Annotated in this window: 43 protein-coding genes and 6 tRNA genes (2 of these 49 cut by a window edge); 38 read left to right on the top strand and 11 right to left on the bottom strand. The window is 57.4% G+C overall.

What is annotated here, in order from left to right; translation table 11 throughout:
- Both HMPREF9451_RS05175 and HMPREF9451_RS05170 read left to right on the top strand, forming a co-directional pair.
- Positions 1-565 carry the final stretch of an acyl-CoA dehydrogenase family protein gene (locus tag HMPREF9451_RS05175; protein ID WP_009139248.1) on the top strand. The gene continues 599 nt to the left of window position 1, outside the view, so the window shows 565 of its 1,164 coding nt (coding positions 600-1,164); the start codon falls outside the window, past its left edge; it ends in the stop codon at positions 563-565.
- A gap of 357 nt (positions 566-922) precedes the next feature.
- The gene (locus HMPREF9451_RS05170; RefSeq protein ID WP_009139247.1) at positions 923-2,182 is read left to right on the top strand and encodes an MFS transporter; all 1,260 of its coding nucleotides are present in this window, start codon (positions 923-925) and stop codon (positions 2,180-2,182) included.
- Between the two features lie 130 nt (positions 2,183-2,312).
- Here the strand turns inward: HMPREF9451_RS05170 and HMPREF9451_RS05165 are convergent, their stop codons facing one another.
- Positions 2,313-3,209, bottom strand: coding sequence for a LysR family transcriptional regulator (locus tag HMPREF9451_RS05165; RefSeq protein WP_009139246.1), 897 nt, complete (start codon positions 3,207-3,209; stop codon positions 2,313-2,315).
- A gap of 307 nt (positions 3,210-3,516) precedes the next feature.
- Positions 3,517-4,713, bottom strand: coding sequence for an acyl-CoA dehydrogenase family protein (locus tag HMPREF9451_RS05160; protein WP_009139245.1), 1,197 nt, complete (start codon positions 4,711-4,713; stop codon positions 3,517-3,519).
- 428 nt (positions 4,714-5,141) lie between these two features.
- On the opposite strand from HMPREF9451_RS05160, the gene HMPREF9451_RS05155 reads away from it, so the two are divergent.
- Complete coding sequence (locus HMPREF9451_RS05155) at positions 5,142-6,074, top strand: LysR family transcriptional regulator (protein WP_009139244.1); 933 nt, start codon at positions 5,142-5,144, stop codon at positions 6,072-6,074.
- 72 nt (positions 6,075-6,146) lie between these two features.
- Here the strand turns inward: HMPREF9451_RS05155 and HMPREF9451_RS05150 are convergent, their stop codons facing one another.
- The 4 genes from HMPREF9451_RS05150 to HMPREF9451_RS05135 all read right to left on the bottom strand — a co-directional run bounded on the left by HMPREF9451_RS05150 (position 6,147) and on the right by HMPREF9451_RS05135 (position 11,112).
- Positions 6,147-6,743 carry a hypothetical protein gene (locus HMPREF9451_RS05150; RefSeq protein WP_009139243.1) on the bottom strand — a complete coding sequence of 199 codons (597 nt, stop codon included), beginning with the start codon at positions 6,741-6,743 and terminating at the stop codon, positions 6,147-6,149.
- Between the two features lie 14 nt (positions 6,744-6,757).
- Positions 6,758-8,428 (bottom strand): medium-chain fatty-acid--CoA ligase, encoded by a 1,671-nt coding sequence (gene fadK, locus HMPREF9451_RS05145; RefSeq protein ID WP_009139242.1) that lies wholly within the window; start codon positions 8,426-8,428, stop codon positions 6,758-6,760.
- A 95-nt stretch (positions 8,429-8,523) separates the two neighbouring features.
- Positions 8,524-9,765: a CaiB/BaiF CoA transferase family protein gene (locus HMPREF9451_RS05140; RefSeq protein ID WP_009139241.1), complete on the bottom strand. Its 1,242-nt coding sequence runs from the start codon at positions 9,763-9,765 to the stop codon at positions 8,524-8,526.
- Between the two features lie 159 nt (positions 9,766-9,924).
- Positions 9,925-11,112, bottom strand: a complete 1,188-nt coding sequence (locus tag HMPREF9451_RS05135; protein ID WP_009139240.1) for an acyl-CoA dehydrogenase family protein — start codon at positions 11,110-11,112, stop codon at positions 9,925-9,927.
- Positions 11,113-11,641: 529 nt separating this feature from the next.
- Here HMPREF9451_RS05135 and HMPREF9451_RS05130 point away from each other — a divergent pair.
- From HMPREF9451_RS05130 to rpoD, 10 genes are all read left to right on the top strand, one after another.
- On the top strand, positions 11,642-12,148 hold the full coding sequence (locus HMPREF9451_RS05130; protein ID WP_009139239.1) for a PaaI family thioesterase: 507 nt from the start codon (positions 11,642-11,644) through the stop codon (positions 12,146-12,148).
- 778 nt (positions 12,149-12,926) lie between these two features.
- Complete coding sequence (locus HMPREF9451_RS05125; RefSeq protein ID WP_009139237.1) at positions 12,927-13,400, top strand: ribosome maturation factor RimP; 474 nt, start codon at positions 12,927-12,929, stop codon at positions 13,398-13,400.
- An 87-nt stretch (positions 13,401-13,487) separates the two neighbouring features.
- Positions 13,488-14,690: a transcription termination factor NusA gene (nusA, locus tag HMPREF9451_RS05120; RefSeq protein ID WP_009139236.1), complete on the top strand. Its 1,203-nt coding sequence runs from the start codon at positions 13,488-13,490 to the stop codon at positions 14,688-14,690.
- Positions 14,691-14,724: 34 nt separating this feature from the next.
- Positions 14,725-17,469, top strand: coding sequence for a translation initiation factor IF-2 (infB, locus tag HMPREF9451_RS05115; RefSeq protein WP_009139235.1), 2,745 nt, complete (start codon positions 14,725-14,727; stop codon positions 17,467-17,469).
- A gap of 110 nt (positions 17,470-17,579) precedes the next feature.
- On the top strand, positions 17,580-17,975 hold the full coding sequence (rbfA, locus tag HMPREF9451_RS05110) for a 30S ribosome-binding factor RbfA (protein WP_009139234.1): 396 nt from the start codon (positions 17,580-17,582) through the stop codon (positions 17,973-17,975).
- Positions 17,976-17,978: 3 nt separating this feature from the next.
- On the top strand, positions 17,979-18,983 hold the full coding sequence (locus HMPREF9451_RS05105) for a DHH family phosphoesterase (protein WP_009139233.1): 1,005 nt from the start codon (positions 17,979-17,981) through the stop codon (positions 18,981-18,983).
- Positions 18,980-19,990 (top strand): tRNA pseudouridine(55) synthase TruB, encoded by a 1,011-nt coding sequence (gene truB, locus HMPREF9451_RS05100; protein ID WP_009139232.1) that lies wholly within the window; start codon positions 18,980-18,982, stop codon positions 19,988-19,990. Before HMPREF9451_RS05105 ends, truB begins: the two co-directional genes overlap by 4 nt.
- On the top strand, positions 19,974-20,909 hold the full coding sequence (ribF, locus tag HMPREF9451_RS05095; RefSeq protein WP_009139231.1) for a riboflavin biosynthesis protein RibF: 936 nt from the start codon (positions 19,974-19,976) through the stop codon (positions 20,907-20,909). Before truB ends, ribF begins: the two co-directional genes overlap by 17 nt.
- Before the next feature lie 106 nt (positions 20,910-21,015).
- Positions 21,016-22,890, top strand: a complete 1,875-nt coding sequence (gene dnaG / locus HMPREF9451_RS05090; protein WP_009139230.1) for a DNA primase — start codon at positions 21,016-21,018, stop codon at positions 22,888-22,890.
- Between the two features lie 217 nt (positions 22,891-23,107).
- Entirely contained in the window at positions 23,108-24,286 is a 1,179-nt protein-coding gene (rpoD, locus tag HMPREF9451_RS05085; RefSeq protein WP_009139229.1) for an RNA polymerase sigma factor RpoD, read from the top strand.
- 356 nt (positions 24,287-24,642) lie between these two features.
- On the opposite strand, the gene HMPREF9451_RS05080 is transcribed toward rpoD, so the two are convergent.
- Positions 24,643-24,717: transfer RNA gene (locus HMPREF9451_RS05080), tRNA-Ile, on the bottom strand.
- A gap of 89 nt (positions 24,718-24,806) precedes the next feature.
- Entirely contained in the window at positions 24,807-26,702 is a 1,896-nt protein-coding gene (locus HMPREF9451_RS05075) for an LTA synthase family protein (protein WP_009139228.1), read from the bottom strand.
- 112 nt (positions 26,703-26,814) lie between these two features.
- On the opposite strand from HMPREF9451_RS05075, the gene polA reads away from it, so the two are divergent.
- From polA to HMPREF9451_RS05045, 6 genes are all read left to right on the top strand, one after another.
- A complete protein-coding gene (polA, locus tag HMPREF9451_RS05070; RefSeq protein ID WP_009139227.1) occupies positions 26,815-29,451 on the top strand; it encodes a DNA polymerase I in 2,637 nt (878 codons plus the stop codon).
- A 139-nt stretch (positions 29,452-29,590) separates the two neighbouring features.
- On the top strand, positions 29,591-30,202 hold the full coding sequence (locus HMPREF9451_RS05065) for a hypothetical protein (RefSeq protein ID WP_009139226.1): 612 nt from the start codon (positions 29,591-29,593) through the stop codon (positions 30,200-30,202).
- Positions 30,203-30,418: 216 nt separating this feature from the next.
- Positions 30,419-30,748 carry a 50S ribosomal protein L21 gene (gene rplU / locus HMPREF9451_RS05060; RefSeq protein ID WP_009139225.1) on the top strand — a complete coding sequence of 110 codons (330 nt, stop codon included), beginning with the start codon at positions 30,419-30,421 and terminating at the stop codon, positions 30,746-30,748.
- A 21-nt stretch (positions 30,749-30,769) separates the two neighbouring features.
- A complete protein-coding gene (rpmA, locus tag HMPREF9451_RS05055) occupies positions 30,770-31,027 on the top strand; it encodes a 50S ribosomal protein L27 (protein WP_009139224.1) in 258 nt (85 codons plus the stop codon).
- 291 nt (positions 31,028-31,318) lie between these two features.
- Complete coding sequence (locus HMPREF9451_RS05050) at positions 31,319-33,313, top strand: DNA gyrase/topoisomerase IV subunit B (RefSeq protein WP_040626071.1); 1,995 nt, start codon at positions 31,319-31,321, stop codon at positions 33,311-33,313.
- A gap of 70 nt (positions 33,314-33,383) precedes the next feature.
- Entirely contained in the window at positions 33,384-35,630 is a 2,247-nt protein-coding gene (locus HMPREF9451_RS05045; protein ID WP_009139222.1) for a DNA gyrase subunit A, read from the top strand.
- Between the two features lie 92 nt (positions 35,631-35,722).
- Here the strand turns inward: HMPREF9451_RS05045 and HMPREF9451_RS05040 are convergent, their stop codons facing one another.
- Positions 35,723-37,165: a DUF2252 domain-containing protein gene (locus tag HMPREF9451_RS05040; protein WP_009139221.1), complete on the bottom strand. Its 1,443-nt coding sequence runs from the start codon at positions 37,163-37,165 to the stop codon at positions 35,723-35,725.
- Between the two features lie 165 nt (positions 37,166-37,330).
- Here HMPREF9451_RS05040 and obgE point away from each other — a divergent pair, with 165 nt between their 5' ends.
- From obgE to mtnN, 7 genes are all read left to right on the top strand, one after another.
- The gene (obgE, locus tag HMPREF9451_RS05035; protein WP_009139220.1) at positions 37,331-38,728 is read left to right on the top strand and encodes a GTPase ObgE; all 1,398 of its coding nucleotides are present in this window, start codon (positions 37,331-37,333) and stop codon (positions 38,726-38,728) included.
- Positions 38,728-39,807, top strand: coding sequence for a glutamate 5-kinase (gene proB, locus HMPREF9451_RS05030; RefSeq protein ID WP_009139219.1), 1,080 nt, complete (start codon positions 38,728-38,730; stop codon positions 39,805-39,807). Before obgE ends, proB begins: the two co-directional genes overlap by 1 nt.
- A gap of 118 nt (positions 39,808-39,925) precedes the next feature.
- Complete coding sequence (locus tag HMPREF9451_RS05025) at positions 39,926-41,236, top strand: glutamate-5-semialdehyde dehydrogenase (RefSeq protein WP_009139218.1); 1,311 nt, start codon at positions 39,926-39,928, stop codon at positions 41,234-41,236.
- Between the two features lie 10 nt (positions 41,237-41,246).
- Positions 41,247-41,945, top strand: coding sequence for a nicotinate-nucleotide adenylyltransferase (nadD, locus tag HMPREF9451_RS05020; protein ID WP_009139217.1), 699 nt, complete (start codon positions 41,247-41,249; stop codon positions 41,943-41,945).
- A gap of 80 nt (positions 41,946-42,025) precedes the next feature.
- A complete protein-coding gene (gene yqeK, locus HMPREF9451_RS05015) occupies positions 42,026-42,649 on the top strand; it encodes a bis(5'-nucleosyl)-tetraphosphatase (symmetrical) YqeK (protein ID WP_009139216.1) in 624 nt (207 codons plus the stop codon).
- A 94-nt stretch (positions 42,650-42,743) separates the two neighbouring features.
- Positions 42,744-43,136, top strand: coding sequence for a ribosome silencing factor (gene rsfS, locus HMPREF9451_RS05010; protein ID WP_009139215.1), 393 nt, complete (start codon positions 42,744-42,746; stop codon positions 43,134-43,136).
- 3 nt (positions 43,137-43,139) lie between these two features.
- The gene (gene mtnN, locus HMPREF9451_RS05005) at positions 43,140-43,832 is read left to right on the top strand and encodes a 5'-methylthioadenosine/S-adenosylhomocysteine nucleosidase (RefSeq protein ID WP_009139214.1); all 693 of its coding nucleotides are present in this window, start codon (positions 43,140-43,142) and stop codon (positions 43,830-43,832) included.
- Between the two features lie 239 nt (positions 43,833-44,071).
- On the opposite strand, the gene HMPREF9451_RS05000 is transcribed toward mtnN, so the two are convergent.
- On the bottom strand, positions 44,072-45,862 hold the full coding sequence (locus tag HMPREF9451_RS05000) for an FAD-binding protein (RefSeq protein ID WP_009139213.1): 1,791 nt from the start codon (positions 45,860-45,862) through the stop codon (positions 44,072-44,074).
- A gap of 255 nt (positions 45,863-46,117) precedes the next feature.
- Here HMPREF9451_RS05000 and HMPREF9451_RS04995 point away from each other — a divergent pair, with 255 nt between their 5' ends.
- Positions 46,118-47,044: a LysR family transcriptional regulator gene (locus HMPREF9451_RS04995; RefSeq protein ID WP_009139212.1), complete on the top strand. Its 927-nt coding sequence runs from the start codon at positions 46,118-46,120 to the stop codon at positions 47,042-47,044.
- A gap of 239 nt (positions 47,045-47,283) precedes the next feature.
- On the opposite strand, the gene HMPREF9451_RS04990 is transcribed toward HMPREF9451_RS04995, so the two are convergent.
- Positions 47,284-47,359 (bottom strand) — tRNA-Arg (locus HMPREF9451_RS04990).
- Between the two features lie 527 nt (positions 47,360-47,886).
- Here HMPREF9451_RS04990 and HMPREF9451_RS04985 point away from each other — a divergent pair.
- From HMPREF9451_RS04985 to HMPREF9451_RS04935, 11 genes are all read left to right on the top strand, one after another.
- A tRNA-His gene (locus HMPREF9451_RS04985) sits at positions 47,887-47,963 on the top strand.
- A gap of 77 nt (positions 47,964-48,040) precedes the next feature.
- A tRNA-Lys gene (locus HMPREF9451_RS04980) sits at positions 48,041-48,116 on the top strand.
- Between the two features lie 307 nt (positions 48,117-48,423).
- Positions 48,424-48,499, top strand: a tRNA-Lys gene (locus HMPREF9451_RS04975).
- Between the two features lie 189 nt (positions 48,500-48,688).
- Positions 48,689-48,907: a hypothetical protein gene (locus HMPREF9451_RS04970; protein ID WP_009139211.1), complete on the top strand. Its 219-nt coding sequence runs from the start codon at positions 48,689-48,691 to the stop codon at positions 48,905-48,907.
- A 153-nt stretch (positions 48,908-49,060) separates the two neighbouring features.
- Positions 49,061-49,999: a diacylglycerol/lipid kinase family protein gene (locus tag HMPREF9451_RS04965; protein ID WP_009139210.1), complete on the top strand. Its 939-nt coding sequence runs from the start codon at positions 49,061-49,063 to the stop codon at positions 49,997-49,999.
- Positions 49,996-52,071, top strand: a complete 2,076-nt coding sequence (locus HMPREF9451_RS04960) for a Na+/H+ antiporter (protein WP_009139209.1) — start codon at positions 49,996-49,998, stop codon at positions 52,069-52,071. Before HMPREF9451_RS04965 ends, HMPREF9451_RS04960 begins: the two co-directional genes overlap by 4 nt.
- Positions 52,072-52,231: 160 nt before the next feature.
- Positions 52,232-52,316: transfer RNA gene (locus HMPREF9451_RS04955), tRNA-Leu, on the top strand.
- A gap of 73 nt (positions 52,317-52,389) precedes the next feature.
- Complete coding sequence (gene tig / locus HMPREF9451_RS04950) at positions 52,390-53,808, top strand: trigger factor (protein ID WP_232204092.1); 1,419 nt, start codon at positions 52,390-52,392, stop codon at positions 53,806-53,808.
- Positions 53,809-53,970: 162 nt separating this feature from the next.
- Positions 53,971-54,594, top strand: a complete 624-nt coding sequence (locus HMPREF9451_RS04945; protein WP_040626067.1) for an ATP-dependent Clp protease proteolytic subunit — start codon at positions 53,971-53,973, stop codon at positions 54,592-54,594.
- 4 nt (positions 54,595-54,598) lie between these two features.
- Positions 54,599-55,984 carry an ATP-dependent Clp protease ATP-binding subunit ClpX gene (clpX, locus tag HMPREF9451_RS04940; RefSeq protein WP_009139206.1) on the top strand — a complete coding sequence of 462 codons (1,386 nt, stop codon included), beginning with the start codon at positions 54,599-54,601 and terminating at the stop codon, positions 55,982-55,984.
- An 8-nt stretch (positions 55,985-55,992) separates the two neighbouring features.
- Positions 55,993-57,671, top strand: partial view of a valine--tRNA ligase gene (locus tag HMPREF9451_RS04935; protein ID WP_009139205.1) — the 5' portion only. 994 nt of this gene lie beyond the right edge of the window; the window shows 1,679 of its 2,673 coding nt (coding positions 1-1,679); the start codon lies at positions 55,993-55,995; its stop codon lies beyond the right edge, outside the window.

The following is a 57,671-nucleotide window of genomic DNA, read 5'->3' as shown; positions in this document are numbered from 1 at the left end:
CGAGGACAAGATCGGCCAGTCCATGCTTCCGTTTGCGAGCATTCTTTTCGACAACGTGGTCCTTGACGAATCCTATCGTCTTCGCGGCGATGCCAAAGGATTTTCCCAGCTGTTCAAATTCTTCGAATTCGGTCGCGTTTTCGTATGCGCCACGGCGCTGGGCCAGGCTCAAGCTGCCATGGAGGACGCCGTTCGGTGGGCGCAGACGCGCAGCGCCTTTGGAGCCCCCATTGCTTCTTTCCAGCAGATTCAGCAGATGCTGACCGACATGGAGGTGAAACTTGCCAACATGCGCAATCTTGTCTATCAGGCGGCATGGGAGTTCGATAGAGGAGAGCACGACCGACTAACCGTGGCCATGATGAAGCGCTACGTTCCCGCTACGGCCACGGAGGTGGCAAGCGATGCCATGCAGATTCTTGGCGGCAGGGGATACACGTCGCAAGAGCGCGTCTCTTCGATTTGGCAGGATTGCCGCGGTTTTCAGATAGCAGAAGGAACCGACCAAATCATGGTCCATATCGCCGCTCCGCTGATCATGAAGAAATACGGGGATGCATCGTAATCTTGGCATCGCGTTGTTTTGCTGATGCTGTGGCCGAAAGCCGTCGAAGGCTTTCGGCCATTTTTATGAAAGATGGGTAGTTTCTTGCATTGCAACTCATTTAGTCGAAATTGTTTAAATGACCTATTAAAACTACCTATAAGTTTTGCATATTTATGAGGGAATCCTATTGAATTATGGACATAATCTAAATTATGACCATAACGATGTGGAGATATTTAGGTGAATATACTAGGTGAGTTTGTTCTTGAATCGGTGCTCAACAATTCAAGACCGCCTTTCGCTTTCCGGGATTTCTGGCCCCCGCAAAGCGAAAGGCGACACTATCGTCCGACCTTTTACTAAGGAGGAATTACATTGGGCGAAACAACGTATACCGACAAGATGAGTGTGCGCCACATCCTCATCGCTATTACGGGCATCATGATTACATTCGGTTGCTCGGCTCTCGTTTTTTCGACGTGGAGCGCCTTCCAGGCAGTTGTTCCCGACATGCTTGGCGTTGAAAAATCCGTCTGGGCGTTCTATATCACCGTTCTGTATCTTGCCGAGGCTTTCTCGGCGCCATTCATCGGTCGCTTGATTGCAAAATACGACATCCGTATCGTGCTGAGCGTGTCCGCCCTGCTCGTGGGCGTCGGCTTCTTGCTGATCGGCTTTGTGAAGCAGCTCTGGGTGTTCTACCTTGCCGGCCTCATGATGGGTCTTGGCGAAGTGGGCATTCTGTGGTTGGCCGTTCCTACGCTTGCCAATAACTGGTTCAACCAGAAGGCCGGCACCGTGATTGGCACCTGCATGGCCTTCACCGGCATCGGCGGCGCCATCTGGCTGCAGGTGTTCAACGCCCTGTACGCCGGCGGCAACGGCATGGACATCTGGACCATCTACATCATCTGGGGCGTGGCCGCTCTGGTTACCTCGCTGCCTTTCACGCTGTTCTGCATCCGCAAGACCCCGCAGGAGGCAGGCGCGCTTCCTTACGGCAAGCCGCAGACCGCTTCGGGCAAGCCTGCCGGCATCGATGCCTCCAAGGCGCTGAAGTCCCCCGTGTTCTACACCGTGTTCCTGTTCGCGGGCATCATCAACCTGCTTACCATCGTTGCCCAGCAGTTCCCGAGCTATACCAAGTCGCTCACCGACGTCACCTTCGACGCGCTCGCCGTCGGCGTCATGATGGCTACGGTCATGATGGTCGCGCAGGCTATCTGCAAGCTCGCCCTGGGCGTTGCTGCCGATAAGAACGCCAAGCTCTCCTTCATCGCCGCATTCGTGACGGGCGTCGCAGGCGTGCTGCTGGTTTGGTTCGGCACGGGCAGCGAAATCATGCTCTATGCCGGCGCTGCAATCTACGGCTTCTTCTTCGCCGCTTGCGTCGTTTTGGTTCCCGTTATCGTTCGTCAGATCTTCGGCAATCGCGAGTATCCCGACATTTATTCCCGTATCAGCATGTTCGTGAACATCATGGGTGCTGTAGGACCGGTGTTCTGGGCATTCCTCGGCGGCTTCGGTTACCCCATTCTGTTCGCCGTCGCCATCGTGCTGCTCGTTGTGGTTTTGCTGCTGGGTCTGTACAGCTTCAGCAAGGCCAAGACCGTTCAGGATCAGTGGACCGAGTAAACCTGATCTTTGTCTAGGCATAAAAAATGGAGGCGATCGCCTCCATTTTTTATGCCGTTCTTTGGATTCGCGAATGCAATTTCCAGCGATGGTGAGCCCGTCTTTTGCTATTCGGGCATGTGCTGCGAGACTATTCTTTCATCCATTCGAAAAATCTTACGAAGTCGATAAAGTTTTCTACGGCGCGTGTTTTGTACGCGCCTGTTTTGTATGCCATGTATACAGGGTGAAAATCGTCCTCGACTTCGGATAGTTTTTTACAGATTAAATTGCGAAAAGGGGCAAGGCCGATGGTCTTGAGCGCGATTCCGACCGCATCGGGCTTGCTGTCCACCATGCTTCCAAGGGTGATCTCGTCTGCGCAGCAAGCTTCGGTAGCGGTAACTCCGTGCGTTTTGAGCAATTGGCTTACTTCAGAACCGACGGGGGTTTCGGGCGGGTAGGTGACGATGGTTTTTACGCTCTGCAAATCTTCCAAAGCGATGCTGTTGCTCCAGGCAAGCTTATTGGATTTATGCATAATCGCTACGAGTTTCTGGCTAAGCACGGGAACAAAGGTGATGTGCGGCTTGTTCGGGACAAACGCTGTGAAGACCACTTCGTATCGGTCGTTTTCGAGGTCTTCTATAAGAGGAATGGACAGTCCTTGGTAAACATTGAAAACGATGTTCTGACCGTATTGGCTGCGATACGCCTTAATGAGTTCAGGCAGGTAATCGCCTTGGATCGTATAAATGGTTCCGATATCTATACTCCCAAGAGGAGAGCCAGCGTGTTCGTGCGCAAGCGCGATGCCTTTTTCAAGGGCGTTGAGGGATTCGACCGTGTACCCATAGAATTCCTTGCCATAACGTGTGAGTTTTACGGTTCTTCCGTCTCGCTCGAATAGGGGTATTCCGAGCTCTTGCTCAAGATGGGAAATGGAATTCGAAAGCGCGGGCTGCGTGATGTAGAGCTCTTGGGCTGCTTTCGTGTAATGCTGCAATTCGGCTAATTTCCGAAAATAGTAAAGCTGAGAGAGGTTCATGGCTCTCCTCCGGTCTGTATATCGTATTTACACAATAATGTACAAAGCGAAGTGAGTCATGGGATAAAAGCCTGTTCCTGGGAGTTTTGCCTTGATCGACCGAATTGTTATCCATGTCGTTTCGCGGTCGGCCTGGGCGAAGATTTGCAGGTGTTCAAGATGGATTCTGTTCGTCGAGACGTGGTGGTTTCATGGGGGAGTGGGTCTTTGCCGAAAACGTAGAAAAGCCGCCATATAGGCGGCTTTTCTACATAAGCGTGAGGTAAGCGCTTAGGTTCAAAAGGATGGTAACAAATAACAATACGGATTAGAAGTTGTACTTGATGACGCCGCCGTGGTTCTGGGTCTCACGAGCGATGGTGATGCGCTGGACGCAGGGAGCGCCCTCTTCAAGCCACATAGCGCGGCAGTCGCGGTACAGACGCTCGGTCGGGCCGTACGGGGAATCCTCGAAGTAGCCATCGCCACCGAAGATCTCAAGCATTTCGTCGGAGACGAGCTTGACGGTCTGAATGGAGAAGAGCTTGCAGATAGCGGCCTTCTCGGTGACGTAGTCATTGTGGGGATCGATGTCGAAGTCGCGAGCGAAATCATAGATAGCGGTGCGGAGAACATGGACCATCATCTGCATGTCGGCGATCTTGGCCTTGATCATCTGACGGGAAGCAATCGGCTTACCGAAGGTGACGCGGTCGTTGGCGCGCTTGAGGGAAATCTCGAGCATACGCTGAGCCATGCCGAGGTTGGACATAGCGATGTGAACGCGAGAGACGGACAGAGAGTGGATGGCGATTTCCATGCCCTGGCCCTCTTCGCCGAGCAGGTACTCGGGGGAGAGAACAAGGTTGGTGAACTTCAGGCCAGCATGGCCAGCACCCTTGCAGCCCATCATGTGGGGCATCGGGACAATTTCGAAGCCAGGAGCATCGTTGGGGACGAAGAATGCGGAGAGGCGCTCGTCGCCGGACTTCTCCGGATCGGTGACTGCGATGACATAGGTGAAGTCAGAGCAGTCGGTGTGGGAGATGAGCCACTTCTCGCCGTTGAGAACGTAGTTGCCGTTCTCGTCTTTCAGAGCGGTGGTGTGAAGGTCGGCGCCGGTGCCGCCGTTCTGCTCGGTGATGGCGAAATTGCAGTAGATGGTTTTGTCCTGGAACTTGTCCATGTACTTTGCCTTGAGCTCCGGCTTGCCGTAGTCGTCAAGGATACGCCAGTTCATGTCAGCGGCATGATGGAGATGCATGCGCATTCCGCCAGGGCCGCGGGAGAACTCTTCCTGGACACGCAGGATTTCAAGCTCGTTGAGGTCCCATCCGCCGTACTCAGAGGGAAGATAGAAGCGATAGAGATCGTTCTTCTTGGCGAGTTCGTAGAACTCCTCGGGGAACGTGTTGGTGACTTCGATCTCCTTCTGCATTTCGTCGAAGGGGCCTTCGACCAATTCACGGACCTGCTTGAGGTATGCCTCAAACTGTTCATCGGTGATCTTGGCGTTAGGATTCATCTAAACCTCCTTTGTTTGTTCATCCTTTGGAACCTTTCGGCTCTTGTCTGTATTATCCGAGTGCCGCGCTTGTAAATCTAATTTCGTTAAAACGGCGAAAAAACATTGCCCCATTCAAAAAAGAAATAGGTTTTTCATCGCTTGCCGAATGCTCGTTTGGGCTGTTTTGATTTGCATAAAATAATGGTCAAAATTAAGGATTAGTTTCAATAGATGGTGCATTATTGCGTTTATAATGAAAACATAGGTATTTAGTAGTGAACTAAAACAGGATACATAGATAAAAACGGGGAATAATCTAGAGGCTTACGTTCCCAATGGGGAAATAGATAAGCAATGTCTATTGAAATTTAAGCCAGAGATGAAATAAATTTATGTAAAGAGCTTTGTGGGGAAGTATTCGAATCAACAAGTGGGGGTGTTGCATCATGAACCTATCCCAGCTGTATTATTTTCGAAAGCTGTCGGAACTTCAGCATTACACGAAGGCGGCAAAGGAGCTCTATATCACGCAGCCGGCTTTGTCCGACGCCATTCGCTCGCTTGAGAAAGAGTTGGGTGTTCCCCTGTTCCAAAAGGAAGGTCGCAATGTCAAGCTAACGCGGTATGGCCGGGAGTTTTCCGTGTACGTGCACGATGCGTTGCGGGAGCTGGACAAGGGCATCGAGGTTATGCACGAGTATGTGGGAAAGCTTTCCGGCACTCTTTCCATTGGCGGTCTCTACACCATCACGGGCGATTACCTTCCCGCCTTATTTCGAGCCTACCATGATAAGTTCGGCGATGCTGTCAAAATGAAGGTTTCGCACGGCTTCTCGCTGCCCCTCATAGAAGGCCTGAAAGAGGATAAATACGACGTCGTTTTCGCTGCGAAAAAAGCCGGAGAGCCCCAGCTGTGTTTCGATCCGGTGGTGTCTCATCAATTGGTTGTCGGCGTGCGCAAAGGAAGCCCTTTGTCTTTGCATAAGGTGGTCTCCCTTGAAGATCTGAAGGGTTACAGCGTTTACACTTACCGTGCGGGAACGCCGATCGGGGACGAGGTGGACAAGGTTCTTTCGGCGTATGGAATTCCTGCCTATCAGGAATATGATGATGAAATCACCATGGGCGGCATGCTCTCTACGGCACGCATGGACGAATGCGCATTGCTTACGTACACCATCGGCCTGAAACCGTTCACGGAGTATATCGACGTTATTGCTATTGACGAGAGCGAGGTTCCTTTGGATTTCCACCATGTATATATGGTGTACAAAAAAGAAGAATTCAAAAACCGTGCATTGGAGAGTTTTATCGAGTTCGCCGCATCGTTTGTTCCTCCTGACAATATTATGCTTCGGTGCGGTAGCGAGGACAAATAGCGTTTTGCATGCTTATAAGGCAAAGAAGGCGGCCTCATGGCCGCCTTCTTTTGTGGTGCTGAGCATGAATTGCTAGCGTTTAATCTGCTCGAGATTGAGCATGCTGATGCGATCCATCGGCATGCTCACGATACCCAGCTCTTTGAAGCAGGCGTAAATCACGAAACCGCTCTTGCATCGGAAGGCGCATTCTTCGCAGGGGATTTTGTTGCAATAAGCGAATGCATCTTCGTCTGCTAAAGCAAACACCAAGGGGGAACGTTTTTTCGGCAGAGCGTATTTCATCTGCATGCCGGTAAAGGTTTTCAATGCCACCCAGGAAAGCTCGTATGGCGCGTCTTGGGCAATCGACCACGAAAACAAAATGCAGTTGTTGTTGAACCCGCCATCGATGCGATAAGTCATGGAAATTTCTTCGGGAAGATCCTTTTCGTCGATGAGCTCCATTCTCTTCGGACGTGCATCTTTCACGCTCGGCTCCAGGTGTGCATAGGGAAGCTCTGCAACCAAGGTGCGGCCTGTGCCTGTTTGATACACGTCGGTGGCGCCCGAAATGCCCACGAAGGTGGTCTTGGAGGCCTCGTCTTCGAAGAAGGGGATGTCTTCCGCCGTTACACGGGGTTTCCACGTTGCGCGCGTACGAGTTCTGCTGTACTCCTGTTTGATCATCGTGTTTCCCTCGCTTAATTGTCGGTGCTTTCAGCGCTGTTCTCGGCTGATTCCATTCGTTTGTGCAGTTCCTCTGCAAGTATATTGCGCTTCACCTTGCCTGTGGCCGTGTGCGGAATGGCGTCTATTTCCTCGATGCGTTCTGGCCACAGCCTTTTCGAGACTCCTTTTTCCGCGAGGTACTCCGTTAGCTCGTGGAGGCAAAGCTCGTGGTCTATGTCGGGCTTAGGAACGGCGAACAGGCAGATGCGCTCGCCAAGGCGGCTGTCGGGCACGCCGATGGTTGCATGGTCTACGATATCCTTCCAGCTATCGACGGCGTTGTCCACTTCGCGGGTGGATATATTCTCGCCGCCGCGGATGATGATCTCCTTTTTGCGGCCGTTGATGCGAATGCGACCCTCGTCGTCCATGACGCACAAGTCTCCGCTGTAAAACCAGCCGTCGTCATCGAGCGCTTTCTCGGTCTCTTCGGGATTGTTCAGATAGCCGACGAACTGATGAGGCCCGCGGCTGGCTTCCTCTCCTTGTACGCCGTGCGGAACCTCGCGACGATTCTCGTCTACGACGCGCACTTCGATGCCTTCAAGCGCCACGCCGGAAAACGAACCGTTCCATTCGGCGCATTTCTGAGGCGGCACATAGGCGTGCGGACAGCTTTCGGTTGACCCGTAGCACTCGCACAGCATGATGCCGTGCCGTGCGGCTCGTTCGGTAAGCGAGCTTGGAAGAGGGGCTCCGCCTGAAAGGAAGAGCTTGAGCGTGGGGACTTCTTTTCCAGTCTCTTCAAGCGAATTGAGGATGTCGTAGATAAACGGCGTCGCTCCCATGGACCATGTGGCACCCGTTTCGTTGATGATTTCCACTGCTTGCGCGGCCTTGAAGTCTTGCTGCAGGATGGCGCTTCCTCCCAAAATCATGGGTGAGATAAGACCGTGGAAGAAGCCTGTTGCATGGTTGAGAGGCGAAGGCATAAACATGACGTCTTCATCAGTCACGTTCAATCCTTTGACGAAAGCGCGCTCCGAGAAAAGGATATTGTTATGCGTGAGAAGCACTTGCTTTGGCTTTCCCGTGGTGCCGCTTGTGGAAAGGATGCAAGCAACATCGTCAGAGGTTATTGCGGGCGTGCTGTACGTGAGCGGTTCGTAGTTTTCGAGCGCTTCGGTGTAGGTGGTGAAATTCTTGCGCGAAGGCTGTTTGGTGTCGACGATGAGGATACGTTCTTTGGAAAGGGTGTCGACGTGTGCAAGGGCGTCTTCGGCTTGCTGCTCGTGGTCGGTGGTCTTATGCCGAGAAGGGCAAATGAATGCGCGTGCGCCCACGGTGTTCATTGCGTAGACGATATCAGCGGTGCTGTAGTTGCGCGCCAAAGGATGCATGACGGCTCCTATGCGCGCGATGGCAAGGTATATGGGGCAGAACTCGGCCCATGTGGGAAGCTGGAATGTCACAACATCGCCGGGCTTGACGCCGCTTGCCACGAGCCATGATGCCAAGCGCGCGGCGATGTCGTTACATTCTTCGTAGGTGAACGAGGTGCCTTGGTCGTCTTTCACATAAAGCTTGCTGCCGCATGATTCCACTTGCTTGACCCATACGTCGGCTATGGTGTCTTTCGTCCAATAGCCCTTTTCGTAATAACGCTGTTTTTCCTCTTCGTTGATTTTCAGGTCGGTAATCATGCGAACAATCCCCTTTGGCATGCGTGCGGAAAAGAAGGAAGGGGCTCAAGCCCCTTCCTTCTGATGGAGCTTCAAGCGCGTTTGCGCGGGCGGTCTTACGCCTTGCCCTGCAGAACGGCCAGGTCGGTAGCGCCTTTGACGGCACCGTCTTCCATGGCGGCCTTGATGTCTTCGTCGGTATAGCCGAGTTCCTTCATGACATCCTCGGTAGCAGAGCCCAGCTTGTCGGTGGGCGTAAGCTCCGCGGTCTCGGAGAGCTCGAACTGAACCGGAGCGGTGGGGCACCACCTGCCGCCGGCGGGATAGGGGACCTGCTTGATGTATTCGTTCACCAGTGCGTTCTCGTCTTCGTAGATGTCGAGCGGAGTCTGTGCAGGCTCGCAGGGCATGTCGTTTTCGGAGAACATCTTCAGCAGCTCCTCGCGAGTGAACTGCGCGAAGCCCTCGTCGAGGATCTTGACGACCTCAGGCGCGAGACCCTTGTCGTTGACGGTCTGGCAGACGGAATAGTCGGGATGCTCGGCCAAATCGTCGCGGCCGATGAGGTGCATGACGCGCGGCCAATCGCGGTCGTATTCGGGCAGGCACAGGACAACCCACTTGTCGTCTTTGGAGTGGAAGACGTTGTTGAGGGGGTTGTTGACCTCGAGGCGGCTCTTGGGGTAGGGATTGCCGTACTGGGCAGAAACCATGCCCGTGGAAAGCGCATAGATGCCTGCGTGCTGCAGCGAGCAGGTAACGTAGTCGCCAACGCCGCTCTGCTCACGACCGATAACGGCGGCGAGGATGCCCGAAGCAAGGAAGAGCGAGCACTGGAAGTCGCCGTAGCCGTTGGTGGGGATCATGGGGGCGTCGCCCTTGTTCACGGTGGTGCCGAAAACACCGCCGCGACCCATATAGCAGGTCACGTCGAAGCCGGCAGCATCTTTTTCGGCACCCTTTTTGCCATAGCCGATGCCGTGACCCATGATCAGGCGCGGGAACTTCTCGTGCAGGCTCTCCCAGTCAAGACCCATCTTGGCGAGGGATTTCGTGCGCGTGTTGGTGATGAAAACGTCAGCCTCGGAGAGAAGCTTCATCATGACCTCGAGGCCCTTTTCGCTCTTGAGGTTCAGTGCGACGAAACGCTTGTGGAAGTTGGCCATGTCGAATGCGAGGTTTTCCTCGTCGCTGGACGGCATGCCGAAAACGACGGCCTGATTGGTGCGGCAGGGGTCGCCTTTGAATGCTTCTACCTTGATAACGTCTGCGCCCCATTCGCCGAGTACGCGACCGGTGGTGGGGGTGGCGAGAAACGTGGTGAGGTCAACGACCTTCAAACCCTTGAGTGGTAGCATTGTATCCTCCTTGGAATCCGGCATGCGCCGGAATGCTTGTGAAACAACGGAACGTATCGCAAGAAGAAAGGAGGGTTATCCGCATGTGCAGACAACCCTCCTTTCGTGAGTGAGTTTGTTCTTGTACGATCGATGCCGCGATGTAAGGGGGTTGCCCTATTACAGCTGATACTCGACCTTGCCGCCGAACTTCTGGCAGTTGCGGGCAATGGTGATGCGCTGAACGTTCGGAGCGCCTTCCTCGAGCCACATAGCGCGAGCGTCGCGATACATGCGCTCGACCGGACCGTAGGGGCTGTCCTCGAAGTAGCCGTCGCCACCGAAGATCTCCAGCATGCCGTCGGAGACGATGCGGGTGGAGTAGATGGAGAACAGCTTGCACATAGCGGCCTTCTCCTCGATGTACTTGCCGTTAGGATCGGCGTCGTACTCGCGGCCGAAGTCGTAAACCATGCAACGCAGAGCATGGGTGTACATCTGCATCTCAGCGATCTCGCGCTTGATCATCTGGCGAGTAGCGATGGGCTTGCCGAAGGTGATGCGGTCGTTGGCGCGTGCGAGAGCCATCTCGAGCATGCGCTGGCACATGCCGAGGTTGGAAGCTGCGATGTGTGCACGGGAGACGGAGAGGGAGTGGATGGCGATTTCCATGCCCTGGCCCTCTTCGCCAAGCAGATACTTCTTGTCGAGCTTCATGTTGGTGAACTTGAGGCCGGTGTGAGCAGCGCCGCGAGCACCCATCATATGGGGCATCGGGGTAACCTCGTAGCCCGGGGTATCAACGGGAACGAAGAATGCGGAGAGACGCTCGTCGCCGGTCTTGGTGGGGTCGGTCACAGCGATGACGTATGCGAATTCGCAGCAGTCGGTGTGAGAGATGAGCCACTTCTCGCCGTTGAGGATGTAGTCGCCGTTCTCGTCCTTCTCGGCGGTGGTGTGGATGTCAGCACCGGTGCCGCCGGACTGCTCGGTCAGAGCAAAGCAGGTGAAGATGGTCTTGTCCTGGAACTTGTCCATGTACTGGGCCTTGAGCTCATCCGAACCGTAGTCGTCGAGGATGCGCCAGTTCAGGTCAGCAGCATAGTGCAGATGCATGCGCATGCCGCCAGGACCGCGGGAGAACTCCTCCTGGACGCGCAGAATCTCGAGCTCGGACAGATCCCAGCCGCCGTACTGCTCGGGCAGAGCGAAACGATAGAGGTCGTTCTTCTTCGCGAGCTCATAGAACTCCTCGGGGAAGACGTTGGTCACCTCGATCTCAGGCTGCATCTCCTCGAACGGACCCTCGGCCAATTCGCGAATCTGCTTGAGATACGCATCGAACTGCTCTTTGGACAATTTGCTCATATTAACCCTCCTTCAGGATTATCTAAGCACTTACCTCAGACCTTGCCGATTTGTTTCGCTCGGCTCGGCCTTGCTTATGGGGATATTGTGTACCCGTTTGCTGGGTGCGTCTAATAGGCAGCCTTGTGCATAGGTTGAAGGAATCGATAAGCGAATTCTATTTGATTATTCCAATAAGCATTTGAGCTGGTAATTTATTATTTTTTGAAATAGGAGACGATTGTTTGACCGTGAAAAAGTATCCAAATGTTGCCACGGAAAGACAATAATGACGAAAAGAGTGGAAACTATGACTCTGTTTATATAAGCGCAGAAATATTCATAATGGTGGCAACGATAGAATAGGCTTATGGATTAAGCTTGACATTGTCAATTTTGTTGAAATATGACCCATATTCAGGAAAATGTAGAAAAAAGTTCCGCATGATAATCAGGCGAGAGCAGCCCGAGGCGCAAGGGCGTTGGCTATTCTTATATAGGGAGTACGCACGTACGCGCATAGGTAGTACACGCGCGAAAGGAGAGCGGTATGCGAGTCGATGAGAGTCTTGACGAGCAGCGGGTGCAGGGTTGCCTGAATATCCTGTGCGATATCGGCGGTTTCGGCGATGTCGAATGCGAAGTCCTGGAGCCAGGACACGTGGTGCTCGCTTTCAACACTTCTAGTGTCATGCGCAATCCTTACGGCGATTTGCATGGCGGGTTCTATATGACCGTTTCGGACATGGCGGCCTGCATGGCGGTGTACACGAACGCAAGCAAACCCGTCACTTTGCAGTGCAATTTCAATTTCTGCGAGGGAATACACGTCAACGGACAGCGCGTCACCGTGGATGCTCGCGTGCTCCGCAAGGGTAAGACCATCCAGGTCGTCAATGTGGAGTTCATCGACGAAGCAGGAACCGTGTGTCTTCATTCCTCATTCACGACCTTCGCGAAAAAGGAGCTTGCTGGGGAAGAGCCGTTTCCCACGCAGGAGGAATCACTCGAAACCGTGCGCACGTTTTTCGCCGAGGCCGGCAGGGAGATGCGCTAGAGGCGGCCGCGCGCTATGGAAGCGTGTTCCGTAGAGCCAGCTTGCTAACGAGTTTGCTACGTTGTTAGTCCGCTCGACGTTGGTTGCAAGAAAGGCAATCAGAAATGGGGCCGAGAAACGGAGCCGGAAGAATCTGCGAGGAGAAGAAGGACTGCGGTTGTGCGGCTTCGTGGTCAAAAAGGCTTGATGTGGGGAATTTCGCACGCCGTTCGTCGCTTGAAAAGTGCCGTTTGCCGTTAACGAAGAGCAAGGGCGGCTATATCTTGCGAAGGCGTTAAAAACGCCATTTGCAAAACCCCAGGTCATAAGCTCGTTGGATGCGTCTTTCTTTTCGATGTCATCGTGGCCGTTCTCCCAATCCTTCCATTTTGACCACGCTTTCCCTTCGGGGCCCAAAATCTTCTCCCTATTGATGCTTGTTGACCATACGCTTGCCGGCCATGCACGTCTGGCCACGCGCCGGCCGGCTATACGCTGGTTGCTCGGAAACGGAAGCAAAGTGCGCGTTTTGCATCGCAGCCGCCTTTGCGGGGTTGCTCGTTTTACTTGACGTCCTTGCGCAATTGTGTCTGATTTCTCGTTTTTAAGCTCAGGTTTTACTTGCTCTTGCGTTGCTATGAAAGCTGTGATATAAAACATCTGTCTTTGTTGGCGGGTTCGACTAAGACATACAACTTTTTCGAATGTATGAGAAAGTGGGCTTGTCCCGCTTTCTTTTTGTATAGGCACCCAAAATGGCATGCTATGCAGCTCGGTTGGGGATTATTGAGGAGGGTGGATGCTTTCATCGAAAGAGGCAAGCTTGCTTGCGGCTCTTGAGCCTCGCGCTGAAGCCGAAGGCATTGAAATCGTGACCGTGGAAGTGGTCGGGTCCCGTAAGGCGCCAACCATCCGCGTGTATCTGGATACGCCGGAGGGAATCGCGTTCGAGGACATCACGGCTGCCCAGGTGTGGGTGAACGAGATCATGGACGAAATCGATCCGTTCCCCGGCGCCTACACGCTTGAAGTGAGCTCTCCCGGCATCGATCGCCCGCTTCGCACGCCTGAGCATTTCGATCGCTTCGCTGGCGAAGAGGTCTATGTCACGACCGCGTCTCCTATCGACGGCCGCAGCCGCTTCAACGCGCGTCTTGTCGGGTTCGATTTCGGGAGTAACGCCGTCAAACTCGAGCTCGACGGCGAAGAGCTTGCCGTTCCTTTGAACGATGTCAAAAAGGCTCACGTCAAAGGCGTTATCGATTTTTCCTAAACCACGCTTGCGCGTGCCGCCGGCAGGTGTCCGCGCTTACTGAGTACAACCATTCGCGATGATTCTATGCAACGAGGAAGGAACGTCATGGCATCTGAATTGATGGAGGCTTTGCAAGCCCTTGCACATGAGAAAAAGATCGACGAATTCTATCTGATCGAGCGCCTGGAGGCTTCTCTTGCGAGGAGCTACCAGAACATTCTCGACCTTGAGTGGGACGCCCGCGTCACGATCGATCGCACCACGGGCCGTATCTATGTATACGAACTCGTTCCTGTTGGCGAGCCCGACGAGGAAACCGGCGAGTACAGCGAATTCGAAGAGCGCGACGTCACCCCCAATGATGTGAGCCGCATTGCCGCGCAAAACGCCAAGGGCGTCATTGCCGCCATGGTTCGCGAGGCGGGCCGCCAGAGCATCTACGAAGAGTTCAGCGATCGCGTGGGAGATATCGTCACCGCAACCGTGCTGCAGGTCACGCCTGATTTCACCATCGTGAAGATTCGTGACGGCGTGGAGGCCGAGCTTCCCCATTATGACGAGAAGCGCTATCCCAACGAGCGCAACGAACGTCCCGCAGGCGAGCATTACCGCCACAACCAGCGCATCAAGGTGCTGATTATCGACGTGCGCGATCCCAACGCGCTCGAGCCGCGCGTTCGCGGCGACCAGGCGCGTCCCGCGATCGTGGTTTCCCGCACGCACCCCGATTTGATTCGCCGCCTGTTCGAGCTCGAAGTTCCCGAAATCTACGACGGCATGGTGGAGGTCAAGTCTATTGCCCGCGAGCCCGGCGCTCGTTCCAAGGTCGCCGTGGCAAGCCGCGAAAGCAACCTTGATCCCGTGGGCGCCTGCGTCGGCCCGAAGGGCAGCCGCGTCCGCATGGTCGTCGAAGAGCTTCGCAACGAGCGCGTCGATGTCATCCAGTGGGACGAAGACCCCGCGAAATACGTTGCCCAGGCTTTGAGCCCTGCGCGCGTGACCCGCGTGCTCATCGACGACGAGAATCATTACGCCACCGTTGTCGTGCCCGATGACCAGCTGTCTTTGGCTATCGGCAAAGAGGGCCAAAACGCTCGCCTTGCCGCTCGCCTGACCGGTTGGCATATCGATATCAAGTCGGCTAGTTTCGGAATCGAGCCGGCACCCGAAGTGAACATGCTCATCGACGAGGATGATACGGAAGAAGAGCCCGAATTCTGCGCCTTCGTTTCCGAGGACGGCGTTCGCTGCCCCAATCATGCTCGCCCTGGCAGCCGCTTCTGCGGCGTGCATGCCGATAGCGAGTAGTTCGAGAGAGTAGAGGATAGACGAGGAGTACCGTATGGCCAGCATGAGAGTTCATGAATTGGCGAAGGAATTCGGCATGGACAGCAAGGAGCTGCTCTCTCGCATTCAGGATCTGAAAATCCCCGCGAAGAGCCACGCTAGCGTCCTGTCGGAAGACAACGTCGAAGCGATTAAGAAAGCAATTGCCCCCGAGCTTGGCGAGAAGGCAGAAAACATCGATGCCGAGGTTGCCAAGATTGCGAAGGCTGAAAAGGAAGCGGCTGCCAAAAAGAAGGCAGACGAAGAGCGCGAGCGCCGCGAGGCGGTCGAGCGCGAGCGTGCCCTGCGCGACGCAGAGCGTGCCCGCCGTGCCGGCTCCTCGGCCTCTTCTCAGAAGGCCGGCAAGCCGACCGAGAGGAAAAAGCCCGCTCCTGCTCCCGTGTCCTCGGGTCTTTCCAGCCTTGCGCGCCAGATAGAAGAGCAGAAGGCGGCAGAAGAAGCTCGCCGTGCGAAGCAGGCTGCCGACGCCCGCGCCGCCAAGCTCGCCGCCGAGGTGGCGAAGCGCAAGGCCGTCGCGGAAAATCTTGCTCGCGGCTCGAAAAAAGCCGCATCCAAGCCGGCACCTGCTGCGAAAAGGCCCGCTCCTGCGCCGAAGGCGACGTCTTCGTTCGATTCGCTGCTTTCCCAGATCGAGGCGGAAAAGGCGCGCATCAGCGCAGAGAAGGCGAACAAGCAGGCAACCGCTCCTACGCGCGCTCCCAAAAAGCAGGGCGGCAAAGGCCAGGGCGGCAAGCGCGGCGGGCATCATTTCGAGCCCGACGTTCCCGAGCTTGCGAACGCGGCCGGCGAAGACCGTTATGCCCAGATGGCCGTGCAGGCTGAAAAGCTTCAGCGCGACAAGGTTCTTGCGGAGGCGCGCGCTGCCGTCGCCGCCGCTTCGAGCAACGAGGGCGAAGGTCGTCGTAAGAAGCGTAAGGAAAAGCGCGAGGCTGCTCAGCGCGAACGTCTGGCCATGGAGGCCATCGAAAAGGGCATCGATCCCGACTTGGTGCTCGACGACAGCGTCGTCGAGGTCATGCAGGGCTCCACGGTCGGCGAATTCGCCGAGCTTTTGGGCGTGCCTTCCAACGACGTCATCAAGCGTCTGTTCATGCTGGGCCAGGTTCTCACCGTCACCCAAACCATGACTGACGAGCTTATCGAGCTTATTGCCGATGACATGGGCCGCAAGGTTCGCGTGGTGTCTCCTGAGGAGGAGTACGCCGTCGTCTACAACGACACCGAAGACGACCTCAAGCCGCGTCCTCCTGTGGTTACCGTCATGGGCCACGTCGACCACGGCAAGACGTCCACCCTTGACGCCATTCGCCACACCGGCGTTGCCGCGGGCGAGGCGGGCGGCATTACCCAGCATATCGGCGCATCCGTCGTAAACATCGACGGCCGCCAGATCACCTTCATCGACACCCCGGGCCACGAGGCGTTTACCGCCATGCGCGCTCGCGGCGCCCAGGTGACCGACGTCATCGTCTTGGTCGTGGCGGCGGACGACGGCGTCATGCCGCAGACCATCGAGGCCATCAACCATGCGAAGGCCGCGAACGTGCCCATCGTGGTTGCCGTCAACAAGATCGACAAGCCCGGCGCCACGCCCGACCGCGTACGCCAGGAGCTGGTGGAATACGGCGTCATTCCCGAGGAATGGGGCGGCACGAACATGTTCGTCGACGTTTCCGCCAAGCAGCGCATCGGCATTGACGATCTGCTCGAGACCATTCTTTTGCAGGCCGACGTGCTCGAGCTCAAGGCCAATCCCGACGCTCTTGCCTCCGGCTTCGTCATCGAGGCGAACCTCGACAAGGGTCGCGGTCCTGTTGCCACCGTTCTCGTCCAGCGCGGTACGCTCAAGCCGGGCGACGCGGTTGTCGCCGGCACGAGCTATGGTCGCGTGCGCGCCCTGGTCGATCCTCGCGGCAATCATGCCACCGAAGCTCGTCCTTCCGACCCGGTCGAGATTCTCGGCCTGTCGAGCGTTCCTACCGCAGGCGACGAGTTCCGCGTGTTCGAGGACGAGCGCGATGCCCGCAAGCTCGCCGAGGAGCGTGCGCTGCGCGAGCGCCTGAAGGCCCAGGAGGCCAAGACCCATATGAGCCTGGATGATCTGTTCAGCCGCATCGAGGAGGGCACCACGGAGCTCAACCTCGTGGTCAAGGCGGACGTTCAGGGCTCGATCGAGGCTTTGCGCGATGCGTTCGACAAGATGGACCAGTCCGAGGTCAAGATCAACATCATCCACTCCGCCGTCGGCGGCGTGACCGAGACCGACGTTACCTTGGCGGCCGCTTCCGACGCCATCATCATCGGCTTCAACGTTCGTCCTACTGCGGGCGCACGCAAGGCGGCCGAGCATGAGAAGGTCGACATTCGCCTGTATCGCGTCATTTACCAGGCGATCGAGGACATCAACGCCGCACGCGTCGGCATGCTTGCTCCCGAAATCGTCGAGCGCGACACGGGTATTGCCGAGGTTCGCGATGTGTTCCGCGTTCCGAAGGTCGGCAACATCGCCGGTTGCTACATCACCGAGGGCGAAATCTCTCGCGATGACAAGGTTCGCGTCGTGCGCGACTCCACGGTCATCTTCGAGGGCAAGATCTCTTCTCTGCGCCGCTTCAAAGACGACGTCAAGACCGTCAAGCAGAGCTATGAATGCGGCATCGGCGTCGAAGGCTACCAGGACATCAAGGTGGGCGACGTCATCGAGGGCTTCCGCATCGAGGAGGTCGAGCGTACCGAGTAACATCGGCATGCCTATCTGAAATACACGCGAGGCGTTTCGTGCTGCAGGCCAGCCGAGCGCCTCGCTTTGCCATAAGGCACATCCGAACTCCCTTGGAAGGAGGATTCGCTATGAAACAATCCAACGCGAACCGCAAGGTCAACGAACAGGCGCGCGAAATTCTCGCGAGCATCCTGCTCTTCGAGGTTTCCGACCCGCGTTTGCGCCTTGTCACCATTACCGGCTGCGAAGTCAGCTTCGACCGCAGCGTCTGCAATGTTTTCTACACCACCGAGCCCGAGCGCTACGAGGATGCGGCGGCGGGCTTTGCTGCAGCCGGCGGACGCATTCGAAGCCTCATGGGCAAAGGCCTTTCCTGGCGCGTGACGCCTGAGCTTCGTTTCCATCTCGATCCTTCCGTCGACGAAGCGGAAAAGATCACCGACGCGCTCGCCCGCGATGCGGCCCGCAACGCCGAATCGGCGGAAATGCGCGCATCGGACGAATCTTTCGAGGAAGAGGAGTAGACCGTGGCGGTTACCCCCCAGACGAATACGACGCTTGAGGCCATGGCCGAGCGCATGAAGGAGTGCGACGAATTCGTGCTGTGCGGCCACGTCAATCCCGATGGCGATTGCCTGGGTTCTCAGCTTGCGCTCATGCACGCTCTGCGCTCGCTCGGCAAAAAGGCGCAGTGCATTCTCGTGGAGCCCGATTCCATCGATCAGGGCCTTGGCTTTCTTCCCGGCGTTTCCGACATGGTGCCGGCCGAAAGCTTCGATGGTCCTTGCCGTGCGTTTGTCGCCTGCGACGTGCCCATCCCTTCGCGCATGGGCAAGGCGGCTGCGATTCAGGATCGCGCGAACGTGCGCTTCACGGTTGACCACCATGCGGCTGACGCCTCTATGTCTGACTTCAACTATGTGGATGAAGACGCGCCGGCGTGCGGACTGATCGTCTGGGAGCTCATCAAGGCTCTCGGCGTGAAGCCCGATTCCTCCATGGCGACGTGCTGCTATACGGCACTCATGACCGATACGGGCCGTTTTCAGTATCAGAATGCCACGCCGGAGGCGTTTCGCGCAGCCAACGAGATGGTCGAGGCGGGCGCGGAGCCTGCCTCCATTTCAAGCGAGGTTTACCAAAACCGCTCTCTCGCGTCCCTCATGCTCGAAAAGGCTATGCTCGAACATATCGTCATAGCCGAAGACGGGCTGTGGGCGTTTTCTCATGTGCGCCAGAGCGACTTCGAGCGCCTTGGGGCCGTGAAGGCCGATGCTGAGCCATTGGTCGATGTCCTGCGTTCTCTTGCGGGCGTTCGCGTCGCATGCATGGTGCGCGAGCAGGCAAGCGGCGTGCGCGGCAGCCTTCGTGCCAAGGGCGACGAAGTGGATGTTTCCGTGCTTGCTCGCCATATCGGCGGCGGCGGACATCGTGCGGCGGCGGGCTTCACCTTCGAAGGGCCCGTCGAGGATTTGCTTGCCGATTTACCCGGGCACCTTGACGAGCTTGTAGAGAAGGCGGGCTTGCGATGAAGCGCGGACAGAGCGGGATTTCGTGCCTCGTGGGCGTGGACAAACCTCGGGGAATGAGCTCTCACGACGTGGTCAACGCATGTCGCCGCATTTTCGGAGAGCGTCGCGTGGGGCATACCGGCACGCTTGATCCTCTGGCTACGGGGGCGCTTTGTATCTGCGTGGGTCCTGCGACCCGCCTGGATGCGTACATGACCAATCATGACAAAACCTACGACGTGCGCATAGCGTTCGGCGTGGCAACCGATACCGACGACGCCGAGGGCGAGCCCATTCGCACTGTTCCCGTTCCCGAGTGCGTCTGCGACCGCGCGTTTGCGCAGGAGCACGTAGCCGGGCTCGTCGGCAAGCATAAACAGCTTCCGCCCGCATACTCCGCCATCAAGCGTGGCGGCGTCAAAGCGTACGAGGCCGCACGTGCCGGCAACGTCGTGCAGCTCGAGCCTCGCGATATCGAAATCTACGAGGCGACTCTTCTCGGCCTTGAGACCGATCACGACGCTCCGTGCATCCATTGGGACGTGCGCCTTTCCGTTTCGAAGGGGACTTATATCCGCTCCATCGCTCGCGATATAGGAGCCTCTTTGGGCAGTGCCGCCCATGTGGAAACTCTTCGCCGCCTTCAATCGGGCGCTCTTGATGTGCAGGATTGCCTTTCTTTGGAAACGTTGGAGAAGCGAGGTCTCGATGCCGCCATCGATCCTGTGTATTTGCTGGGGTACCGTATGGCGTTTCTTACCGACGAGCAGGCGGCGGATGTGCGCAATGGCAAGACCCTGCGCGCTCGCGATATCGTTTTTTACGAAGCGCCGCGTCGTTTCGACGACTCCGACTGCGGTCCTTTGCGCGGCGCCCATCGCTGCGCGGATCCCCTTGCGGAAGGGGAAGTGGTGAGCCTCGTTCACGAAAACGAGCTCGTTGCGCTCTATTCCGTCCAGGCGAAGCGGGGCGTTATCAAACCCTGTTGTGTATTTTCCCAAGGAGTAACCCGTGGCAAAGGTTTTTAACGTAGATTCCTCGTTCGACTATGGCATGTTGGCGGGCGCATCGTGCGCTTTCGGCGTGTTTGACGGCGTGCACAAGGGGCATTGCTTCCTTATCAATCAGGCGAAGCAGACTGCGGCTGAAAACGGCGGTATTTCGGTCGCGCTCACGTTCGACATCGATCCCGATGAGCGCTTCCATGCCGACCGTCTGAAGAAGCTCATGACCAACGAGCGCCGTATAGCCGCGCTTTCCCAGACCGGCGTTGACGCCGTGGTAGTGCTGCCGTTTACCCCCGAGTTCTCCGCGCAATCCCCGGAGGGCTTTCTCAAGACGACGTTCGCCGATTCGGTTCCGTACGCGCTTCACGTGGGGTGCGATTTTCATTTCGGCGCCCGCGCAGCGGGCGGCGTCGGCGATCTGCGCGCGTGGGCCGATAAGCGCGGGGCGAAGATTTGCGCGCACGACCTGAAGAGCGCCGATGGAAAGCCCATCACCGCGACGCGCATCCGTCTTCTTCTCGCCGACGGGAAATGCGAGGAGGCGCTTGCCTTGCTGGGGCATCCATACTCTTTTGAGGGTACGGTCACAAAGGGCCGCGGCGAAGGCACCGACATGGGCTTTTCCACGGCGAACATCGAGCTTCCTGGCATGATGCAGACGCTCGGAGAAGGCGTGTACGCTGCTTGGGCCACGGTCGATGGGGTGCGTTACAAAGCAGCCATGAGCATGGGGGTTGCTCCCACGTTCGCCGACGCTACGGCTACATGCGAGGTTCATATTCTCGATTTTTCAGGAGAGATTTACGGTGACGTCATCGAGGTCGAACCGGTGCATTTTCTTCGCCCTATGATGAAATTCGATTCGCTCGATGCGCTGATCGCAACGGTGATGGACAATATCTCCTGGGTTCGCGAGAATCTGCGCGAGGAGACGTGCTAGGTATTAGGTGCGCTCTCGCTGTGAGACATCGGATTGAAAAACGTCGCATGCGGGCGCGATGCGCTTCGGCGTTCGGAATTACGACATATGAAAGGATGGCGGCTTCATGCCGGGTTTGTCGGAAGACGACATAAGGCGCGTGCGCGAGGCGAGCGACCTTGTCTCGGTGGCGGGACAGCGCGTCGTTCTTCGCCAGCGCGGTCGCGATTTCTGGGGCTGCTGCCCGTTTCACAACGAGAAATCTCCGTCGTTTAAGATCGATCCCGCCACGCAGTTGTGGCACTGCTTCGGCTGCGGCGAGGGCGGAGACGTGTTCAGCTTCGTCATGAAAATGGACGATTTGGGCTTTGTGGACGCTGTGCGCGAACTGGCTAAACAAGCTGGGATCCAGCTTACCGAGGAGCCGGGCGCGGCCATGGCGCGCGGACAAAAAGCTCGGCTGAAGGAGGTCTGCGAAGAGACTGCCTCGTTCTACCATACGCAGCTTATGCGCGCCCGCGGCTCCCAGGCCGATGCGGCGCGTGCCTATCTTTCTTCCCGCGATCTGGGCGGGCCGGTGCCCAACGAATGGAACCTCGGCTTCGCTCCGGGCAACCAGGCGCTCGTCCGCCATCTTTCCTCGAAGGGCTTCAAGCCCAAAGACATGGTGGAGGCCAATGTCGCCATGCCGTCGAAGCGGGACGGCCGTCTGCAGGATCGCTTCTTCAACCGCATCATGTTTCCCATTCGCGATGTCGAGGGCAATACTATCGCGTTCGGCGGACGCGTGATCGGCAAGGGCGAGCCGAAGTACCTCAATTCGCAGGAGACGCCCGTCTTTCATAAATCCGAGGTGCTTTTCGGGCTTGACAAGGCAAAGGCTGCCATGGCGAGCACCGGTGTGGCGATTATCGTCGAGGGTTATACGGATGTGATCGTGCTTCATGGGGCGGGTGTGAAAAACGCGGTCGCAACGCTTGGAACGGCGCTTACCGTGCAGCATATCCGCACCATATCGCGCCATGCCAAGCATCGTATTGTGTATCTGTTCGACGGCGACGAAGCTGGTCAGCGCGCGGCGGACCGCGCCGCCCGTTTCGTCGACGAAAGCATGCTTCCCGAGGCTGGGCGTTCGAAGATCGACCTGTGCGCCGTGACGCTGCCCGACAACCTGGACCCTGCGGACTTCGTTCAGAAATATGGGGGAGAAGCGTTGGAGGAGCTTCTCGGGCAGGCGGTGCCGCTTATGCGCTACGCCATCGATCGAAAGTTCCAGCGCTACAATCTGGACGATTTCGGCCAGAAAAGCCGCGCGCTATCCGATGCCTTGGAGCTTCTTGCGCCTATCAAGCATTCGGTTCTGGCGCAAGAATACGCGGGTTATATTGCGGACCGCTTGCATTTCGAGCTTTCCATGGTGACAGAAAAGCTGGCGGGTGTTCGCGCGCCGCGGGTCTACGAATCATCCACCGAGCCGCAAGGCAGCCCCGCAAGTCCCGCTGCCGAGCATCGCCAGGCGATGCACGACCTTCCACCGCGCGAGCGGGAACGGCTGCGGATAGAGAGAGAGTTTTTGGTGCTGTGCGCCCAAAACATCGCGGTGGGCTTGGGCTATGCGGAGATACTCGCGCAAACCGCCTGGCACCAGGAGTCTTACGGGGTCATTGCGCAGGCGCTGCTTGCGTTTTACGCCGAACATCCGGAATGCGCGGATGCGAGCGAGGTCGTGCGCGGGGTGGAGTCGATGCTTCCGGGGTCCGCTTCCGTTCTGACCTCGGCATCTTTGTACGACGAGGTAGACCCGGTGCGTCTTGCCCAATTTCTGGCCGAAGAGCTGGCCTTGCGTGATATGGAAGATTCCGTGGTGGCGCTCAATGTCCAGCTGAAGCATCCCGGAAACATGACGGAGGAGGAATACGCCATGGCCTACGAGGCGGTAGTTGCGTTGCAAAAGGAACTGGTTGCCCTGCGCAGTGCGCATCGTCCTCTCGGGGTCGAGTAGGGCGTTCGCCTCGTTGCGGGCTTGCACCCGGGGTTCCTGCTGGTTTGGGTTTCATGCTGGGGCTTTTGGCCGGCTTGCGGGCTCGCCTTCGCAGCTTTCGGCCGGCCTGCGGTTTCGTGAGAAATAGAACGACGATAGCATGCGAAAGTATGCTATATTAATAAGATGTATCTTTGGGGCTATTATGCCCATTTTCTGCGGCGAAAGGATAGCATCTGTGTCTGCTGCCAAAGCTAAAACAACTGAAGATTCCAAAAAGAATAAAACCGCGGTGGACGAGGCCTCCCTTGCGGGCGCTGACATGTCCCTCGAAGATGAAAAGATAGACGCCTCGCTTTCTGACGAAGACCTGCTTGAGGGTATTCCCGAGGAAGAGCTCAAGGCCGCCGAGGATGCGGAGGTGAATCTCCCGAAGGTAACCACGCGCTCCTCGAAGGTTCGTCGTCGCTCGGCAGACACGTCTGTCACCATGCTGACGGGCGATCCCGTGCGTATGTATCTCAAAGAGATCGGCAAAGTGCCGCTGTTGACCGCTGCCGAAGAGATCGACCTTGCCATGAAGATCGAGGCCGGCGTTGCTGCGACGGCAGAGCTTGAAAAGGCGGAAGAGGAAGGTATCGAGCTCGAGCGTCGCGAGCGCCGTCGTCTGACCCGCGTCGAGCAGGTCGGTATCGACGCGAAGCAGCAGCTTATCGAGGCAAACCTGCGTCTGGTCGTCTCCATCGCGAAGCGCTACGTCGGCCGCGGCATGCTGTTCCTCGACCTTATTCAGGAGGGCAATCTCGGCCTGATTCGCGCGGTCGAGAAATTCGACTACACCAAGGGCTTCAAGTTCTCCACCTATGCAACGTGGTGGATTCGCCAGGCCATCACGCGCGCTATTGCCGACCAGTCCCGTACGATTCGCATTCCGGTGCATATGGTCGAAACGATCAACAAGCTCGTGCGCATCCAGCGCCAGCTGCTTCAGGAGCTCGGCCGCGATCCTTCTCCGGAGGAAATCGGGGAGAAGATGGGGCTCACCGCGGAGCGTGTGCGCGAAATTCAGAAGATCAGCCAGGAGCCTGTCTCTTTGGAAACCCCGATCGGCGAAGAGGAAGACAGCCAGCTCGGCGACTTCATCGAAGACGACGCCGCCATCGTGCCGCCTGACGCTGCAAGCTTCTCCATGCTGCAGGAGCAATTGAGCAAGGTGCTCGACGGTCTTGCAGAGCGTGAGCGCAAGGTCATCAGCCTGCGCTTCGGGCTCGAAGACGGCCATCCTCACACGCTCGAGGAAGTCGGCCGACAGTTCGGCGTTACGCGCGAGCGTATTCGTCAGATCGAAAGCAAAACCCTTGCCAAGCTGCGTCACCCTAGCCGCTCTTCCAAGCTGAAGGACTATCTGGAAGACTAGCGCTTCGGCGCAGCAGCGCTCCTTTCGCTTTTGGGAAGCGATAAATCCCGTATATCGAATCAGGCCCGTGCTCAAAAGAGGCGGGCCTGATCTCGTGTGGGGCAGATTGAAGGCGCGTTCATACAAGAAGTGAAGCATCGGTCCGGATCAAGCGCCCGCTTCAAGATAGGCTCTCGCCTTTATACCGCTATTCCATTTTGGCGCACAGGGAAGAACGTTCTTGTCAAAATTGGAATGGACGAACGTTCGGAAGGAATGAAAAACGGGTTATCTTGCGGTCAGGCGCCTTGGGGAAGTGGTGTCCCGGAAAAAGAAAAAGCCACCGCGCCGACTGAGCGCGATGGCCGATGTTTCGGTGGTGGGCCCGCCCGGATTCGAACCGAGAACCAAAGGATTATGAGTCCCCTGCTCCACCGTTGAGCTACAGGCCCGTTTCGGACAAGATGCCGAAGCCTGATTATTGTATCGTAAAGTTCGCCATATGCAAGAAACGAAGCGAAATCCATCAAAACCAAACGGTCTAGCTGTCTTTCTCAAAGAGGTTGTTGTGTTCGACCATGGCAAGCTGGGCGTAGGCCGCGCTCGATTCGCTGTCGGCTCCATGGTAGTGCCATTCGCCCGATGCGTCCTGGTAGCCGTTGAGGTTGATCAGGGGTACCTCGCTTTTCGTGGCCGAGAGGAAGGCGAAATACTCGTCAAGCGGCAGCCCGGCAGCTTTGAGCGTGGTTGCCCCGAGGTAGTTGAGGCTTGTCGGCTCCGCGGTGGGCGCGCCGACCTTTCTGCGCAGCTGTGCGTCGTTCGTCCAGACCATGTAAGGCGTCACGTAGCGGTTCTGAACCAGCTCGATTTCGGGCATCTGGTCCTCTTCGAAAGCCTCGCCCGAAAGCCACTCCACGAAACCGGGCTGATGGTCCCCGAAAAAGCACAGCACGACGGGGCGATCGAGCAGGCGCAGCTCGTCCATGAAGTCTTTGAGCTCGGTGTCTGAACGCTCGATGCAGCTAATGTATTCGTTGAGTTCGACGCTTTCTTCGCCATCAAGGGGCACGTGTGCCATCTCTTCCTCGGGTACGGTGCCCGTATCGTATCCGCCGTGGCTTGCGATGGTCACGTCGAAGATGAACTGGGGGCCTTCGTCTTGCGCGAGGAGTTCCAAGACGAGGTCGTAGGTGGACGCGTCCGATACCATGCCGCGAAACATCTCGGCGTCCGTGAAGCTTTCGATGCTGTGGAATTCGTCGAACCCAAGCTGCTTGTACACGCGGTCGCGGCGCCAGTTCTCGCTTTCGGCGGGATGGATGGCGCTTGTTTTGTAGCCGAGGGAGGACAGGTAGCGAGCCATATTGTCTGCGCCTTTGAGGTCGTAGAGCATGTAAGGGTACACGCCTGCGCCCAAAAGCCCCATGCTCGAGCCGGTGAGGTATTCGAACTCGCTGTTGCACGTTCCGCCGCCCATGGCAGAAACATAGCAGTCGCCTTTGGCGATTGCGTCGTCGATGGAGTTGAAGTAAGAGGGACCTGCATAGGATTGCGCAACATTGGGGTAGCGCGAGAGGTCGGAGAACGTCTCGTTCATGATCACCACGATGGCGGGCTTGACATCGGGCGCGGTTGCCTGCCCTTCGTCGACGGTTTCGGCGGCAAGCGCTGCCGCTGCTTTCTCTGAGCGTATGCGGGCCGCTTCTTCGGGCGTGTACCCTTCGGGCGCATGGGGAGTGAGGAGCTGGCTTCGTTCGAGGAAGCACAGAAGAGACCCGTGCTGCTGATAGGAATCCAGGCTGCTCCACACGTCTACGGTGCATCCGTAATCCTTTTCTATATCGGCGGCGTTGAACCAGACGCAGAACGCGGCAAGCGCAGCAAGCCCCAACGCTGCATGTGCAGCCACGGTGCGCGGCGTGCGTTTGCTCTTGGGCAAGATCACGATGAATGCGACCATCGCGACAAGCAGGCAGAAGGCCGCTAGCACGGAATTCCCGATCGCATACGTGTAACCGCCGCTGACTGCCGCCGCCGTCTTGAGCGCCATGATGTCGGAGGGCAATACGGGCTGTCCCTTGAAAGAAGATACGAAGTAGTTCGCCACGCCGGAGGCGAAGCATGCGAGAAGAAACGCAATCATGGCTGTTTTGCTGCGCTGCCCGAGGAAATACACGATGGCGAAGAGGACCCCTGTGACGCAGAGGCCGAGGAAGACGAACTTCGCCCCCATACTGCCTAAAGACGGGTTGTAGGGAATTTCCATGAGAAGGAAGCCCGCGGGTATGCAGAGGGCGGCCGCTATGGGTTTCGCGTGGGAAAGCTTCTTTTCGAGGCGGGCGGAGAGAGCCTTGCGCCGTATGATGGAGAAGACGAGGCAGCAAAGGAGTGCCGCGCTGAAAACGATCAGCGGCAAAGATGCCTGAATCGAAAACATGAAAACCGTCCTTGCTATACTGAACCGACCGCCGCGGCGTGCGTCTGCCGCAGCGCGTGATTGCTGCAGCATGCCTGCATGGCGGTGAGGGCTTGAGGGTAAAGGGAGTATTATGCCAAAGAAAATAGCTGTGATAGACGGAAATTCTCTTATGCACAGGGCATACCATGCCGTGCCTCCCACGATGAACGCTCCCGACGGAACGCCCACCAACGCGGCGTTCGGCTTCATGTCCATGTTCATAAAGCTCTACGAGACCATGGCTCCCGACGCCATCGTCTGCGCGTTCGACGCCGGCAGGCCGGCGTTTCGCATGGAGGCGCTCGAGCAGTACAAGGCGACGCGCCCGTCCATGGACGAAGAGCTCAAGGCGCAGTTTCCCCTTGTGGAAAATCTGCTTGAATCCATGAATGTCCCCGTGGTGCGCGTGAAGGGGTGGGAAGGCGACGACGTGCTCGGTACGGTTGCCGCCCGCGATGAGGCCCTGGGCTATGAAACCTATCTCGTGACCGGCGATAAAGACGCTTACCAGCTGGTGAGCGACCTGACCAAGGTGGTCACCACGAAGAAGGGTATTTCGGACGTGGTGGTGTACGGTCCTGCTGAGGTCGAAGAGCGCTACGGGGTGACGCCTGCCCAGTTCCCTGATTTTTTGGGTTTGAAGGGCGATTCTTCCGACAATATCCCCGGCGTTCCCGGCATCGGAGATAAAGGCGCGGCGAAGCTGCTGCAGAACTTCGGCAGCATAGACGGAATCTATGAGAACCTCGATAAGCTCAAGGGAAAGCAGCTCCAGAACATCTCCGAAAACAAGGAGGCCGCGTTCACGAGCCGCCGCGTGGCGACGATCGTGCGCGACCTTGATTTCGAGCTCGATATCGAAGGGGCCGCGTTTCCCTCTTTCGACGAGGAGAGCGTCATCGAGGCGTTTCATGCGCTTCGGTTCAACGCGCATCTCGCCAAGGTTCTCGCGCTTGCAGGAGCAGACGCCGAGCTGGCCGCCCCTTCGAAGCTCGACCTTCCCGATCTTAATCCGTTGCGCGGGGAGGAAGCCGCATGCGCGCTTGAGAAGGCGATCGAGGACGGCGTGATGGTCGGCGTGGAGTTCTACGTGCCCGCCCAAGAAAGTCTCTTCGAGCCTTCGGCCAGCCTTTTCGTCGGCACCGATAAAGACGTTCTGGTTTTCGAAGGAGACGAGGGCCTGCGTGCTTTCGCCCGCATCGTGCGCGAAGGGTCGTTCTGCGCAATCGACGCGAAAAAGGCGCTTCAGCATGTGTATCCCGCCGATAACGCCGAGGAGGCGTTCGTGGAGCTTTCCGATGTGGCGAAAGCCCGTTTCTTCGACATAGGCCTTGCTGCGTATCTCCTCAACTCCAACGTGAGCAAGTACGAATACGAGCCGTTGTGCGACGTATATCTGGGGGCCGTTCTTCCCGAGCCTCAAAGCGAGGAGGCGCGCGCTGCTGCGCACGCGTTCATCGGGCGTCGCCTGAGCGAATCGCTGCGCGCCGCGCTCGAAAAAGACGAAAGCATATCCTGCTATACCAAGATCGACCTGCCGTTGGTGGGCACGCTTGTCGGCATGGAGCGCGTGGGCGCAATGCTCGATACGGGCGCGCTTGCTTCCATGGGCGCCGAAACCAGCGCCGAGATAGCCGACGTCAAGGCCGAGGTTATCTCCTTGGCGGGGGAGGAGTTCAATCTGGATTCTCCCAAGCAGCTGGGCCATATCCTGTTCGAGGTCTTGGGGCTGCCTGTCGGCAAGAAGAACCAGCGCGGATATTCGACCGATGCGAAGACCTTGAAAGGCCTCGAGGACAAGCATCCCATCGTATCGAAGGTGCTGCGCTATCGCGAGCTTGCGAAGATGCAGTCGACCTATATCGACGCATTGCCGAACATGCGGGCCGGCGACGGACGCGTGCATACGAGCTTCAACCAGACCGTCACCACGACGGGGCGTCTTTCCTCAAGCAATCCGAACCTGCAAAACATTCCCGTTCGTACTGAATTCGGACGACGCATTCGCGAATGCTTCGTTCCTTTGCGCGAGGGCGACGTTTTCGTCTCTGCGGACTATTCGCAGATCGAGCTGCGCCTGCTTGCGCATCTTTCGGAAGACGAGAGCCTGATCGACTCGTTCTGCGGCGGGGCCGATTTCCACGCCGCTACGGCTGCACGCGTTTTCGGCATTCCCGTCGAGAAGGTGACGCCCGAGCTGAGAAGCCGGGCGAAGGCGGTCAACTTCGGCATTGTCTACGGGCAGCAGGCGTTCGGCCTGGCGAGCTCTTTGGGGATAGGCTACAAGGAGGCCCAGGAGATGATCGACCGCTACTTCGAGGTGCATCCGCGTGTGCGCGAGTATCTGGACGAAACGGTGGCGAACGCCAAGGAGACGGGCTATGCCGTCACGATGTTCGGCCGTAAGCGCCATATTCCCGAATTGCGTGCGAGCAATGCCACGCAGCGCGGCTTCGGCGAGCGCACGGCCATGAACCACCCCATGCAGGGAAGCGCGGCCGACATCATCAAGCTTGCCATGAACGAGGTGGCGCGCCGCTTGGCGGCAGACGGCTTTTCGGCGCAGCTCATGCTGCAGGTGCACGACGAATTGGACTTCAGCGTGCCGCGCGAAGAGCTCGAAGCGCTTTCTTCCATGGTGGAGGAGGTTATGAGCGGCGTGGTCGAGCTGAAGGTGCCGCTTTTGGTGGACGTGCAAAGCGGCATGAACTGGGCGCAGGCGCACTAGTCAACGGTTTGGCCACGGGCTCTCTTCGTTTCTCCGACATGCGGGCCTTTTGCCCTTTCGGCGGCCTTCGCTAAGGTAAGATCGCCGAAAGGGCAGGTAGCCCCGGCTTTTGAAGAAATCTGCGGAAAAGAGGTGCCTCATGCATGTGTCGACCTTGAAAAACGATATTCGCAGGAGCGTTGCGGCGGTTGCTCTCGCCTGCGCGGCTTTTCTCCTTCTTCTTAGCCTGTCGGGCTGCGTCGTTGTCGACGATGCGGCTCAGGAGGCTTCGGATTCCGTTGCCCAGACGGTTGACGAGCTGAATCGTGGCATCGAGGGCGTTGGCGAAGACATGCAGGAGATGACCGATACTCTCAATGGAGCGTTTGAAACCGTGCAAGATGCCGAGGCCCTTTTCGGAGAAGCTCTCGGGAAGGGTTCGCGTGTCGAGATATATGACGCCTGCGGCGAACATGTCGCCACGGTGGAGGACGCGCGGGCTGTTGCGACCGTTGCAAGCCGCCTGAACTCGATTCAGCTGGTTTCCTCGCATCCCGATGGGACGGTAGAGTATCGTTTCGAGTTTTATCAAGACGAAACGATCAAGGCGGGACAGGATGCATCCGATGTGCAGCAGCTTCATGTGTGCACCATTGAAACGTACGAATCCTCCGACGTCGTCACCCTTTCCATTCCCGCGCTCGATTTCCCCGTCGACCTCCGCTGCTCTTCCGAATTCATGGAATCCTTGCGTGCGCTTGCGGGGCAATAGCTGCTGATGGGCCTCAAGGGCCACTTAACGAAACCATTGTGAAAATATCGAAAACACGCCTAGGCGAACGGGCTTGTATATGCTAAAGTTTCCGCTTGCCTCTGATGGCGTGTTTTCCTCTAAATATTGGGACTTAGCCCCCCCAAATGTATTGACGAGTGTGCAAGGCGCATATACAATACTGCCTTGCGTTTTAACACATTCAAGGAGAATTACATGTACGCAATCGTGAAAACCGGTGGTAAGCAGTATAAGGTGGCTGCTGGCGAGTATCTTTCCGTCGAGAAGCTTGATGCTGAGGTCGGCGAGAAGGTAGAGCTCGAGGCCATCTGCGTCGTCGACGGCGGTAAGGTTGAGTTGGCTGACGCTGGCAAGACCAAAGTCGTCGCTGTCGTGCTGGACCAGTACAAAGGCGAGAAGAAACTTGTCTTCAAGTTCAAGAAGCGCAAGAACTACAAGAAGCTGCGCGGCCATCGCCAGAACCTCACTCGCATCCAGATCGAGAGCATCGGTGGCGAGACGGCCGCTGAGAAGCCGGCCAAATAGTCAAGAAGGCAGGTATAGAAAATGGCTCATAAAAAAGGTTTAGGTTCTACTCGTAATGGTCGCGACTCCCGCGCACAGCGCCTTGGCGTGAAGCGCTACGGTGGCGAGCATGTTATCGCTGGCAACATCATCGTTCGTCAGCGTGGTACTCACTTCCATCCCGGTCAGAATGTCGGCCGCGGCAAGGACGACACGCTGTTCGCTCTGTGCGAAGGCACCGTCGAGTTCACGAAGGGCGCTCGCCGCAAGGTTCATGTGCGTCCGCTCGAGGCCGAATAACAGCCTCACATTCGGAGGGGTAAATGGCTCGCCACACGGCGGGCCATTTTTTATGCATGCTGTACGGTATGTTCGATATACGAACGCATGTTTGGTGTTTTTGCTGTGCCATCGTTTCGGCATGCGGACGGTATGTGGTAAAGTCAATTACTGAACATCATTGCCGGCAGATGCTGGCTTGACTTTTCCGATGGCAATGCGGCGTTTTGCGGCATGAAGGAGCCAGGGAGGGCGGCATTGCCTGCAAGGGGCATAAGCCGCGTACAAGACACTATCATCGAAAGAACGAACATGGCAAACACCACGGCCAATTATGGCAACGACAGCATTCGTCAGCTGAAGGATGAAGAGCGCGTTCGTCTGCGCCCTGCAGTTATCTTCGGCTCTGACGGTTTGGATGGCTGCGCGCACGCCGCCTTCGAAATTCTGTCCAATTCCGTCGACGAAGCCCGCCAGGGACACGGTAATCTCATCACGCTTACCGCTTTCGCCGATGGCTCCATCCAGGTGGAAGACAACGGCCGCGGCTGCCCTCTGGATTGGAACCCCACTGAAAAACGCTTTAACTGGGAGCTCGTTTTCTGCGAGCTGTATGCAGGCGGCAAATACAACAACAACCAGGGTGGCGATTACGATTTTTCATTGGGAACCAACGGCCTTGGCTCCTGCGCCACGCAGTACGCGTCTGAATACATGGATGTCACTGTCTGGCGCGATGGAAACAAATATTCGCTTCACTTCAAGAAGGGCAAGGTGGTCGGCGCCAAGAAAAAGGCGCTGCAGATCGAGCCTGCCGACGAAAACCGAACCGGCACCACCATCAAGTGGCGTCCCGACCTTGAGGTCTTCACTTCCATTGATATTCCTGCCGACTGGTATCGCGAAACCATGCGTCGCCAGGCCGTTGTTAACGCCAACGTCACTTTTCGTTTGCGTCTCGAAGGCCCCGACGGATTTACTGAAGAGGATTTCTGCTATCCCAGGGGCATCGAGGACTATGTTCTAGAGAAGGTTGGCTCGGAGTATCTGACCGAACCCTTCTTCATCCAAGCCGACCGTCGCGGCCGCGATCGAGAGGATTTGCCCGATTACAACGTCAAAATCACCGCATGCCTGTGCTTCTCGCGTACGTTTCAGATGCAGGAGTACTACCACAACTCCTCGTGGCTCGAAAACGGCGGCTCTCCCGAGAAAGCCGCTCGCAGCGCGCTCACCAGCGCCCTTGACGCCTACATCAAGTCGCAGGACAAGTACACCAAGAACGAGACCGCCATCAAATGGCAAGACGTGCAGGATTGTCTGGTTCTGGTGACCAACTGCTTTTCCACGCAGACTTCCTACGAGAACCAGACCAAGAAGGCTATCAACAACCGTTTCATTCAGCAGGCCATGACGGCATTTTTCAAAGAGCGCCTTACGACCTACCTGATCGAGAACAAGGAAGCCGCGGGCAAGATCGTCGAGCAGGTGCTCATCAATAAGCGCTCGCGCGAGAACGCGGAGAAAACCCGCCAGAGCATCAAGACCAACCTGCAGCAGAAGACCGATATGGCTAACCGCGTGCAGAAGTTCATCGATTGCCGCTCGAAGGATAAAAGCCGTCGAGAGGTCTATATTGTAGAGGGCGATTCGGCGGCGGGCGCCATTCGCACGTCTCGCGATGCCGAGTTCCAAGGCGTCATGCCTGTTCGAGGCAAGATTCTCAACTGTCTCAAGGAAGACTATCCGCGCATTTTCAAATCCGACATCATCACGGACTTGCTGCGCGTTTTAGGCTGTGGCGTGGAAGTTAAAGACAGGCGCATGAAGAATCTGGGTACCTTCGATTTGAATAACCTGAACTGGAGCAAGGTCATCATCTGTACCGACGCCGACGTGGATGGCTACCATATTCGCACGCTCATTCTCACCATGCTCTATAGGCTTGTGCCCACGCTTATAGACGAAGGCTTCGTCTATATCGCCGAGTCTCCGCTGTATGAAATCAATTGCAAGGAGAAAACCTACTTCGCTTATACGGAGCTCGAGAAAAATAACATTCTGAAAGAGATCGGCGATCAGAAGTGTTCGATCAACCGTTCGAAGGGTCTTGGTGAAAACGATCCCGACATGATGTGGCTCACCACCATGAATCCCGAGACGCGCCGCCTGATTAAGGTGGAGCCGGAGGATGTGGCCACCATGGAGAGCATGTTCAACCTGCTGCTCGGCAACGACGACGAAGGCCGCAAGAGGCATATCGCCGAGCATGGCAAGGAATATCTCGACCAGCTCGACTTGCAATAACGACGTATAAGGGCGTTTGAACCGTTATCCGGTTCGAACGATGAACTTATCAACGCATCAAGGGGAAATCGTGGCAAAGAAAACCAAAATCGCACCGAAGAAAAAACACGTGGACAATCCCAATGTGATCGGCCTTCACTCCGAAGTGACGGAGCAGCCCATCACGCAGACGCTCGAGTCGAACTATATGCCCTACGCCATGAGCACCAATGTGTCGCGCGCGTTCCCGGAGATCGATGGTTTTAAGCCTTCGCACCGAAAGCTGCTCTACACCATGTATAAAATGGGCCTGCTGAACGGCGCACGCCAGAAGAGCGCGAATATCGTCGGTCAGACCATGAAGCTCAATCCGCACGGCGATAGCGCGATCTACGAAACCATGGTGCGTCTGGCCACGGGCAATGAAGCGCTTCTGGCGCCGTTCGTGGAGTCCAAGGGCAACTTCGGCAAGTACTATTCAGGCGATTTGAGCTATGCTGCGTCGCGTTACACCGAGGCTAAGCTGTCTCCCATCTGCGCCGAAATCTTCAAAGACATCGACAAAGGCCCGGTCGATTTCGTGGACAGCTACGATGGCGCTATGAAGGAGCCGCGCCTTCTTCCCACCACGTTTCCCAATATCTTGGTGTCTGCCAACAAGGGCATCGGCGTTGCGATGGCTTCGGATATCTGCGGCTTCAACCTTAACGAGGTATGCACGGCAACCATGCATTTTCTCGAAGACCCCGAGTGCGATTTGCTGGAATACATGCCTGCGCCCGATTTCTCCACCGGTGGAGAGATAATCTATCGCCGCGAGGAAATGGAGCGCATCTTCAACACGGGCACCGGCGGTTTTCAGATTCGCTCGCGCTGGCGCTACCTGCCCGAAGAGCGCATCATCGAGGTGTATGAGATTCCTTACACCACCAAGACCGATGTCATCATCGAGCGCATCGTGAAGCTTTCCAAAGAAGGCAAGGTGCGTGAAATCGCCGATATTCGCGACGAGACCGATCTTTCCGGCCTGCGCATCGCCATCGACTTGAAAAGGGGAACGGACCCTGAGCAGCTTATGGCGAAACTGTTCCGTTCTACTACGCTGCAGGATTCGTTCTCATGCAATTTCAACGTGCTGGTGGACGGATACCCCCGCGTCATGGGTGTGCGCGAGATTCTAAAAGAATGGGTTGCCTGGCGCGTGGAGTCCACCCGTCGCCGCATGAACTTCGACTTGGACAAAAAGACTGATCGCCTGCACCTGCTGCACGGCCTTGAGGCCATTCTGCTCGATATAGACAAGGCGATCGCGATCATTCGCGGCACGAAGCTTGAGTGCGATGTTGTTCCCAACCTCATGAAAGGTTTCGGCATAGACCAGGTCCAGGCGGAATTCGTGGCAGAGATTAAGCTGCGCAACATCAACGAGGAATACATCATCAACAGAACGAAGGATATCGAGAAGCTCGAGGGCGATATCGCCGAGCTGAATGCGATTCTTGCCAGCGAGAAGAGAATCAAAGACGTCATTCACGACGAGCTTGCCGCAGTGAACAAGAAGCACGTCATGCCGCGTAAGACCGGTCTTGTGGCGCCGTCCGAGGTCGTCGAGGTGAATCTCGAGCCCGAGGTTGAAGAATATCCCGTGACTATGATGTTATCCCGCGACGGCTACCTGAAGAAGATGACCGACCGCGTGCTGCGTGCGGCCTCGTCGCTGAAATACAAAGACGGCGATGAGCCGTTCATCGAGTTCCCGTCTTCGAACACGCACGAGCTTTTGGTGTTCACCAACCAGTGCCAGGTGTACAAGTGCAAGGTTGCCGCATTCGAAGACACCAAATCGGCCCAGCTGGGATCGTATCTACCCACCGAACTGGAGATGGATCCCGATGAAACCGTGACGTGGATCGTCGATCCTGAAGACTACAAGGCCGATGTGCTGTTCGTCTTCGAAAACGGCCGTGTAGCGCGCGTCGCGCTTTCGGGATATGCCACTAAGACCAACCGCAAGCGCCTGAAGAACGCGATGTACGGCGGCAGCAGGCTTTTGTTTGCGACCGTGCTGAAAGAGGAGCGAGAGATTGCACTGGTGTCGAGCGACTATCGCCTGATGAATTTCAACACGTCGCTCTTGAGAACCAAGACCACCAATAACACCCAGGGCGTGCGGGCGTTTGTCGCCAAAGAAGGTCGCACGGTGACCATGGTCGGCAAGGCCGAAGAGTTTTTGGGCGGGGAGGCATCGCTTGACAAGTTCCAGGTTGCAAGCCTTCCTTCGTCGGGTGTGCCTATGAAGGAAACGGACATGAAAAGCCTATTTGACCTGGATGAATAAAAGAGGCGCGGTGTGGATGCACCGCGCTTTGTTCGTATGCTGCGATGATGTCGGCCTGCTGTGCTATGGCGGGTCGGCGGCCATGGGTCGGGCTAGCGCAGAGATTCGAGAAACGCTTGATAGTCGCGCTCGTTCTGGTCGGCGTAGGATTGCGCGAAGCGTACGAGTGCGTGGTCGAAGCCGTCGCCTTTGCCCAGGTATCCGGCAATGGCGAAACGGTCGCCGGTGCGTGCATGCGCGTGGGCGAGCGTCCATCCGCAGGCGCCGGCGAGGGCTTCGAGGGCGTCCTCGCCGATTTCGTCAAGGTCGGCCGAGCCCTTGCCGTCCCAGAGCTGGCGCACGTAATAGCTGCGCGGCGTGCCGTCCTTGCCGGGAAGTTCCGTCCATCCGAGCAGCACATCGCTTGCGATTTGCATAGCCTTCTGGCCTTTTACCACGCGCTGCCCCGGGGTGTCCCCGGCATTTTTGCCCACAAAGGGCGCAAGGACCGAATCCCGGGCCTCTTTGATCTGCAGTACAAGGTGGTCTTTCTCGGCTGCTCCTTCCATCACCACGATCCATGCCTGCAGTCCCACGCTACCCACGCCGACGACCTTGCGGGCAATGTCGACACCGCGGTACTGCCCGATGAGCCTGCGCCTGTCGTCGGGGAGGTTTTTGCGATAGTGGGAAAGAAGTCGTGCCGTGATGCGCTCGCGTTCGTGCATGTCGGGGTCGGGCACGTCCATTCCGCTGTACTGCCGTACGATTTCCCGCAAAGGAACGATGAGCGGCGGCTCGTTGACGATGCGCAATTCGCCGTCGACGACCTCGGTCAGCTTCTTGATGGCGCGTGCGCTGTTTTTCGAGCGCGCCTTATCGAGCAGCTCTTCGGCTTCCTTCCGCTCCGATTTCGAGGCCTTATGCGCCATACGTTCGTAAAGCTCATCGGCGTCCATATGGGCGTACCAGACATCCAGCGTTCCCATGCGGGCGAACTCCCTCATGGCTTCCCGGTATGCTTCGGCCGCCGTCTTTACAATGGCTCGGCGCACTTTCGAATCGAAACCCCGCTCGCGACCGCATATTTCAAGGCTTGCTCCAAGACGCTTGACGTCCCATTCCCAAGGGGCGATTTCCGTTTCGTCGAAGTCTGTTATATCGAAGATGAGTTTGCGCTCGGGGGAGTGGAACAGTCCGAAATTCGCCACATGCGCGTCTCCGCAGGCCTGCACCCTAATTCCCGTAGACGGCGTACGCGCCAAATCATTCGCCATGATGACCGCTGCGCCCCTGAAGAACGCGAAAGGGGATGCCGCCATGCGTTCTTTGCGTATGGGCACGAGCTCCTGCGCGCGTCCTTCGTCTTGCTTGCTCAAAAGGTCGATCGCGTCGTTTCGACGTTCTTGAACCTGCCAGGCTTCGTGGCAGGCGTGGGGAACAAGCTCCCTCAGGGCTTTTCCACGGCGTTTGCTCTCCTTGGCAGAAACCTGCTTTTTGTAGGAAAGGGCTTTGCGGATGTCTTTGCGAACGCGCTGTTCCTGGTTTGCTTTCATGACACCTCTTGTCTTGTCGGGATTGCGGGTATGCGTCAATGATTAAGTATGACGGGTTGGTTGGCGAAGTTTTGCGCGAAATTGCATCGTTTCGATATCGTTGCTGCGCTCGGGCCTGCCCATCTCGTATAATTGCTCGGAATCACCAAACGAGAATGGACCGATATGTTCACTGATAAAGTTCATATTTACGTAAAAGGCGGCGACGGCGGTGCCGGTTGCATGAGCTTCCGCCGTGAAGCGCACGTCCCCAAAGGCGGGCCGGACGGCGGCGACGGCGGGCATGGCGGAGACGTCGTGCTCGAGGCGGACGCCTCGGTGTCTTCGCTGATCGACTATCGCTACAAGCATCACTTCAAGGCAACACGCGGCACGCACGGCAAAGGCAGCCGCATGCACGGCGCCCGCGGCGAGGACCTTGTTCTTAAGGTGCCTGTGGGAACGGTCGTACGCGAGTATTTCGAAGATACGAAGGAAACGGGAGACATCATCGCCGACCTGACGCACGATGGTGAGCGCGTCACCGTGGCTAACGGCGGCGTCGGAGGTCGCGGCAACATCCACTTCGTCACCTCGACGCGTCGTGCCCCTGCTTTTGCCGAGCTGGGCGAGCCCGCGCAGGATGGCTGGGTCGAGCTTGAAATGAAGCTCATGGCGGACGCGGCTTTGGTCGGCGTGCCTTCTGCGGGCAAGAGCTCCCTTATCGCGCGTATGAGCGCCGCTCGTCCCAAGATCGCGGATTACCCCTTCACCACGCTGGTTCCCAACCTGGGCGTGGTCAAAGGCGACGAATACAACTTCGTCGTGGCGGACGTCCCCGGCCTGATCGAGGGCGCCCATGAGGGTCGCGGTCTGGGTCATGAGTTTCTCCGCCATATCGAGCGCACGGCTCTGATTCTCCACGTCGTGGACATGACGGGCGGCTACGAAGGTCGCGATCCCGTGGAGGATTACCGCATCATCAATCGCGAGCTGGCCCTTTACGCCGACGAGCTTGCCTGCCGTCCCCGCATCGTGGTCGCGAACAAATGCGACGTCCCCGGGGTGGAGGACAACATCCGCCGCCTCGAAGAAGAGGTGCGCAAGGACGCCATCGCTGCGGCAGGCGGCAACGAGTTCGCAGACGGCGTGGAGGAAGCTTCGCGCGTCTTCAAGATCAGCGCGCTGACCGGCAAAGGCGTCGATTCGCTGATTCACGCAACGGCGAACAAGGTTCACGAGCTTCGCGAGGAGGCACGCGAAAAACAGCAGGCCGAAGTGCAGTATGACCGTATCTGGGAGCACAAGAGGGAGCAGAAAGACCGTTCGTATACGGTTCGCAAGCTCTCGGACGGCATCTTCCGCGTCGAAGGCGCGCTTATCGAGCGCATGGTCGTGCAGACCGACTGGGAAAACGAAGAAGCCCTGGCGTTTCTGCAGCACAGGTTCAACCGCATGGGGCTCGAAAAGGAGCTCATCAAGGCGGGCGCCGTCAACGGAGACGAGATTCGCATCGTCGGGCGCGCGTTCGAATTCGAAAGCGCAGACGACCGCGTGGATATTTACAAGGAGCTTGATTTCTAATGAACGCACCGCAGAAGCCGCGTACCGCCGTTATCAAGATAGGCTCTTCGACGCTGACCGATGCCGAGGGCAAAGTTGATCGCGCCTACCTGGCCGATCTGGCCCATCAGGTCAATCGTGCCCGCAAGGCGGGTTGGAACGTCATCATCGTCAGCTCGGGGTCCATTCCTTGCGGACTTGAATCGCTGGGCCTTCCCCTGAAGCGTCCGAAAGACATGCCCACGGTGCAGGCGGCTTCAAGCGTAGGTCAGCGAGCCCTTATTGCCGCGTACGACCAGGTCTTCTCGCCTTATGGCATGCTGACGTCGCTCGTGCTGCTCACCAGGCGCGATACGGCCGATCGCAACGCGTATCTGCATGCGCGCGACACATTCAAGCGCCTGCTCGAGTTGGGGGCGGTGCCTATCGTCAACGAGAACGATACCGTTTCGGTCGAGCAGATCAAATTCGGCGACAACGACACCCTGGCCGCCTTGGTCGCATGCCTTGCCGATGCCGACCGCGTCGTCATCCTGAGCGATATCGACGGTCTGTACACGGCCAATCCACAGATCGACCGCACGGCGAAACTCATCGCGCGCGTCGACCGCATCACGCCCGAGATCATGGAGGGCGCCACGGGGGCTGGAAGCGCCGTGGGAAGCGGCGGCATGATCACCAAGCTTACATCGGCCCGCGTGCTCGCAGCGGCGGGCATTCCTCTCGTCATCTGCCACGGGCGGGCCGAGGATGCGGTTGTCAGGTCTCTTGCCGAAAATCCCATCGGCACGCTGTTCACGGCGAAGGAGCGCCGTCATGAAATCACCCCGCGCAAGCTCTGGATAGCTTTGGGCGATTCGGTGAAAGGCCGCGTGGTGGTTGATTCGGGCGCCGCTTGTGCGCTTTCGGAGCACGGATCGTCGTTGCTCACCGTGGGAATTCGCCGTGTAGACGGTGAGTTTTCGGCCAACGACGTGGTGGATGTGCTCGATGAGTCGGGCTATGTCATAGCGCGTGGTCTTGTGCGCTATGATGCGGGCATGATGCGGGAAAAGGACGGCGTTGCCATCCACCGCGACGAGATGATCGTCTTCGAGTAAGGGCTTTCGAGCCGGGCATCCCGCTCGTTTTCAAGGGCGGCTGCCCATTCCCTGCTTGCTCCGGATTGCACGTTCGCATGGGGAGCGCAGGGGCGTTGTTTGGAAAGGAAGGTTCGACATGGCGGATTTGGAAACCTCGGTTCGCGCTATAGCACTTGCTGCGCGCAAGGCTTCGGCCGTGCTCGCACGTACGACGACCGACCAGCGCAATGCGGCGCTGCTCGCGATGGCTCGGGCGCTGCGCGAGCATTCCGCCGCCATCGTTGAGGCGAATGCCGAAGATATGAGGGCAGGCAGGGCCGCGGGTATGAGCGAGGGTTTGCTCGATCGTCTCGAGCTCAACGAACAGCGCGTCGAAGGCATGGCGAGCGCGCTTGAGGATCTGGCGTCGCTTTCCGATCCTGTCGGTCGCGTGCTTGAGGAGCGCACGATCGAAGGGGGCATGCTGCTGCAGCGCATAAGCGTTCCGCTCGGCGTGGTGGCCATGGTCTACGAAGCGCGCCCGAACGTGACCGCCGATGCGGCGGGAATCTGTCTCAAGGCGGGAAATGCCTGCGTGCTGCGTGGCGGCTCTCAGGCGCTGCATTCGAACATCGCGCTGACGAAGGTCTTGCGCGATGCGGCGCAAAAGGCCGGCCTTCCTGCCGATAGCATCTGCTCCATAGAAACCGCAGACCGCGCGGCAACGGATGTCCTCATGGGCCTGCACGGCCTGGTGGACGTTTTGATTCCGCGGGGCGGGGCAGGCCTCATTCGTCACTGCATCGAACACTCCAAGATCCCCGTCATAGAGACCGGCACGGGCAATTGCCATGTCTACGTGCATGAATCTGCCGATTTCGATATCGCCCGCGCCATCGTTATGAACGCCAAAACCCAGCGTACGGGTGTGTGTAACGCATGCGAGTCGCTTCTGGTGGATGAAGCGGCGGCAAAAGCGTTTCTTCCCCGGATGCTTTCGGAGCTGGCGAACGCCGGCGTTGTCGTCCATGGAGATTCCCTTGCTCGCGAGTGCGCCGCTCTTGCCGAAGAAGGCGGGTCGGCGAACGTGCTCGAGCATTTCGTCGACGCCGTGGAAGCGGACTGGGGCACGGAGTATCTCGCCCTTGAAATCAGCGTGAAGACGGTGAGCGGCGTCGAAGAGGCGGTCGAGCACATCAATCGCTACGGCACGGGCCATTCCGAATGCATCGTTGCAAACACGTCTTCCGAAGACGGGAAAAACGCCGCAGACGCCTTCGCGGCGGGCGTCGATGCTGCTGCTGTATACGTGAACGTTTCCACGCGCTTCACCGACGGGGCATGCTTCGGGCTCGGTGCCGAAATAGGCATCTCTACCCAGAAGCTGCATGTGCGCGGCCCCTTTGCACTCGAGGCCCTTACTTCGTACAAGTACGTCGTGCGCGGCGAGGGGCAGGTGCGCGGCTGACGTGTGCGAAATGCAGGAATCGCAGCGGGGGGAAAATCAGACCGGTCCGGTGGTATGCGGGCGTTTTGACGATATGGGTCGCAAAGATGCCGACCGGACATTTCGCCTTGGAATCATGGGGGGCACGTTCGACCCTGTTCATATAGGGCATCTTGCGTGCGCAGAACAGGTGCGCGACGCGTTCGGGCTCGATGGCGTCGTTTTCATGCCTGCGGGCGATCCTTGGATGAAGAAGGGCAAGGGCGTCACGGGCGCGGAGCTGCGCTACGACATGGTCCGTCTCGCCGTGGCCGACAATCCCTATTTCGACGCGAGCCGTCTGGAAATCGACCGGGCGGGGGAGACGTACACGGTCGATACGCTGCGTGTGCTGCGCGCTCATTATCCTGAGAACGTGGAGCTGTACTTTATTTCGGGGGCCGATGCCGTCTTCAATATTCTGAAGTGGCGCGATTCTGACGAAATAGGCAAGCTTGCGCGCCTTGTCGTGGTCACGCGTCCCGGATACATCCTCAACGACGCGCGCAGGCGCTATATGCGCACGCATGCCTCCATTCTCCATATGTCCTCTATCGAAGTGACCGCTCTGTCCATTTCTTCCACTGATTTGAGGGAGAAGGTGAAAGAGGGGCGCTCCATTCGTTATCTTGTTCCTCAGCCTGTGGCGGAATACATACAGCATCACGGGCTTTATACGGGAGTTTCGTGAACTGCTCGCTTCGCGCGTCGCGGCGGTTGCGCGCTGCCGATCGGCTTTGCCGCACATGCTGCATGGGAAAGGGAACGGAAATGATAGATCCAGACAGATTCGAATATATGAGAGCCCGTTTGAAAGAGCGCGTGAAGCCTTCGCGCTACATGCATTCCCTGGGTGTTTCTCAAACGGCGGAACAGCTTGCCCGCATCTACGGTGCGAACGAAAACGATGCGGCCGTCGCGGGTCTTTTGCATGATTGGGACAAGGCGTTGCCGGCGTCCGAATTGAAACGCATCGCGAAAAAACACCACCTTGCCCCGAAGACCGTGCGTAAGAACATGCCGGGGGTTTTGCACGCGCTTACTGCTCCTCGCTCCCTTCGCAAGGAATTCCCCGAGCTTTCCGACGAGGTGCTTCAGGCGATCGAGCGTCATACCTGCGGCGCTGATGATATGAGTGACCTGGACATGATCGTGTTCATAGCAGACATCATCGAGCCCGGGAGAACGTTTGCCGACGTGGCGCCTCTGCGTGCCGCGGTCGGGCAGGTTGATCTTGACGAGCTGTTCTACATGGCGTATAAATCTACGCTGATATACTTGCTCGATGCCGATATGTCCATCCATCCCGATTCGCTCGAGGTATGGAACGGCATCGTTTCGCAGCGTGCTCAACGCATGGAGGCGCGCAAGTCGCGCGTCATCGTTATCGAATAGGGCATCTGCCGCGCAGGCTTCGTGCGCCTGATGCGGCCTTCGTACCGTCGAACAAAGAATGCTGCGGCATTCTCGAAGAAAGGAACATGAATACATGGCACAAGACAAAGGCCTTAGCTCTCTTGACAAGGTGATGATCGCCGCTCGCGCCGCTGACTCCAAGAAGGCGACCGACATCCTCATCCAGGATGTGCGAGAGCTTGTCGGCATCACCGACTTCTTCGTGATCGTCACCGCCCAGAACAATCGTCAGATCTCGGCTGTGCTCGACGCCATCGAAGAGGCCGAAATCAAAGAAGCGGGCGTGAAGCCTTTCAGCGTCGAAGGCGCTCAGGAAGGTTTTTGGGCGCTGCAGGACTACGGCGATTTCGTCGTGCATGTCTTCCAGCCCGAAGGGCGCGACTACTATCGTCTCGAGGAGATCTGGAACGATGCGCCGACGATCCCGTTCGTTTCCGAGAACGAGACCGCGTCTGAGGAGGAGTAGAGAATGCCTGCTCCCATCGGCATCGTATGCGCGACCCAGAGTGAAATAGCGCCGTTCCTCAAGGCGATGGATGTCGTTTCGACCGATAAAAAGGCGATGGTCGAGATGCATCGCGGAACATTCGGCGGCTGCGATGTCGTAGCGACTTGCTGCGGCATTTGCAAGACCAATGCCGCCATGGCGGTGCAGTCGATGATTGACTCCTATGGCGTCTCCTGCGTGATCAACGCCGGCACGGCGGGCGGCATAGATCCTGTGCTCGATGTGTTCGACATCGCGGTGGGCACGTCTTTCGCGCACCACGACGTGGATGCGCAGATGATGCTCGTCGATTCGTATCCGTTCTATCCCAGCGGCGTTTTCTCCGCGGATGAGAAGCTGCTTGTTGCAGCGCGCTCGGTTGCGGAGTCTTTCGAGCGACCGGTTCATTTCGGCGCTATGGCGTCGGGCGAGCAGTTCGTAGACGACGCCAATCGTGACGGCATCGTGGCAAGGCACAATCCTATTTCTGTGGATATGGAGAGCTCTTCCATGGCGCAGGTATGCTTCGCTAACGATGTTGCGTTCATATCCGTACGAGGCGTGACCGATACTGCCGCCCATGACGGATTCGGCACCTACGAGCTCAATCGCGACCAGGCGTCCCAGGATGCCTGCGCGTTCGTCGAGCGTCTTATTGCGACGTATCGGGCGTAGAGCGTAAGTCGCATATGCGAAATGTGCGTTCGGTTTCGGGCGTCGGCTTCGGCCGATGCCCGTTTTTGCGTCCGCGCATGGTGAGGCGCCTTTATCTTTCCAGGCGGGTTCGCGTATCTGCTGGTGAAAAGCGAAACTGCAGTGCGTTTTTTACATCGATTGGGACACGGAGCCGCATGCTGGCGCAAGAAGAAGGCCGGAATCGTAGCCGGCCTTCTTCTCGGGAGGGGCGTATATGGTTATGCTTCGGTTTTGCCGTCCTGGGCCATGATGCCGCCAGCTGCCATGTAGCCGCCTACGAACGAAAGCCCCAGGTCGGCATACATGCCGGTGAGAGGCTTGCCCGCGGGGTTTCCATCGCCTGCAGAACCGCCTGCGGTATGCCAACCCGCGTACAGTCCTTCGATCGGCTTGCCTTTGACGTCTACAACCTGCATGTGCGGCGTGACGCGCAGGCCGGTCTTCGATCCGAAGACATGGCCGCCGAGCTTGGCGCCGTAGAAGGGCGGCTCGTCTATTTTGATCAGCCATTCTTTCGGATATTTGTAGCAGGTTGCGTAGTCTTCGCCGGCGTCGCACGCTGCGTTCCATTTTTCTACGTTCGAGGTCAGCATGCCGGCTTCGAGTCCGAGTTGCTGCTCCAGCTCTTCGATCGTGTCGCATTTCTTGATGGCGCCTTCGTCTACCATCATCTGGAATCCGGTATGCCAATCGCGCAGCCATTCGGGAACGCGGTCGATGTACGGGTCGTCTTCGGCGACGATCTTCGCTTTGCGGCAAATGACCTGGCCGAAGAAGTTGTCTTGAACTAGCTGGTCGAATTTGGAATCGAAGCAGCAGAATGTTACACCGCCTGGTTGGCTCATCTCAATCGCGGCGGTTTCGCACAGGCCTTCGGACGACGGCGCGGCGTCGTTGACGTAAGGGTAGCTGCGCCCGGAGGTGGAGATATATGGCACGCGCTGGCCGTCACGGTTGATGCGTAGCCAAGGCTGGCGCAGCGCCTGGTTGCCGTCTTTGTTGATGTGGCAGTCCATTTCGGTGTCGTATTCGTCGTATTCGCGCCACCAGACTCCGCCGTCGAAAGCGCCTGTGGAATCGTAGCCCGAAAGGTCCGCGCCGACTCCCTGGCCCATGCGGATGCATTCGCCGGTACCGTTGGGCGGGGTGGCGATATTGGCAATGCCCTGCAGAACGGTTGCGGAGTATTTGGCCATCATGGCGCGATTGACCTCCATGCCTCCTGCGGTCAAAACCACGGCACGCGTTGCATGGATGAATTTCTCGGTTTCGCCGTCGAGGGCTTTGACGCCCACCACTGCACCGCTGTCGGCCACCAGGGTGGTGATGGGGCAATTGACGCGGATTTCGACGCCGTTTTCACGCGCGGTGCTTTCAAGCTCCTGGAACGGGATGAGGTTGACGTTGATGCCGTTGGTGGGGGTCGACATGCCTTCCCATTCAAGCAGGCCGCAACCCGAAGGAGAAGGGTTCATGGGAACCCATTTCGCGCCTGCCTTGTCGTTCATCCAGTCGATGCATTTGGGTCCCTCTTCGGCCATGGCGCGCAAAAGCTCCGGGTCGCCGGTCATCTGCTGGCAGCTCATGACGAATTCAACGATGCCGTCGACATCGTACGGGTAACTTGGGTATGCCCACTGAGCTGCTTCGGCCTGCTTATGGCCGCCGAAGTTGGAGAAAACGGACGAATGCTTCGAATTGCCGCCGGTTTCGGGATTGCGCTCGAGCATAATCACCTCGTAGCCCGCCTGCGCGAGCCTTATGGAGGCGTTCGTGCCGCCTGCGCCGGACCCCACTACAATGATTTCGTGCTCTTCATCCCAGGAGTCGGGCACGGTTGCGGGCTCGATAGGGGCTGTTGCCTCTTCGAACGCCGCTGCTGCGCTTCCGTCCGTTCCAGACGTTGTTGGCTGTTCTGATTTCGGCGCGCAGCCGACCATCCCCGCAATGGCTCCCGCACCGCTCGCTACGACGGCCCCTTTCAGAAAGTCCCTACGATTGAGCTCCATGGTCATCCCTCCTTGTACTCGTGACGCATGGCACGGCGAACAAAGATGCTTGCCGTGGCTTCATCGTATGATTTCGTGAAAGATGCAGGCTGTAGGGTATTTTTCTTCGGTGAAGAATAATTTGCGGAGACGGTAGATTATTTGACCGCTTGCATCTTCGTCTGTGCGGTGGGTATGCTAGATGGCAATGAGGGTGATTGAGGCGTATATGCGAGCGATTCGTTGGAGGCGACGCTTGCGGCTAAGGCGGGGGAGATGGATACGCGTCATGTCGAGGAATTTCTCATTCTCTCGAAAACGTTGAACTACACAACAGCGGCTCAAGAGGCGTTCATAGCGCGTCCTACGCTTGTGGAACATATTGCCGAGCTTGAGGGGGAAATAGGGTGTGTGCTCTTTTCGAAATGCGAAGGAAAACTGTCTTTGACGCCCATTGGCAGAAGGTTTGTTCGAACGGCTTCGTTGCTGCTTGATCGGGTGGAATGCATCGTGGAAGAGTACCGCTCTCTTCCCGATAATTTTCTTTCGGTGCGTATCGCGTCCACCAATTTGCCATGGCTCGAAAGCTACGCGTATAAAGCGTGCCGCGCGTTGCGAGAGCGCTCGCCGAAAAAGATTGTTGAAATAGTGTCGGTTGCTGGTCCGTCTAGCACTGTCGATGCGTTGTTGGACGGGAGCAACGACATTGTGGTGTCGGGCTTTAAAAGCTGGAGGAAGGATTCGTCGAAGGCTCCATTTCCAGACGGAGTTTCAGGATTTAGGCTGCAGAGCGAACCCGTAATGTTGCTCATGACCGAAGGAAATCCTCTTTTTGCCAAGAAAAACCTGCAGGCGGTAGACTTGGACGGAGCGGACATCGTGCTTCCTCCCGATATTTATCGTAGCTACATACGAGATGGCGTTGCGGAGCGTCTTCGCGAGCGTGGTGCGGTTGTTACCATACGGCCTCTTTCTTTCGGAGACCATTTCGAATATTTTGCAGGTGATTTTTCGGAGTCTTTCGGAGTTGTTCCTGCGACGCTTATTCCACGGTTCGGAATAGACCGTCGAGCAGAATGTCGCGCATTCGAGCTTGAAGACTTGAGAATCTCGACGGAATTCTATGTACTCTATCGCGATGACTTCCTGGAGGATGAGACTGCGTCTCTTTTTGTGGAGGAATTGAAGGCCATGGCGAAATGAAGCCTGGGAGATTGCTGTCCTGTCCGTCTTGAATTCGTGTTCTCTCCAGCCTGCTCTTATCCACTACTTGAATGGGGCCGCAAACCGCTTTAATGCCCCCGTTTCAAAGCGCATCCAGCTTCCAGATAAGGGTGCGGTTCAGCGAGGGTTGAGAGCGCTGCGTTTTAAGGAGGCTTGCATCCTGACTTCCCGGATAATGGAAAAAAGCCGCCGGTAAACCCTGGCGGCTTTTGGTTTCATGGCGCCCCCGGCGGGATTCGAACCCACAACCATCGGATTAGAAGTCCGGTGCTCTATCCATTGAGCCACGGGGGCGAAAAGATGCCGATGCGCGAACGGGCATCGAGGCATGCCCATGCATTATAGCGGAAATACCTCTCTCGGTGCAGAAATGCTGAACGGCTTTCTCGAAGGCCGACGGGCGTGCGGGGCAGCGGGCTGCTCGCCGGTTTCTTCGGCCGATGGGGCTTCTTGATGCGCCGCATTCAATCAAGCCTATGGGATTCTTCGTTCGAGTCTTTCCGTCTTTGCTTACGAGTGAAGTCTTCTCCCCGGGGGCCTTCTGCGCAAAGAAATTGAGGTTATGAACCCTTGTGTGCTTCGGTGGGGGTTGTTGTCGGATACGAAGAGAGCAAATCCCCGTTCATATGATGCCGAGCGGCGAAACGAGTGGGATAAGGAGGGCGCTGGGGCTCATGATCGAAAATGCTTTACATTTTGGCCGAGGGAAAAGGCAGGAGGCGAGACGCGAGAAGGCGAAGGAGCGAAAGAAGCAAAAATTTGAAATAAGGTATTGCATGTGTTCGGCGACCTGTCTATAATACCAACTCGCGCACGAAATGGTGGGTATGGCCTAGTTGGTTAGGGCGCCAGATTGTGGCTCTGGAGGTCGTCGGTTCGAGTCCGATTACCCACCCCAGCGCGCTTCTGCATAAGAATGAAGCATCGAATGCAGAAGTTTCGAGTTTGACTCAGTACTTTTACATAGCTTCTTTCGGATCGTTAGCTTAGTTGGTAGAGCAGGGGACTCTTAATCCCAAGGTCCGGGGTTCGAGTCCCCGACGATCCACCATGAATTATCAGCCGGAGGTTTTCTCCGGCTTTTTCATGTTTAACGACTGGTGAAGCAAGAGGGTTCGAGCGAGCAACCGAAGCGGCGCATGGAGGTTGGGCATCCTGCACTAGCGTTTGAGGCAACGCTTCGTCGGGGCGGGCGGTTCGGGCGAGCGGCTTGCAAGATGGACTCGGTGCCTCTTGGTGTTTCTCGGGCAGAGGGTTCGAGGCGTTGGAAAAAATTCTGAAAAACAGCTTGCATTACCCATTTTGCTTGTTATAATAGCTAAGCGCTTTTCGCAAAGCACACATACATATCTTCACTTGGATCGTTAGCTTAGTTGGTAGAGCAGGGGACTCTTAATCCCAAGGTCCGGGGTTCGAGTCCCCGACGATCCACCATGATTTCTCAGGTCGGTTTTCCGGCCTTTTTTATTTCTCAAAACGGTATTCGGCAATGTTAACATCGAACGTCTGTTGTTAGAGAACGCTTGCATCCGCATACATCTTGCGTGTAGAATCGCGGTTCGCAAACGAAGATTTACTGAACAATACGGTGCGTCGATAGAGGCCGAGAAGGGCAGGCAAGCAATGAGTGAACTGATGAGGTACAAAGGTAGGCGCTCTTTGATTACCGGCGTAAGCCTTGAACCCGGTCAGATTTACAAAATCGATCCGCTCGATAGGAAATACGGGCGCAATGGATTTTGGGTCGAAGTCAGCGATGGCAAGGACAAATGCCGTTGCCCCTACGAGAACGGCGACATCTTTTTGAGCAATTGGGAAGTTGCCGAGCCTGGGACGCGATAGCGTCCCTTTTTTATGTGTCGGCCGAGATTTTGCTTTCGGTCGAGTTGTGTCTTATTTCTTTGTGGCTATCTTCGGTGCTTTTTCTCTGCTTCACACGGCGTGTTCGTATAATGACAGAATCGTAATCGGCGCAACGAAGGGGAGGGCGAACTCATGCACCATCTTGGACGAACCCTCGCCATCGTGAATCCAGCGGCTCAAAACGGCAACGGTGCGCGGGCGGCTGCTTTCTTGAAATACGCATCCGCCGTTGGCGAGACGCCTTTTCTCGAGCTCGATATTCGAACGACGAACGCATCAGGGCATGCGGCGGATCTGGCGTCATCTTCGGTCGCCTACGACACCGTTCTTGCTGTCGGAGGAGACGGGGTCATTCACGAAGTCGTTCAGGGGCTCATGAAAATCCCTCGGACCCAGCGTCCGGCTCTCGGCGTGCTTCCATGCGGAAACGGGAACGATTACGCGCGCACGCTTGGCATGAGGCTGTCGGTCTCCGAGGCCTTCCCCCAGCTCCTCACCGCCGTCAGGCGTGCGGCTGACGTGGGGATGTGCAATGGCGAATACTTCATGCAGACGTTGTCGTTCGGGCTCGATGCGGCTATCGCCCTTGGAACGCATGAACGCCGCGAGCGTACGGGGCGTCAGGGAACAAGGCTTTTTCTCGAGGAGGGCATCAATCAGCTCGTCTTCCACCGTGACGAATACGCTTGTTTGTTTTCCATTGACGAAAAAGAGCCCAGGGATGTCGGCGTCTTTCTTTTTGCCGTGCAAGTGGGCCCCACTTACGGCGGTGGGTTCAAGGTCTGCCCCGATGCCGATCCATGCGATGGGCTTCTCGATTTCTGCTTCGCCCGTCCTCCGTTGGGTTTTGCGCAGGCGGCGAAGATTTTCCTGAAGGCGAAAAAGGGAAAGCACGTCGGCTACACCGATACGCTTTCTTTCGGTCGCGCCCGCTCGCTGAGTCTTGTTTTCAACGTTCCGCCGCCAGCTCAAATAGACGGCGAGGCCCTGCATGCCGATCGCTACGATATCGCCGTCTTGCCCCGAGAGCTCGATGTTCTTTTCGCCTCCCAGGAAGGGCCCTCTTCATGACTACATTCAGCTTCATCCTTGTCCTTGCCTTGGCCGTCATCGTCTCGGCGCTGATTAACCAAGTGGTGCACGGCGTTTCGACGCCCCTGATTCAGATAGCCATAGGTGTGGCGATTTCGTTCTTCGGATTCACCGCGTCGAACTTCTCCCTCGACCCCGAGCTGTTTTTGGTGCTGTTCATCGCGCCTCTGCTCTACGACGAGGCGCGCCAGGTTGACAAGGTCGCTCTTTGGTCGAACAGGACGGTGATACTTTCGCTGGCGGTGGGCCTTGTTGTCGCCACAATCCTCGTCGTGGGGTTCATGCTCAACTTCTTGCAGCCGAGCATTCCTCTGGCCGCCGCTTTCGCCCTCGGTGCAGCGCTCGGTCCTACCGATGCGGTGGCGGTGGCTTCTTTGTCGCAGCGCGCTTCCCTGAACAAGCGGCAGGAGGTCCTTCTTTCCGGGGAATCCCTTATCAACGATGCATCGGGCGTCGTGTCGTTCCAGTTCGCCATCGCCGCGCTTACTACGGGCGCCTTTTCTCTCCTCGACGCCACGACGTCGTTTGTCGTGAGCTTTTTCGGAGGGATCGGCCTCGGCCTCGTATGCGCGGCCATTCTTGCTTTCTTCGTCTCCCGCGTTCGCGATTTCGGGCTCGAGGACACGACGTTTCACGTCCTGCTTGAGGTGTTGACGCCGTTTTTCGTGTTCCTTATCGCCGAAGAGGTGCACGTTTCGGGGATTCTGGCCGTCGTGGCGGCGGGTCTTTCCTATTCGTTTTTCAATCGAAGCATCGGCCCGAACATTGCCCGCATGAAAATCGTCTCGACAAGCGTCTGGAAGGTTCTGGCGTTCATTCTCAATGGAATCGTCTTCGTCCTGCTTGGCGTGCAGCTTCCTTACGCGATGAGCGACATGTGGGAAGAGCGTTCGGTGAGCAACCCCGAGCTCATAGCGCTCGTCTTGGCATTGAGCGCGGCGGTTATAGGCGTGCGCATGCTGTGGTTCCTTGCCTTGAATTACATCGGCCGTAAACAGCGTGCCCATAAGGAGCAGAAGAACAGTGGCGGGTCTCCCGACCAGGTGAGGCGTGTCATGAAATCGGTGAGGCTGTTTACCAAGGACTCCCTGGTCGAATCCTGCGCGCTTGCGCTAGCGGGCCCGAAGGGCGCCATCACGCTTTCGATCATGTTCACGCTGCCGTATTCCATGGGTGCGGCTACCGCGCCGTTTTCCGAGAGGGACTTTTTGATTTTTCTGGCCAGCGGCGTGATCTTGGTGACATTGCTTCTGGCTAACTTCGTCTTGCCTGTCCTTCTTCCCAAGAAGCAGGACTCGTCTGTCGATGCGAACATTCAGGCTTCCATAGAGGTTTTGCGCGGCGTCATCGAAGACCTCGCGGCGCGCCAGACGAAGGAGAACCGTCGTGCCACGCAGGCGGTCATGAAGCAGTACAACGACCGAATCGAGCGCATCAAGCAGGGAACGGGCTACGAAGAGGAGGACACGGGGCTTCATGTAGAGGCGCTCGGGTGGGAACGCGAGTTCGTGCTTGCCGCTATCGACGAGGAATCGGTCTCCGCCGTGGCGGGCTACCGCATGCTGCGGCGCATACAGCAAGAGATGGACCTTATTCGGCACGAGCGCAACATCTGGTGGCTCTTCGGCGTCTTGCGCAAGCGTGCTGCGCTGATTGCGAAGTCCGTGAAGCGCTCCATTCACGATCACCGTTTCTTCTCGGCGTGCTCGCCCGAAGACCTCGAGGTTCGCGAATTTCAGATACGCGCCTTAGAGCACGTCCTCTCTAAATTGCGTGTGTGCCTGAATGACCCGGGCTATCGCACGGAAGACGTGAGCGCCTTGATGGTAGAAATCCAAAGGGATCTTCGTCGTCTCAGGCGAATCGGCCGCGGCATAGGCACGGCCGCGCGGGTCGAGGACAAGGCCACAGAGGTTCGCAGGCTGGCGTGCTTCCTCGAGCTCGACCATATCCAGGATATGTACGAGAAGGGACGCATCAGCCGCTCAACGGCGAAGACCATGCGCGAGAACGTGCATTTGATGCAGCTTGACCTCGAAGATAAGGTGTAGGAGAAACGCAGAGGCCGAAAGCGCCGAAGAGGCTGCAATGCGGGGCGTTCGCGCCTTGCGATACGGGGAGGTTGCATGAATCCGTTCCTGTACTCCCCGCAGCGTGCTCTTTTTGCTATCATGTGCTGTTGCGTGTCCAGAAGGGCATTCTTTGCAATGTGCGGGCGTGGCGGAATTGGCAGACGCGCCAGATTTAGGTTCTGGTGGGTAATCCCGTGAAGGTTCAAGTCCTTTCGCCCGCACCATATTCGCCCGACGCGCTCAAGAGGTAACCTGTTCGCCTTTCCGGCGGACTGAGCAAGACTCAGATGGAGGATAGTGTTGAAAACGAAGGTAGAGGTTCTCGAGTCCGGTGCCACCAAGCTCACGGTGACCATCGAGGCTGCCGAGATCGACGCTCGCATCAAGAAGACCTACAAGGATTTCGGCGCGAAGTACCGTTTCCCCGGATTCCGCCCCGGCCATGTGCCCCGTCCCGTCATCGACAGCAACCTCGGCAAAGAGGCTGTTCGTTCCACGGTTACTGACGAGGTCGTGAACGAGAGCTTCCCTCTGGCCGTTGACGAGAACAACCTGTTCATGATTTCCCAGCCGAAGTTCGGCGACGTCGAAGGCCTGGTGGAAGAGGGCAAAGACTTCACCTTCTCCGCAGAATTCGAAGTCAAGCCCGAACTCGAGCTTTCCGATTACTCTCCCGTCCATGTGGAGATTCCGTTCAAGACGGCTTCCGAGCTTGAGATTGACGAGCAGATCAATTCTCTGGGCGATTATTACTTCGACTATAAGAATGCTCCTGCCAACACCAAGGTCAAGGAGAAGAGCATTGTCGAGCTGACCATGACCGTCAAAGACGACAACGGCGAGGCCATTGACGCTCTGGGCGTCGAGGACCGTATGTACGAGCTCGGCCAGGGCATGTTCCCCGCCGCTTTCGACGAGGCTCTTATCGGCATGAAGAAGGGCGAGACCAAGTCCATCACCCTCAATGTCGAAGAGAACCCCTGCATGGTTACCTCCTTCCTGAAGGAGAAGACCGAAAACGCCACGTTCGACGTCGAGATCAAGGTCGTCAAGAAGAAGGTCGCTCCCGAAATCACCGACGAGTGGGTCAAAGAGACCCTGGGCTTCGCTGACGTCGCCGAGCTGCGCGTTCGCATGGGCGAGTCCATCGAGCAGCAGAAGGGCGAGGCTATTCCTCGCATCATGGAGAACAACGCTCTCTACGCTCTTCAGGAGCGCCTGGTGGGCGAGGCTCCCGAGTCCATGGTCGAAGACGCCGAGCGCGAGCTGCTTCAGGCGTTCTTCACCCAGCTGCAGAACCAGGGCGCGACGTTTGACGCATACCTCAAGGCCCAGGACATCACTCCCGAGGACTTCAAGGAAGACGTCAAGCTTCAGGCTATCGACAACGTCAAAGAGAACCTCGCTCTTGACGCATGGGCTCGTCACGCCGGCATCGAAGTGACCGACGAGGACATCCTCGACGAATTCAAGAACAGTGGTGCTGAAGACACCGACGCGCTGTTTGCCGAGTGGAAGTCCCAGGGCCGTCTGCATATCGTTCGCGAGGGCATCATGCGCGGCAAGGCTCTTGAGGCCCTGCTCAAGGAGGCCGACATCGAAGAGGTCGAGCAGCTCGCTGAGAAGGCCGAAGAGAAGAAGCCCGCAAAAAAGGCTGCAAAGAAGTCTTCCAAGAAGGCTGAGAAGGCCGAAGAGAAGGATTCCGCTGAGGAATAGCATGACTGACGCTTCGTCGTAGCGCATCAAGGGCGCGACGTATGTTTGTACGGTAAACGTGCGATGCGCGAGAAGACGCGTTCGAAATATCGTGTTACATTAACCTGGCTCGTCTCCTTTCGAAGGGGGCGAGCCATGGTTGTATTACAGAAAGGGACCATCATGGATATACGCAATGGGTACACCATCCCTTACGTTATCGAGCAGTCGCCGCGCGGCGAGCGCTCGTACGACATTTATTCTCGCCTGCTCAACGATCGCATCGTGTTTTTGGGAAGCGCCATTGACGACGATGTGGCCAATATTGTCGTAGCTCAGCTTCTCCATCTGGAAAGTGCCGACCCAGAGAAGGACATCTCCCTCTATATCAATTCTCCCGGAGGAAGCGTTTCGGCAGGTCTTGCCATCTATGACGCCATGCAGTTCATCCGCTGCGACGTCTCCACGGTATGCTTGGGCATGGCTGCTTCCATGGGTTCGGTGCTCACCACGGCGGGAACGCCCGGCAAGCGATTCATCACGTCCAACTCTCAGATCATGATTCATCAGCCCATGGGCGGCTCGGGCGAGCGCACCCAGCAGACCGACTTCGACATTCTTGCCGAGGAGATGCGCAAGACCCGCGATCGCCTCGAAGGCATCCTTGCGAAGCATACCGGCCAGACCGTCGAAACCATCCATCGCGATTCCGAGCGCGATCACTGGCTGACCGCCGAAGAGGCCAAGGCCTACGGCCTCGTCGACGAAATCATCACCTCGCGCGCTGCAACGAAGAAGGAAGCCTAACTCGATGCGAACGAACGATACCGATTCTCCCAATATCGACCCGAAAGACACGCGCTGCATTTTTTGTGGCAAAACGGCCGACCAGGTCGGCGGCATGATCCAAAGCCCTGACGGTGTATGCATTTGCGACGAGTGCATCTCGGTCTGCTCCGACGTGCTGTCTCAGGGCGGCTACATGCAAGACGGCGCGCCGAAGTCGTACGACCAAGCGGTTGATTTCGAGCGTGAAGAGTCCGAGGAAGGCGTGCCGAGCGCCGAGCAGGTCTTGGCCTCGCTTCCTACGCCGCATGAGCTTTACGAGCGATTGAGCCAGCATGTGGTGGGTCAGGATGCGGCCAAGCGTGCGCTTTCGGTAGCGGTGTACAACCATTACAAGCGCATCAGCCTTGGCCAGAAGGCCGATGAAAGCGATGTGGAGCTCGCCAAGAGCAACATCATGCTTCTCGGTCCCACGGGCTCGGGCAAGACCCTGCTTGCGCAAACGCTTGCTCGCACGCTGCAGGTTCCCTTCGCCATCGCCGATGCCACTACGCTCACCGAAGCGGGCTATGTGGGCGAGGACGTGGAGAACATCCTGTTGAAGCTCATCACGGCGGCTGATTTCGACGTCGAACGTGCCCAGATAGGCATCATCTATATCGACGAGATCGACAAGATCGCTCGCAAGGCCGAAAACCTCTCCATCACGCGCGACGTCTCGGGCGAGGGGGTCCAGCAGGCTTTGTTGAAAATCGTCGAGGGCACCGAAGCGGCCGTGCCGCCGCAGGGCGGCCGCAAGCATCCTCAGCAGGAGCTTATCCATATCGATACGACGAACATCCTGTTCATTCTGGGCGGAGCGTTCGTCGGCCTGGCCGACATCATCGGACAGCGCGTGGGCAAGACGGGCATCGGCTTTACCAACGATATGCCCGAAAGCAAGAAGCATGCCGAAGCCGAGCTGCTTTCCAAGGTTTTGCCCGAGGACCTGAACAAGTTCGGCATGATTCCGGAATTCGTCGGCCGCATTCCGGTCGTCTGCTCCCTCGACGAGCTGACCGAAGACGACCTGGTGCATATCCTGACCGATCCGAAGAACGCATTGGTCAAGCAGTACACGCGCATGTTCGAGTTCGAAGACTCCGAGCTCGTATTCGCCGACGACGCTTTGCGCGCGATTGCCCACGAGGCGGTCGAGCACGGCACGGGCGCACGCGGTCTTCGTTCCATCTGCGAGCGCGTGCTTCAAGACGTCATGTTCGACCTGCCCGAATACGGACCGGGCACGCGTGTGGTGTTGCATGAAAGCGATATCACGGGGCAGACCAGGCCTGCCATCGAACAGCTGGCCAATGACGAGCAAGAGGGCATGGTCGATTCCAGCGATGGAATCGAAAAGGGAGAAGAATAGAGGGGGATATGGAAGAGCTCTCCAAGAATTACGACTCAGAATCCGTCGAGCAGAGCATGCTCGACAAATGGATTGCGGGCGATTACTACCGTCGCAGTCCTGGCGTGGGGGATTGCACCATTACCATCCCGCCGCCGAACGTCACGGGCGTGCTTCATATGGGGCATGCGCTCGACGATACCATCCAAGACACCATTGTGCGTTTCTATCGCATGCGCGGCCGTTCCACCCGTTGGATTCTCGGCACCGATCATGCCGGCATCTCCACGCAGACGAAAGTCGACAAAAAGCTTGCGGCAGAAGGCATTAATCGCCGCGATATCGGACGCGAGAAATTCATCGACGCATGCTGGGACTGGACGCATGAGTACGGCGGATACATCCTCGAGCAGGTCAAGCGCATGGGCTGCTCGGCGGATTTCTCCGACCCTCATTTCACCATGGACGACGACTACGCCAAGGCCGTCCGCAAGACGTTCGTCGACTGGTACAATGACGGGCTCATCTATCGCGGCAAGCGCATCGTGAACTGGTGCCCTCATTGCCGCACCGCCATTTCCGATGATGAGGCGGAGTATAAAGAAGAAGCCGGCCATCTGTGGCATCTTCGCTACCCGCTGACCGAGCCGGTCGACGGGCAAGATTACATCGTCGTGGCTACCACCCGTCCCGAGACCATGCTCGGCGACACCGGTGTTGCCGTGTCTCCTCAAGACCACGAGAAGGACAAATTCGTCGGCAAAACCGTCAAGCTGCCCATCGTTGACCGCGAGATTCCCATCTTCAGCGACTTCTACGTCGATGCCGGTTTCGGGTCGGGCTTCGTGAAGGTTACGCCTGCGCACGACCCTAACGACTTCGCCATGGGTGAGCGTCACGACCTCGAGAAGATCAACATCTTCGACGAAACGGCGCACGTGGTGGAAGGCTACGGCGAGTTCTCCGGCATGAGCCGCGAGGAATGCCGCGAGGCCATCGTCGCCTGGTTCGAGGAGCATGGTCTGCTTGACCACGTGGAGGAGCACAACCACTCCGTCATGCATTGCTACCGCTGCCCGTCCGCGCTCGAGCCCTGGCTGTCCGAGCAGTGGTTCGTCGCGGTCGAGAAGCTCAAAGGCCCCGCAACCGAGGCCGTGACAAGCGGGAAAATCAAATTCCATCCCGAGCGTTGGACGCAGAGCTATCTCACCTGGATGGAAAACCTCAAAGACTGGTGCATCTCGCGTCAGCTGTGGTGGGGCCATCGTATCCCGGTCTTCTACTGCGACGAATGCGGCTGGATGGACGCGTCCATGGAAGACGTGCACACCTGCCCGAAATGCGGCGCTGCCACCCGCCAGGACGAAGACGTGCTGGATACTTGGTTCTCGAGCCAGCTATGGACGTTCGCCACACAGGGCTGGCCGGATACGCCCGAGCTCATGGAAGGCCATCATCCCACCAAGGCGCTCGTCACTGCGCGTGACATCATCGCGCTGTGGGTCGCCCGTATGATTATGGCTTCGACGTATTTCCTCGACGAGATTCCGTTCCATGACGTGGTCATCTACGCCACCATCCTGGCTAAGGACGGCACGCGTATGTCCAAGTCGAAGGGCAACGGCGTCAATCCGATGGACCTCATCGAGAAGTACGGCGCAGATGCCATGCGTTTCAACCTGCTCACGTTGGTCACCAACAATCAGGA

It is taken from the genome of Slackia piriformis YIT 12062 (assembly GCF_000296445.1).
Taxonomy (GTDB): domain Bacteria; phylum Actinomycetota; class Coriobacteriia; order Coriobacteriales; family Eggerthellaceae; genus Slackia; species Slackia piriformis.
Note: the sequence above shows the minus strand (reverse complement) of the source record. Positions and strands in the feature narration are given on the sequence as shown.

What these genes read in the sequence shown, in the direction of transcription:
- HMPREF9451_RS05165 (WP_009139246.1), bottom strand. Translation starts at nt 3,209, where the DNA reads ATGAACCTCTCTCAGCTTTACTATTTTCGGAAATTAGCCGAATTGCAG.
- HMPREF9451_RS05160 (WP_009139245.1), bottom strand. Translation starts at nt 4,713, where the DNA reads ATGAATCCTAACGCCAAGATCACCGATGAACAGTTTGAGGCATACCTC.
- HMPREF9451_RS05155 (WP_009139244.1), top strand. Translation starts at nt 5,142, where the DNA reads ATGAACCTATCCCAGCTGTATTATTTTCGAAAGCTGTCGGAACTTCAG.
- HMPREF9451_RS05150 (WP_009139243.1), bottom strand. Translation starts at nt 6,743, where the DNA reads ATGATCAAACAGGAGTACAGCAGAACTCGTACGCGCGCAACGTGGAAA.
- fadK (WP_009139242.1), bottom strand. Translation starts at nt 8,428, where the DNA reads ATGATTACCGACCTGAAAATCAACGAAGAGGAAAAACAGCGTTATTAC.
- HMPREF9451_RS05140 (WP_009139241.1), bottom strand. Translation starts at nt 9,765, where the DNA reads ATGCTACCACTCAAGGGTTTGAAGGTCGTTGACCTCACCACGTTTCTC.
- HMPREF9451_RS05135 (WP_009139240.1), bottom strand. Translation starts at nt 11,112, where the DNA reads ATGAGCAAATTGTCCAAAGAGCAGTTCGATGCGTATCTCAAGCAGATT.
- HMPREF9451_RS05130 (WP_009139239.1), top strand. Translation starts at nt 11,642, where the DNA reads ATGCGAGTCGATGAGAGTCTTGACGAGCAGCGGGTGCAGGGTTGCCTG.
- HMPREF9451_RS05125 (WP_009139237.1), top strand. Translation starts at nt 12,927, where the DNA reads ATGCTTTCATCGAAAGAGGCAAGCTTGCTTGCGGCTCTTGAGCCTCGC.
- nusA (WP_009139236.1), top strand. Translation starts at nt 13,488, where the DNA reads ATGGCATCTGAATTGATGGAGGCTTTGCAAGCCCTTGCACATGAGAAA.
- infB (WP_009139235.1), top strand. Translation starts at nt 14,725, where the DNA reads ATGGCCAGCATGAGAGTTCATGAATTGGCGAAGGAATTCGGCATGGAC.
- rbfA (WP_009139234.1), top strand. Translation starts at nt 17,580, where the DNA reads ATGAAACAATCCAACGCGAACCGCAAGGTCAACGAACAGGCGCGCGAA.
- truB (WP_009139232.1), top strand. Translation starts at nt 18,980, where the DNA reads ATGAAGCGCGGACAGAGCGGGATTTCGTGCCTCGTGGGCGTGGACAAA.
- dnaG (WP_009139230.1), top strand. Translation starts at nt 21,016, where the DNA reads ATGCCGGGTTTGTCGGAAGACGACATAAGGCGCGTGCGCGAGGCGAGC.
- HMPREF9451_RS05075 (WP_009139228.1), bottom strand. Translation starts at nt 26,702, where the DNA reads ATGTTTTCGATTCAGGCATCTTTGCCGCTGATCGTTTTCAGCGCGGCA.
- polA (WP_009139227.1), top strand. Translation starts at nt 26,815, where the DNA reads ATGCCAAAGAAAATAGCTGTGATAGACGGAAATTCTCTTATGCACAGG.
- HMPREF9451_RS05065 (WP_009139226.1), top strand. Translation starts at nt 29,591, where the DNA reads ATGCATGTGTCGACCTTGAAAAACGATATTCGCAGGAGCGTTGCGGCG.
- rplU (WP_009139225.1), top strand. Translation starts at nt 30,419, where the DNA reads ATGTACGCAATCGTGAAAACCGGTGGTAAGCAGTATAAGGTGGCTGCT.
- rpmA (WP_009139224.1), top strand. Translation starts at nt 30,770, where the DNA reads ATGGCTCATAAAAAAGGTTTAGGTTCTACTCGTAATGGTCGCGACTCC.
- HMPREF9451_RS05050 (WP_040626071.1), top strand. Translation starts at nt 31,319, where the DNA reads ATGGCAAACACCACGGCCAATTATGGCAACGACAGCATTCGTCAGCTG.
- HMPREF9451_RS05040 (WP_009139221.1), bottom strand. Translation starts at nt 37,165, where the DNA reads ATGAAAGCAAACCAGGAACAGCGCGTTCGCAAAGACATCCGCAAAGCC.
- obgE (WP_009139220.1), top strand. Translation starts at nt 37,331, where the DNA reads ATGTTCACTGATAAAGTTCATATTTACGTAAAAGGCGGCGACGGCGGT.
- proB (WP_009139219.1), top strand. Translation starts at nt 38,728, where the DNA reads ATGAACGCACCGCAGAAGCCGCGTACCGCCGTTATCAAGATAGGCTCT.
- HMPREF9451_RS05025 (WP_009139218.1), top strand. Translation starts at nt 39,926, where the DNA reads ATGGCGGATTTGGAAACCTCGGTTCGCGCTATAGCACTTGCTGCGCGC.
- nadD (WP_009139217.1), top strand. Translation starts at nt 41,247, where the DNA reads ATGCAGGAATCGCAGCGGGGGGAAAATCAGACCGGTCCGGTGGTATGC.
- yqeK (WP_009139216.1), top strand. Translation starts at nt 42,026, where the DNA reads ATGATAGATCCAGACAGATTCGAATATATGAGAGCCCGTTTGAAAGAG.
- rsfS (WP_009139215.1), top strand. Translation starts at nt 42,744, where the DNA reads ATGGCACAAGACAAAGGCCTTAGCTCTCTTGACAAGGTGATGATCGCC.
- mtnN (WP_009139214.1), top strand. Translation starts at nt 43,140, where the DNA reads ATGCCTGCTCCCATCGGCATCGTATGCGCGACCCAGAGTGAAATAGCG.
- HMPREF9451_RS05000 (WP_009139213.1), bottom strand. Translation starts at nt 45,862, where the DNA reads ATGGAGCTCAATCGTAGGGACTTTCTGAAAGGGGCCGTCGTAGCGAGC.
- HMPREF9451_RS04995 (WP_009139212.1), top strand. Translation starts at nt 46,118, where the DNA reads ATGGATACGCGTCATGTCGAGGAATTTCTCATTCTCTCGAAAACGTTG.
- HMPREF9451_RS04970 (WP_009139211.1), top strand. Translation starts at nt 48,689, where the DNA reads ATGAGTGAACTGATGAGGTACAAAGGTAGGCGCTCTTTGATTACCGGC.
- HMPREF9451_RS04965 (WP_009139210.1), top strand. Translation starts at nt 49,061, where the DNA reads ATGCACCATCTTGGACGAACCCTCGCCATCGTGAATCCAGCGGCTCAA.
- HMPREF9451_RS04960 (WP_009139209.1), top strand. Translation starts at nt 49,996, where the DNA reads ATGACTACATTCAGCTTCATCCTTGTCCTTGCCTTGGCCGTCATCGTC.
- HMPREF9451_RS04945 (WP_040626067.1), top strand. Translation starts at nt 53,971, where the DNA reads ATGGATATACGCAATGGGTACACCATCCCTTACGTTATCGAGCAGTCG.
- clpX (WP_009139206.1), top strand. Translation starts at nt 54,599, where the DNA reads ATGCGAACGAACGATACCGATTCTCCCAATATCGACCCGAAAGACACG.